Below are 56,231 nucleotides of genomic sequence, written 5' to 3'. Positions count from 1 at the left end.
TCCGGCGTTCGGTGTACTCGGTCACGGCAACTGGCTGCGGGCCGGTCTCGCGCCACTGCCCAGCTGGGACGACCAGCTGACCGCGGCCTTGCAGGCGCCCGCCTTCGCCGCTCTGGCCGCCGCGGCGCGCACGGCCGGCGGACGCCTGGCGACCTGAGGGAGGGCGACGACCGAGACGGAACGGCCCAGAACGCGACGCGGCGCCCGGCGGAACCTGACCCCGCCGGGCGCCGCGTCGCGCAGGGTCCTAGACCAGCAGCGGTCCGCCGCACCGGGCGGCCCCCTCCTTCATCGCGATGAGGTTGGCGACCACGTACGAGATGTCGTTCTGGGAGTGCCACTCGGTCGGGAAGTAGGTGACCAGCCGTGACATCTGGAACTGGGCATCGAGGTCGGGCACGAAGGCACGGTACTCGTTGTCCGTGTAGTACCAGAACGAGTTCTCGTTGTAGAAGGCGACGTGAGACGGGTCCTGGTACGCGCCGCGGCCGTCGGAGCTGGGCGTCATGGTGAGGAGCATGCCGCCGGGCGCCAGCAGCCGGTACAGCTCGTTGATCAGCGGCACCTTCCCGGGCACGCGCTCCAGGAACTCGGTCGCCCGCACCAAGCCGACCGATCCGTCGGGCAGGTCCAGCTTCCCGGGCAGGGCCGCGACGAGGTCTACACCCTTTCCCGGGTACTGGTCCACGCCCACGTAGCCGGGCGGCTTCCGGCGGGCCGCGCCGAGGTCCAGCGCGAGCAGTCCGCGCCGCTGGCTCCAGGCGAGGGCGTTGGCCTCGATGTACTTGTCGTACAGGACGACTGTCTCGCGCTGGATGTGTGCGTTGATCTCCGGGTCGAGCTGGGTGTTCGAGGAATGGATCCGCTGGAGGTACAGGCAGCGGTTGATGTGGTGGAAGTCGCCGGCGTGGAAGAGACGGCACATCAGATCCTGGTCGTCCAGGACCGTACGCGTGGCGTCGTACCCGCCGACCTCCTCGTAGGTCTCCTTGCGAAACGCCCGGACATGGTTGGGCGCGTACCAGATGTACGAAACGTTGTGCGGCGTCGCCGCCATGGAAATGGCCTGCAGCAGCTTGCGGCCGTCGACGTCCACCTCCTCGTACTCCCAGCCGCACGTCTCGTCGAAACGGAGTTCCTCCCGCTCGCCTTCCTCGGTGATGTGCGCGGTGTTGCTGTAGACGAAAACGGCTTCGGGGTGCGCGTCGAACGCCTCGCCGAGCTCCGCCAGGCACGCGTTCGCCAGGAGGTCGTCGTGGTCGAGTTCCACGAGGATCTCGCCGCGCGCCAGTTCACAGGCCCTGCGCTTCGCCGCTCCGACGCCGCGGACGTCGTCCGCGACCTCCAGACGGACCCTCTCGTCGGGTCGCTCCGGCCGCCACCGGGCGCCGTTGTTGAGCAGGACGATCCACTCCCAGTCCGAACAGGTCTGCGCCTGCAGGGACGCCAGGCACTCATCGAGGAAACGGGGACGGTGGCTGGGGGTGAAGACAGAAAACCTGGGCGTCGCGGTCGACGTCATCTGATGCTCCCTGCTTGGCTCGATGTCGGGGAGGGGCTGACGGAATCCCGGAAATCTTCCGGTACTTGGGAACGCAGAGAGGGATCGGCCGCGACGGCACGCCGGAACTCGTCCCCGGCCTCGCCGGCGCGGCCCTTCTCCGCCAGGAGAAGCCCGAGTTGCATGTGGATCACGGCTGCTTCCGGTTCGGCGGCAACGGCACGCTTCAGGAGTTCCATGGTCCGGTCGGGGTCGCTCGACTTCAGCATCATCGCCTCGCTGAAGAGAGCCGACGTGTATGACGGATCGATCTTCAGAGCCTTGTCGTAGGCGGCACGGGCATCGCGCGTCTTGCCTTTCTGCTGCGCGATGAAGCCCAGGTTGTACCAGGCGAGCTTGTTGTGAGGGTCCAGTTTCAGCAGCCGCCCGTAGGTATTGGCCGCCCCCTCAGAGTCGTTGAGCTGTCGCTGTTGCAGAAGAGCGGTCTGCATAAGCGCGTCGACCTGTTGGTTCTTCGTCCAGATTGCTGGCGTGGTCTTGGAATCCTGGGCCAGGGTCGGATGGGGCTGAATCGCCCAGACGGTCACGCCTGTGGCAACCGCCAGCATTCCGGCGAGCCCTGCCCACAATCGCCTACGTTTCACTTGGTCACATCTCGCGAATAGTGAGGGACGGGTAGATGCGGCTGATTTCCGAATCACCGTCATCTTCGCCGACGTTACGAGGCGGTCCTGATGAGTCGCCATGTGGCAGGCACTTGGGGCTTGCAGACCACCCGAATGTACGCATCAAAGATGAGGTTCGCCGAATCGGATGTCGCGAATCTCGTGCTGTCATCGGGTAATTGGGCCGGCTGTTCGGAATTGCGTCCGCCGACAAGGCCGCCGTCGCGGTTGCTCAGGCCGATGAACACGACTGCCCGGGCCAGCCTCTTTGCGTGGCCGCAAACACCTGGATACCGTCACGCATCGGTCATTCGTCATCGCGGAGTTGGATGGTATCTGTGAAGCCAACGGTCTGCCTGAACATGATCGTCAAGGATGAAGCCCCGGTGATCCGGCGTTGTCTCGAATCCGTACGGCCCTTGATCGACACCTGGGTCATTCTGGACACGGGTTCGACCGACGGTACTCAGGACGTCATCCGCGACGTCTACAGCGATCTGCCCGGCGAACTGCACGAACGGCCCTGGAAGGGGTTTGACGGGAGCCGCACCGAGGCGATCGAACTCGCCCGCGCGGGCGCGGACTACCTGCTCTTCATGGACGCCGACGACGTCATGGAGGTGGGTTCCGGCTTCCGCATGCCGGAGCTGACGCTCGACGCCTACAGGGTCGCCCTGCACGAAGGGCCCAGCATCCATACGCGCCGTGCTCTGGTCTCAACGCGGCTGCCGTGGCGGTACGTCGGCGTCCTGCACGAGTACCTCGACTGCGGCTCGGGGACCACCGTCGGGACTCTCGAAGGTATTAACATCCTCATCGTGGGCGGCGGGGCACGCGGCAGGGGGGTAGGCCTGCGGGAGAAGTACCTGCGGGATGCGGAGACCCTCCAGCAAGGCCTGGTCAAGGAGCCTGACAACGCCCGTTACGTCTTCTACCTCGCCCAGAGCTTGAGCAACGCCGGTGAGCTGGAGAAGGCCCTCGAAGCCTATGACCGCCGGGCGGCCATGGACGGTTGGGCCGAGGAGGGCTTCGTCGCCCACCTCTCGGCCGCACGGCTCGCGGAAGCGCTTGAGCGGCCGCAGGCCGAGGTGATGGACCGCTACCTTCGTGCGCACGAGAGCCGCCCCTCGCGCGCCGAAGCGCTCGGCGACCTCGCGCGCCTGTGCCGTGTCAACGGCGGGCGCTGGCCGCTCGCCTACATGTTCGCGCGGCAGGCGGCGCGGATCCCGTATCCGAGCGACCACATGTGCGTCGAGTCCAGCTGGTACGACTGGCGCGCACTCGACGAACTGGCGGTGTCCGCGTATTGGGTCGGAGAGCACGAGGAGTCGAAGAGTTGCTGCGAACGCCTCCTCAACGGCGGCAAGTTGCCCACCGAACATCGCGAGCGTCTGACTCAGAACCTTGAGATCGCACAACGCGAGCTCGGCTCGAAGGAGCTCGTAGGAGCTTGACACGGCGAGGGCGGGGGATCGGCTGCGACGGCACGACGGAACTGGTCCTCGGCCTCGTCGGCGCGGTCCCTTTCTGCCAGGATCTGTCCGAGTTGCAGGTACCAGGCGACCGTGACGTTGCCAGCGGTACCGGAATCCGAACCACCGTCATCTCCGCCGACGTCATGAGGTCGTCCTGACGAGCTGTCATGCGGCAGGTGCCTGGGAATTGCAGACCACCCGAATGCACCCTTCATCCTCTGACAGGCCACCATCATGGCGCTCACGCCTATGAGAGCGGCTGCCTTGACGTCATGCGACGTCGGCGGCGAGCTGCCCGGCGCGCTGCACGAGCGGCCCTGGAACGGGTATGCCGGAAGGGGCTCGACCTGTCGGAGTCCGACCTCGATTTCCAGCGCACCGTCGACAAGGACGTGTGGCGTGTGTTGGTGCGGTGTCTGGGCCGCGCCCCACGCGGGCAGAGCCGCGCGGCTGATGCCCACCACGTACCGAACCACGCCGAACGTAGTCCCGGCGTCCATTTCCGGCATCACCCGTACCCCGACCGGGAATTCGCGGGACACTCGGGACATCCTGCAACGAACCCCCGAAATGAGGTGAGCGGGGTGCGCACACCCGTCAGTGACCCCATGAAGATCGGCCCGTACCGCATTGTGGGGCGGCTCGGCTCCGGCGGGATGGGATGGGTGTATCTCGGCCGTTCGCCCGCCGGGCGCGAGGTCGCGGTGAAGGTGGTGCGACCCGAGCTCGCGGCGGAGGGCGAGTTCAGGGAGCGTTTCGCACGCGAGGTGGCGGCCGCGCGGGTGGTGAGCGGCGCGTACACCGCCGCCGTGATCGACGCCGACACCGAGGCCGAACTGCCCTGGCTCGCCACGATGTACGTACCCGGTCCCTCGCTCGCCGAGGCGGTCCGTACCGACGGGCCGCTGCCCGAGCCGCAGGTACGACGGCTCGGTGCGGGCCTGGTCGAAGCGTTACAGGCCATCCACGCCGCCCGCGTGGTGCACCGGGACCTGAAACCGGCGAACGTGCTCCTCGCCTCAGACGGACCCCGCGTCATCGACTTCGGGATCTCCCGGGTCGACGGCGCCCCCGCGCTGACCCGGGCCGGCGTCGTGGTCGGCACCCCGCCGTTCATGTCGCCCGAGCAGGTCAAGGGGGCGCAAGTGGGGCCACCTAGCGACGTCTTCTCCCTCGGCGGGGTCCTCGTGTACGCCCTCACGGGCCGCCCGCCGCACGGCGGCGGGGAGGCGGTGCGCTACCGGGTCGTCCTCGCCGAGCCCGAACTCGACGGCGTACCGCGGGGAATGCGGGAGCTGATCGGGCGCTGCCTTGCCAAGCGACCCGAGGACCGGCCTCAGCCGGCCGATCTGCTGACCGAGTTGCTGGAGCAGAACCCCAAGCCGGCGTCGTGGCCACCGCCCACCGTGGCCCGGAGCATCAAAGTGCGCACCCGTGAGCTGGCGGTCCGCCGCGGGGCCGGTACGAGCGTTTCCGTCCCGTCCTGTCTGCTGCTGCACGCCCAGGCGCTGCTGGACGCCGGACTGACCGACGCGATGGTCGCCGAGGCGGTGGGCCGTGGCGGTGCCTGAGCCCTTTGTCGGCCGGGAGTCCGTCCCCGGCCGGGAACGCGACATACTCGAAGTGGGCGCGCACTGGCGCCGGTTGGTGCAGAACTGGGTGGCCCGACGGAATTACCACACCATGACCGACACCGTTTCCGTGTCCCTGCAATTCGATCTCAAGGAAACGGGGCGGATGGTCACGGTGCGGTTCATGACCACCAAGAGACTCCTTGTTGCCTTTGCGACGGACGGTCATTATCTGCGCCAGGACCAACTGGCAGTCGCCGCCGCGGCATCGAACGCATGGAATACCGAACAACTGAATCCCATGCTCTCCGTGTGGGACGTACGAGGACCGCGCCCCTGTCTCGCCGGAGTCTGCGATCTGCCGCTGACCTGTCGGATGACACAAACGGATTTCGACGCTTTGGCCAGCGATTGGGTGGAACGGGCGCGGCAGATGTTCACCCGTTGCCATCAGGTCTTCAAGTTGTAGAAGTGAGAACCGGCCTGTGCCCCAAACCTCTTCCGGGCGCCCGCCGGTTACCCCCACTATGGGCGGGTGCCTTTCAGGCCACGGGGGTTGTGCATGCGACGTTCACTGTATTTCGTTGTGCTTCTGGGGTTGTGGGGCACGGTGATGTCCGCGGGAGTGGCGGGGGCGACCGTCCCCTCGTGCGAGAAGGACTTCGGAGCGCGCCTCGACTGCTGGTCCCGCTGGATCGGCGAAGGTACCTTCGTGGTCACCCTGGACGGCGCGCTGCCGTTCGACGGCGCCCAGAAGGACCGCAGGGATGTCGAGCAGCGCGTGCTGAACGCTCGCAGCCACCTCGTGGTCGAGGTGCCGGCGAACCAGCACACCGGCCCGGGCGGCACGGCCCTGCTCCTGCTCGCCGGGGTGCGCTGGGTGGAGGCGAGCGTCCACATCGACCAGCTGTCGCCCGAGGCCGTGCAGGACCTGAAGGCCGTGGGCGCGTGCGACGTCAAGAACCGCGACGACCTGTGCGCCCGGCTCGCCACCCACGCCCTGCGCGGCAGCGACCTGATCAAGGCGGACCCGAGGAGCGACCGCTCCCAGCACGTCTACTCCGTCGTCGCGCCCGCCGACCCGGTCACCGGCAGCCCTCCCACGGCCCACACCTCCTCCAAACAGGCCAAGGACACGAAGTCCTCCGGCCCGCTCTTCGACAAGAAGACCACGGCGCTCACCGCCCTCTGCGCCCTGCTCGTCCTGCTCCTCACCGCCTTCCTGGTCCTCGTCCGCCGCTCCTCCCGGGGCCCCGCGACCGCCGCCCCCCACCTCGCCGCGCCCGCCGCCCCCCACCTCGCCGCGCCCGCCGCCGCGCCCGCCGCCGAGCCCACCGCACCGGCCCCGCGACCCCGGGTGCCCGACGAGCAGACGACCCGGCTCAGGGCCGCACCCGCCTCCCGCCACGAACGCGAGGTCGGCGACCGGAAGGAACCCGCCCGTTCCGCGGTCGTCCGCACCGAACTGCACCCCCAGGGCTATGTCGAGCTGGACCACGTCCTGTACCGGGCGGTGTGGGCCGACCCGGGGCGTCCGCCGCCCGCCCCTGGCGGACTCGTCGACGTCACCGACGCGCGCGAACGGGACTCCGACGTCCTGTACGCCTTTCCGACGGCCGCAGGACGCCACGACCAGCACACGCGGCCCTGAGTTCGCACACCAGGAGAGACCAAGATGCACAGCGAATACCCGCCCACGCTGCCGGCGGAGTACGCCGACATCGAGTTCGAGAACAACGCGCAGCGCCTGCCGCTCGTGCTCTGCCTCGACACCTCCAGCTCCATGGCGGGGGCGCCCATCCAGACGCTCAACAACGCGCTCATGGAGTGGACCCGGGAACTGCACGACGACGTCAGTCTCAGCTACAGCGTCGAGGTCGCCGTCATCACCTTCGGCGGCCAGGGCGTCGGCGCCTGGCGCGGGCCCCAGCTCCTCGACCCGCGCGCCCCGGTGAGCCCCTTCGTGCCCGCCCACCTGTTCCGGCCGCCCCAGCTCGCCGCCGCCGGGGTGACGCTGATGACCGAGGCGCTGGAACTGTCGATGCACATCGTCGCCGCCCGCAAGGCCGAGCTGCGCGCCTCCGGACTGCAGTACTACCGGCCGCAGATCTGCCTGGTCACCGACGGACTGCCGACCGACGGCACCGGCCATCTCACCGACTCCTGGCATCGGTTGATCCCCGTCCTCGCCGAGGAACAGCGCGCCCGCCGCTTCCGGCTCTACGCGATAGGCGTCGGCGGCATCACCGACATGGGCGAACAGGTCCTCCAGGCCTTCGCGCCGAAGTTCAACGCCCGCCTCCAGGGCTTCCCCTTCCGTGAGCTGCTGCAGATGATGTCCGCCAGCGCGAACGCCGAGCAGAAAGGCGCGGGCGACGAGGTCTTCGAGAAGATCTTCAGCCAGTTCAAGACCCAGCGCCCGGCCTGGGAATCCTGACCGATGGCGGAGAGGGGCGGGAAGGAGAGGGGCGAGCGGGAGTCGCCCTGGCGCGTCCACGGCATGAGCGTCGAGGGCTACCGGCACCGGCGTCAGGGCCTGCCCTGCCAGGACGCCTGCGCGTACACGGTGTCACCGTCGGTGGTGGTGCTCGCGGTCGCGGACGGCGCGGGCAGCCGGCCGCGCTCCGACGAGGGCTCCCGGCTCGCGGTGGAGCTGGCCGCCGAGCACTTCGGACGGCGGGCGGCCGCGGCGGCGGACAGCGGGCCCGCGGCGGCCGTGCGCGAACTGCTCGTGGATGCCTTCCACGACGTCAGCAAGGTGTTCCTGGACACCACCGGCGCGAACGCCGCCGACTTCGCCACCACCCTCACCGTCGTGGTGCTCGCCCCGGACTGGCTGGGCCATCTCACCCTCGGCGACGGCTTCGTCGTCGTACGCGCCGGCACGGAGGACGGTGAGCGGCAGTTCCATCTGCTGCCGCAGGCCGCAGAGGCCAGCGAGTACAGCAACGAGACGGTCTTCCTCACCTCGCCGGACGCGGCCCGCTGGGTGCGGACCGACTGTGTGTCCGACCCCGGGATCGACGGGGTGCTGCTGTCCACCGACGGACTCGCGCAGGCCGCGCTCAACCGCTCCGCCGACGGCGCGTCGAGCCCGAACGCGTCCTTCGCCGACGCCGTCTTCCGCTCCCTGGACGCTCCGGGACCGGTGTCGGACAACGCGCACGAGGCACTGGCCGCGCTGCTCAGGTCGGACCGGCTGACCGCGCTGAACGCCGACGACAAGACCCTGCTGCGGGCCGTCCGCAAGGGGCGCCCATGAGCGGCCTCACCGTGTTCCTGGACGGCAAGCCCGTCACCCTCGCGGAACTGCCGCTCAAGGGCGGCGGCCAGGCGGCCGTCTTTCCGGTGGTCGGCGACGACGCGATCGTCGTCAAGCTCTACCGCGAACCCCCGGGCCCCGAGCAGGAGCGCCGGCTGACCCGGATGCTGACCATGTCCCCGCTCGCCGCCCGCCCCACCAACGCCTCCCAGCCGCCCGAACTGGCCTGGCCCACGGCCCTCGCTCGCGGCGCGCGCGGGGAGTTCCTCGGCTACGCCATGCGGCGCTTCGGCGAACCCGCGCACATCCAGCTGATCGGCCTGTTCACCCGTGCCCAGCGGCGCAAGCTCTTCCCCGAGCGGGCCGACTGGCGCTTCCTGCTCGGAGTCGCCTGGAACCTCGCGTTCATGACCGCCCGCATGCACCACGACAACCTCGTCATCGGCGACTTCTCCAGCAGCAACGTCGTCGTCGACGCGAACGGCTTCGTCACCTTCCTCGACTGCGACTCCATCGCCTTCACCGACCCGGCGACCGGGGAACTCTTCCCCTGTCTGATGCACACCACCGACTACTCGCCCCCCGAGCGCCAGGCGGGCGGCCCGGCCAGCCGCGCCACCGACGACTTCGCCCTCGCGGTCCTCGTCTACCAGCTCCTGACGGCCGGCAACCACCCCTTCGGAGGCGTCCCGCACGACAGCGCGTCCGAGTCGACCGTCAAGGACAACATCGCCGCCAGCTGCTCCTACGTGGTCCGCCCCGAACGGGTCGTCATCCCGCGCGGCACCGTCGACCCCTCCGTCCTGCCGCCGGAGCTGCTCACCCTGGCCCGCGCCGCGTTCGGCCCCGGCGTCCTCGCCCCCGCCGCCCGGCCTCCCGCGGAGGCCTGGCTGCGCGCCCTGAACAAGGAGCGCTCCCAGGTGCGGATCTGCCCGAGCCGCCCGCTGCACGCGTACGGCTCCCATCTGACGTCCTGCCCGTGGTGTACCCGGGTGGCGACCACGGGCCACGACGTGTTCAACGGACCCGCGCCGCTCCCGCTGCCGGACCCGCCGCCGCGGGAGGAGGAGCGGCCGGGCGGGCGTCTGCGCTCGGCGCTGAAGGTCGCCGTGCTGGTCGCGCTGGTGGTGGTCCTGGCGGTCGTCGCGAAGCAACTGGGCGGCGGTTGATCACTGCGAGCGGCCGCGGTCCTCCAGATAGCGCGTGTGCGACTCCTGGCGCCGGGCCTCGATCTCCCGCAGGGCCGCCGCGAGCCGGTCCGCCTCCTCGTGCAGCAGGGTGAGCTGGCGCTCCAGGTGGCGCTCCGGCGGTTCGGTGCCGGGCGTCAGCCGGGTCCACCACCGTGTCCGTACGAAGGTGTCGACGGCCTCGGGGATGTCTTGACGTACGGCACGGGACAGCGCGTGCACGCCCTCCGGGTCCTGCACGAGCACCTCGGCGACCCAGCCGGGATCCAGCAGGGCGGTCAGGAGCTCGGTCAGTTCGGTGAGCCGGCCCGCCGCCGCCGGGGGCAGTTCCACACCGTCCAGATACTCCCGCAGGCGGCCGAAGTCGCCACGTAGCTCCTCCAGTTGGGCCGAGGGATCCGGGAAGTCCGGCAGCGGCGGCCGCTCCGGCGGGGCGATCAGGGCGCCCGCCCCGTACAGCCCCGCGACGACGACCGGCCAGTACGGGCCCGCGACCCCCGCGAAGGTGAGGGCCAGACCGACGAGCCCGCAGGCGCTGCCGGTGAGGTTCTTGCGGGACTCCAGATACCTCAGTGGGTTCTTATTGGTAGCCACGGATCTCCTCGAAGGCGCCGTCGAGCGAACCCTTGCGGGCGTCGAAGAGGCGGCCGCCGGTCAGGTCGGCGATGTGCTGGAGCTCGCCCCGGTCGGAGTCGCCGAACAGGATCGGGAAGACCGGGATCTCCTTCTGCCCGCCCGGCAGCCGACCGTAGAAGCCGTCGAAGTCCTCGGGGTCGGCGCCGCTCGTGTTCTCGCCGTCCGTCATCAGCACGATCGACGTGAACGTGTCGCCGCCCGCGCCCAGATGCTCGTACGCCTTCTCCAGCGACGTGTAGATCGCGGTGTTGCCGGAGGCGCTGAGGGCCTCGGTGTCCTTGCGGATGCCGTCGAGACCAGCCCCCGGGTCCTCGGGCCGCACCACGTGCGTGTGGACGCTCTTGACCTTCGAGCCGAACGGCATCAGCGTCACCTCCTCGCGGTCGCGGAAGTCGCCCGTCAGCCCGGTGAGCGCCTTCTTCAGCCGGTCGAGCCGGCCGCCGCCCATCGAGCCGGAGGTGTCGAGGACGTACACGGTCCGGGAGGGCCGGCGGAGCTTGTTCTCGTAGGAGTCCAGGAGGCGGTCGGCGACGGACCGGCTGCCGGGGAAGGGGAGTTCACGCCGGCGGCCGGTGTCGAGGCCGGCCGCCGGGGAGACGGAGGCGACGACCGGGCGGCGCCGCGTCTGCTGAGTGATCTCCCGCTGGACGGCCGGAGCGCGCAGCGCCTCGGTGAGGCGGCGGACACTCTCGCGGGTGTCCTTGCTGGAGGAGGCGAGCGAGGAGAGCGGGTAGTCGGCGGTCACCACGCCGTCGCGCGGGCGGATGACCGTCAGCCCCTTCATGCCCTTGAGAATCGACTCGTAGTTGAGCAGGGCGTCCACGGTGCCGCGCCGCTCGTACGCCGTCGCCAGCCAGCCCGAGGACCCCGACGTCAGCTTCTGCCCCTTGAAGAACTCCTTCAGGCGCCCGGTCGCCTTCGCCACGTCCGCGTCCGTGAGCGCCGACTGCGCCCCGGACAGGCCCGAGGCCACCGAGATCAGCGTGGAGAAACCGGAGTTGGAGCGGGCCGGATCGGTCATGCCGTATGTCAGCTTCCCGTCCGCGACGGCCTTCTCGACCTGCGACCAGGTGACGTCCTCGGGCTTCCAGTCCAGCGCGCTCACGGTCGCCGGCTTCACCCCGATCGCCACCGGGCTCGACATGATCGGCGTCTGGGAGACGACCTTCTTCGCCGCTTCGGGGCGCAGCCGCAGATAGTCGTCGGACGACAGCCACAGTGCGTCGTACGCGCCGTCCACCTTGCCCTTCGCGAGCAGGTCGACGGCGGAGAGGGTGCCCATGTAGGTGGGGCGGACCTTGATACCGGTGTCCTTGCGGACCTGTTCGAGGATCGGCGCCATGTCGCTGAGCTCGCTGGAGGCGAGGACGCGCAGGGTGCCGGGTTCGGGGGCGTTGCTGTCGGACCCCTGCTTCTGGTCCTGCGTCGTGCAGCCGGTGACCGCGGCGGTGGCCGTGACGGCGAGCAGGGACACGACGGCGTAGGCCGTACGACGTCTCACGCGGAGCCCCCTTCCAGGGCGCCCTGCGAGCGGCTGCGTTCCAAGTAGGCGCTCGCGTGCTGGAGTTCGGACGTGAGGGACTCGACGGTCGCGGCCATCGACTCGGTCGCCCGGACCTTGTACGTGTCGATGGCGTCGAGGGTGCGGTAGATCTGCTGGAAGGCGGTGCGCAGGGTCTCCGCGCCGACGGCCGGGTCGGCGGCGATGCGCTGGATCTCCCCGCTCTGGGTGGCGAGCATCTCGGCGTTGCCGCGGATCAGGTCCTCGGTCGTGCCGCGCAGGGCGTTGACCTGGTCGACGACCTTGCGCTGGTTCTCGAGGGCGGAGGCCAGCATCACGGAGATGCGCAGTGCGGACACCGTGGTGGTGGCGGCGCGGTCGACGCCCTTGATGAGTTCGTCGTTGTTGCGTCGGACCACGTCCATGGCCAGATAGCCCTGCGCGCACACCGCGAGCTGGGTCAGCAGGTCCTGGTGCTTCTGCCGGACGGGGAAGAGGACGTCGGCGCGCAGGGTGTCAGCCTGTGCGGGGTCCACGGCCTCGGCGGCGGCGATGTGCTCCTCGACCGCCGTGTCCAGGGCCTGGGTGAGGACGACGTACTCCTGGAGCTTGCCCATCGTCTCCCAGAGCCGGAGGCGCTCGGTCTGCAACGCGGCGTTGTCGCGGCGCAGTTCGTCCTGGCCGCCGCGCAGCGAGCCCACGATCTTGTTCAGGGTGGCCTGCGAGGAGGCGTACTTGGCGATGTGGTCCCGCAGCTTGTTGCCGCCGGGCAGCTTGGACAGGAACTTCCGCCCCTTGCTCGCGGGCAGGTCGCGCGGGTCCAGGTCCTCGACCACACGTCGGAGTTCGACCAGCGAGCCCGCCACGTGCGACTGGGCGTCCCCGCCCTTGTCGGGCAGGCTGCGCAGGGTGCGCTCCAGCATGCGGTTGGACTGCGCGGCGGCGCCCCGCATCTCGCTCGCGCCGAGGCCCGCGATCTCCCCGACCTTGCCCGCGAACTCGGGCGAGCGGGCGTCGAGGGCGGCGAGAGAGCCGACGTACTCGGCGGCCCGGCGTGCCATCTCGTCCTGGACGGACGGGTCGACGGGCACCAGCCCGCCCGCCTTCTCACGGGGCACGGGCGCGACGGCCTCGGGCGGTGTGAGGGTGAAGGTGTCTTCGGTCGTCACGTGCTTTCCCCCTGGTTCCCGGCCCGGCGCGCCATCTCGTGCAGCACCTTGTAGGCGGGCACGGGCGCCTGCCGGACGCCGGTCAGCTTCTGGTTGAGATAGGTGGCGTGGGCGGCGGTGGCCGCCGTGAACTCCCCGGTCGCGCCCTGCGGCCGGAACCCGTGCCTGACGGCGAGCCTGCGCAGGGCCGGGTCACTGCTCAGGAGCTCACCGAGCGCGCGGCCCTCGGGAGTGAGGGGGACGACGGTGTGGTCGCTGTTCGCCGTGGTGTCCGGGTAGAGGACGGTGAGGTCACCGATGTCCTGGCCCTGGTTGAGCAGCGCGGCGACCTGCGACTCGTACACGAGCACGAGCGGGTTCCCGGCCCCGCTGATGAAGTCCCGGAACGCCGCGTCCGTGCTGGACTGCTGGGCGCCCTGGACGCTGACGAGCTTGTGCATGAGGGGCGCGGTGCGCCCGACGGCGGCGGCGCCGGCCGCGACCCGGCCGCCGTCGGCGACGTACGAGGCGGCGGCGAGGTAGAGCGCGCCGGAGTTGGAGGTGTTCGGATCGGTGCTGGCGATGAAGAGCGTGCCGGTCAGCTCGCCGTGCGCCGCGGCCCCCTTGAGCTGCTGCCAGGTCCGGTCCTGCCCGGCGGCCTTGAGGTACGCGGCCATCCTGAGCGTGCCGGTGCCCTTGCCGACGGTCGCGAGACCGTTCGCCGCCAGAACCTCGGCGGCGCTGCGGTGCGCGACGACCACGAGGGGCGAGTAGAACGGGCGCGGCAGCGGCTGCCGTACGTCGTACTTGGCGGCCAGCTCGTCGGCCGGGGCCTGGCTGGAGGGGAAGGCGAAGTCGTACCCCTTGAGGTCCAGGCCGTCCATGGCCCAGGACCCGGAGGTCTCCGTCTTCACGGTGAAGCCCTTGGCAGCCAGGGCCTTCACCACGTCGGGATCGGCGAAGAACTCCGCCTTCTCCGATCCGATCACTCCTCGCACGGTCTTCGTTGCCGTGCCCTTGTCCTGACCTTCGCGGCCCCCGATGACGGCTGCTGCCACGCCGCCGATCAACAGGACCGCCAGGACGATTCCCGCGATGCGTCTCACATCGAGGAGCGTGCTCCCGGAACCCAACATTCCCGGCCGCACCGGGTGAACGGAGGGTGTCCGACCGATCCCGGTATGCAACCGGAACGGCGGCCTCCTGCCGCGGGTGTCACCAGGTGGAGGGCGCGGGGCCTCACCAGGGGAGGGTGCCTCCGTTCTCCACGAAGGCGCCGCTCGGCGCGTCCGCGCCCGCGGCGGCGGTGGCGACGATGATCTCCGCGCCCTCCTCGACGCTCAAGGTCCCCGCGTGGCCGTTGAGGTCGGTCGCGGTGAAGCCCGGATTGACGGCACTGATCCGGATCTCCGGGTACGCCTTCGCGTACAGCACCGTCAGCATGTTCAGCGCCGCCTTGGAGGAGTTGTACGCGAGCGCGGGGACCCAGGAGGAGAGCAGGGAACGGCTGTCGGGGTGGGCGTTGATGGTGAGCGAGCCCAGAGAGCTGCTGACGTTGACGACGACGGGGTGCTCCGCCTTCCGCAGCAGGGGGAGGAAGGCGTGCAGGGTGCGGACGGGGCCGAAGACATTCGTGTCGTAGACCCGTTGCAGGTCCGGACCCGTCAACTCCTCAACAGGCTTGGCGGGTTGGTTGATGCCCGCGTTGTTGACGAGGACGTCGACGTGTCCGGCCTCCTCGCGGACGCGGTCCGCGGCGGCCTGCACGGACGCGTCGTCGGTGACGTCGAGGAGCAGGGCCCGGGCGCCCAGCGCGTCGGCGGCCTCCTTGCCCCGCTGGGCGTCACGGGCGCCGACGTAGACGGTGTGGCCCCGCTCGACGAGGCGGCGGGCGGTCTCGTATCCGATGCCCTTGTTGGCACCGGTGATCACGGTGATGGTCATGTGTCCCACGGTCCGCGCCGCCCGGGCGGGCAGACAGAGCCCTCCGTGTCGGGGGGACTGGCAGTACCAGGCTGTGGCGGCGCCGGGGGAGCACCATGGAGGGGTGAGCCAACGAGACCCTCGGGACCATCGCGAGCACGGAGAGCTCGGTACCGCGCTGCGGTACTGGCGCGACCGGACCACACCCCAGGAGGCCGGGCTGCCGAGGGGCGGCGCGCGGCGGGCGCCCGGACTGCGCAGGGAGGAGCTGGCGCAGCTCGCCGGGCTCTCGGTGGACTATGTCACCCGCCTCGAACAGGGCCGCGCCACCGCCCCCTCCGACCAGGTCGTCGGCGCGCTCGCCCGTGCCCTGCGCCTGTCGGAGCCCGAGCGCGACCACCTCTACCGGCTGGCCGGGCAGGCCCCGCCCGCGGCCGGACACATCTCGCAGCACATCCCGCCGAGCGTGCAGCGCCTCCTGGACCAGCTGAGCCAGTCCCCGATCGCGGTGCACGACGCGGCGTACAACCTCATCTCGTGGAACCCGCTGTGGGCCGCGCTGGTGGGCGACCTGTCCGGCCTGCGCGGGCGCGAACGCAACTACGTGTGGCGGGAGTTCACGGGTCTGCCCAGCCGGACCACGCACACCCCGGAGCAGGAGCGGAGGCTGCGCACGGCCCTGGTGTCGGATCTTCGGTCCGCCACCGCCCGCTATCCCGACGACCGGGGGCTGCGCTCGCTGATCGCGGATCTGCGGCGGGAGAGCGAGCCGTTCCGTGAGCTGTGGGCCTCGCACGCGGTCGGGTTCCACACGGCCGACACCAAGACGGTCCACCATCCGGAGGTGGGGGTGATCGTCCTGGACTGCGACACGCTCGCGGTGCCGGGCGGGGACCTGCGGATCACGATCTGCTCGGCGGCGCCGGGCACGGAGGCGGCACAGCAGCTGGCGCTGCTCGCGACGGTGGGGTTGCAGACGACGGGCACTGCCCTCGGCTGACCGGTGGGATGTGTGGCACCCGGTCCGCACGTCGCTGCGGGTGCGCGCGGACCGGGGCCGTACAAGGGGAGCCCGGGGGCTCGGACGCGGGCTCTCAGCGAGCCGCGAGTTCGCGGGGTTCGGCGGCCGGGGCGTGGGCGTCCATGCGCTCGGCGGCCAGGATCGCGCCCGCCGTGTCCGCGCGGGACGCGGCGACGACGAGGGCGCGGCCGGCGAGGGCGTGGGCCCGCTGGTGGAGAGCGACGACGTGCGGCTCGCGCACGGCGGCGGCCGACGCGTGGACCGGCGCCACTCCTCCCCGCAGCCGCGCCACCCGCTCGGCGAGCCGCTCGGCCGCCGCGTCCAGGTCGGCGGACGGCTCGATCGCGCGGATCTCGTCGGTCACCGCGAGGAGCGCCGCGAGGTGTCCGGCGAGCTGGATGTCCAGCTCCTCCTCGCGCGACCGGTGGGGAAAGTCGGAGGGGGTGCCGGCCGTCGTGTGGACCGACTTGGTGCGGATCGGTTCGTACATGGGGACGGCCTCCTGTGGTCTTTCAGGAAGCCATCCTAGCTTGGATTTCGTCTAAAGTTGAGCCATGTCGCACATCTTGTCGTGTCGCGTACACAGCGTGAGTGTCACGGCTGGCTGTAGCCGTCCAGGAAGTTCCCGATCCGGGTCACCGCGTCGGTCAGATCGCCCACGCTCGGCAGGGTGACCACCCGGAAGTGGTCCGACTCGGGCCAGTTGAAGCCGGTCCCCTGGACGACCATGATCTTCTCGCGGCGGAGCAGGTCGAGGACCATCTGCCGGTCGTCCTTGATCTTGAAGACCTTCGGGTCGAGCCGCGGGAAGAGATACAGCGCGCCCTTGGGCTTCACGCAGCTCACGCCCGGGATCTGGGTCAGCAGTTCGTAGGCGACGTCCCGCTGTTCCTTCAGCCGGCCGCCGGGCAGCACCAGGTCGTTGATGGTCTGCCGCCCGCTGAGCGCCGCGACCACGCCGTGCTGGCCGGGCATGTTCGCGCACAGGCGCATGTTCGCGAGGATCGTCAGGCCCTCGATGTAGGAGTCGGCGTGCGCGCGGGGGCCGGAGATCGACATCCAGCCGACCCGGTAGCCCGCCACCCGGTAGGCCTTCGACATGCCGTTGAAGGTGAGGGTGAGCAGGTCGGGCGCGACCGAGGCGGTCGGGGTGTGCGTGGCGTCGTCGTAGAGGATCTTGTCGTAGATCTCGTCCGAGCAGACCAGGAGGTTGTGACGGCGGGCGATGTCGGTGAGCCCGCACAGCATCGCCTCGTCGTACACCGCGCCCGTCGGGTTGTTCGGGTTGATGATGACGATCGCCTTGGTGCGGTCGGTGACCTTGCGCTCCACGTCCGCGAGGTCGGGCATCCAGTCCGACTGCTCGTCGCAGTGGTAGTGCACGGCGGTGCCGCCGGACAGGGACACGGCGGCGGTCCACAGCGGGTAGTCCGGCGCCGGTACGAGGACCTCGTCGCCGTCGTCCAGCAGCCCCTGCATCGCCATCACGATCAGCTCGGACACGCCGTTTCCGATGAAGACGTGCTCGACGTCGGTCTCGATGCCGAGGGTCTGGTTGTGCATCACGACGGCGCGGCGGGCGGCGAGCAGGCCCTTCGCGTCGCCGTAGCCGTGCGCGGTCGACACGTTCCGGAGGATGTCCTCCAGGATCTCGGGCGGGCACTCGAACCCGAACGCGGCCGGATTGCCGGTGTTCAGCTTGAGGATCCGATGACCCGCCGCTTCCAGCCGCATCGCCTCCTCGAGCACCGGGCCCCGGATCTCGTAACAGACGTTGGCGAGCTTGGTCGACTGGATCACCTGCATGACGGTGAGCTTACGGCCGCGTAACGCTCGGCGGGGGGTGTTTTCCACCACGTGAGACGTGGCGTTTTGGGTCGCTTTCTTCCCGTGTTGTGCCGCAAGCCCTTGCGGTCCTTAGAATCCGCGATCATGTCCTGGCAGAACGGTGAGACCGAGGCCGAGCCGAGGGTGTACCTCCCGAGCGGCGACGGCGAGGCGCCTCCGGCGTACGAGGCGTACGCGGATCCGGCGGCGGCGCACGGCTGGCAGGGCGCGTACGACGGGCCGGGTGCGGTGACGGCCGACGACGGGTCGGGGACGGGGGCGGGCGGCGACGGCTCGGGGGTGGGGGGTGCGGGCGGCGACGGCGCCGCGGCGCGTACCGGGACTGGCCGCCATGGCGGCTCGCGGCGCCGCCGCCCGGAACGGATCCCGCGGCGGCGGGTGGCGGTGGCCGGCGGCGTGGTGTGCGCGGTCGTCCTCGCCGTGGTGCTCGTGGGACTGTTCGACTCCGGTGCGTCCGGAGGCTCATCGCCCTCGGGGCGGGGCGACGGTGACGGCCGGGGCGCGTCCGCATCCCCGGAGCCGACGGCTTCCGTGAGCGGCTCGGCCGCCGACGAGGCGGGGACGGCGCCGGGCGACTCGCCCGCCGCCTCCGGTGCGAGCGCCGACCGGACCTCCCCGGGCGCGTCCGCGTCCACCTCGGCGACGCCGTCCACCACTGCGCCGCGGTCCCCGTCGGCGGGGACCTCCGCCTCCGCCTCTACCGTCACCACCCCCACCACCAGCCCCACCGCGACCACGGGCCACGGCGCCGCCAACGGCAATCCCGGCCACGGCCAGGGCGCCACCAAACGGCCGAAGTAGCCGTCGGCTCGCTCACGTATACGACACGCCCCGTCCCGTCACTCCGGCATGCCCATGGCCGGAAACCGCTCCTTGTTCCTCCCGTCCCCTCGATTGACAATGCGCATGACAAGACTGGAAGTGGCCGGAAGATCTCCGGTCGCCCAAGTCGCAAGAGGGGACCCCCACATGAGAAAGCCTCTCGTCGCCGCGCTCTTCGCCCTGGTGATCACCGGGGCGGGCGTGGCACCCGCGGTCGCGGCACCCGCACCCGCGGCGGCGGCGTCGTCGTCCACGTCCGCGTCCGCGTCCGCGGTCAAGGCGGACACGAAGGCGGCGGCGCCGACCCTCCAGGCCGTCAGCCTCGCCGGGACCGTCGCGCTCAGCAACTGCTCCGGCTCCGTCATCCGCTTCCCCAACTCCGCGGACAGCGACCCGGCGCTCGTGCTCTCCAACGGCCACTGCCTGGAGACGGGCTTCCCGGAGCCCGGTGAAGTGATCGTCGACCAGGCGTCCAGCCGTACCTTCGGCCTGCTCAACTCGGCCGGCACCCGGGTGGCGACCCTGCGGGCCGGCAAGGTCGCGTACTCGACGATGACCGACACGGACATCACGATCTACCAGCTCACCAGCACCTACACGACGATCAAGAACTCGTACGGCATCAGCGCGCTGACCGTGCAGGACACGCACCCGACCGTCGGCACCGCCATCACGGTCGCCTCCGGTTACTGGAAGCGGCTCTACAACTGCAGCATCGACGGGTTCGCGTACCGCCTCAAGGAGGGCGACTGGACCTGGAAGGACTCCATCCGCTACACCTCCGCCTGCAACACCATCGGCGGCACCTCGGGCTCGCCGGTCATCGACCAGTCCACCGGCAAGGTCGTCGCCGTCAACAACACCGGCAACGAGGACGGCGAGACCTGCACGGTGAACAACCCCTGCGAGGTCGACGCGAGCGGCAACGTCACCATTCACCCGGGCATCAACTACGCCGAGGAGACCTACCAGATCCCGGCCTGCTTCACGACCGGCAACAAGCTCAACCTGAGCGCGAGCGGATGCACCCTGCCCAAGCCGTGACCCCTGTGCGGCGGCGGGCGGTCACCGGGGAGTCCGGCGGACCGCCCGCCCCGCCAGTACGTCCGTGCGCCGCCCGTCCTCGATCACGAACCGGCCGTCGATCAGGACGTAAGGGATGCCCGTGGGGAGTCTGCGCGGGTCCGCGAACGTCGAGCCCGCCGCGACCGTGGCCGGGTCGAAGAGGACGAGGTCGGCGCGGTACCCCTCGCGGACCAGGCCGCGGTCGGGCAGCCGCAGCCGGGCGGCCGGGCGGCCGGTGAGATGGGCGACGCACTCCTCCAGGGAGAGGACGCCCAACTCCCGTACGTACTTACCCAGATACCGCGGGAACGTGCCGTAGGCGCGCGGGTGCGGCTTGTCGCCGCGCAGGATGCCGTCCGAACCGCCGGTGTGCACACGGTGCTGCATGATCGCGCGGACGTTCTCCTCGTGGCCGACGTGCTGGAGGATCGTCGGTCCCAGCCGGTCGTCGAGGAGAAGGCGGCGGGCGGTCGTCCAGGGGCTCTCGCCGAGCCGGTCGGCGGACTGCCGGACCGTGCTGCCGACGTACGACGCGAGCGCCGGGTCGGTGACTCCCGAGATCTCGATCGTGTCCCACTCGATGGGCACGCCGTGGCAGCCGTCGGCGCCGATCACCTCCATGTGGTGCCGGACGCGTTCGGCCGTCTCCTCGTCCTTCAGGCGCGCGAGGATCGCCTCCGGGCCGCCCTCGCTCGCCCAGCTCGGCAGCATCGCCACGAGCGTGGTGCAGCCGGGGGTGTAGGGGTACGTGTCGAGGCTGATGTCCGCGCCCGCGGCGAGGGCGTCGTCCAGGAGGGCCAGCAGTTCCGGGGCCCTGCCCTCGTTGACGCCGAAGTTCATGGTGGCGTGGGCGAGGTGGAGCGGGCAGCCCGCCTCGCGGGTGAGGGCCACCATCTCCTCGTACGCCGCCAGGGCGCCCGCCCCGTACGAGCGGTGGTGCGGGCAGTAGTAGCCGCCGTACTCCGCCACCACCCGGCACAGCTCGGTGAGTTCGGCGTCCTGGGCGTACATGCCGGGGGTGTAGGTGAGGCCGGAGGACATGCCGACGGCGCCCTCGCGCATCCCGTCGGCCACCAGCCGCCGCATCCGCTCCAGCTCCCGCGCCGTCGCCGGACGGTCGTCCCAGCCGACGGCGAGCATCCGGACGGTGCCCTGCGGGATCAGATACGCGGCGTTCACCGCGATGCCCTCGCCGTCGAAGCCGTGGTCGAGCCGGTCCAGGTACTCGCCCACCGAACGCCAGTCGAAGTCGATGTCGTCACCGGGTCCGTTCCAACCGGTGATCGTGGACCGGACCTCCGCGAGGGTGCGGTCGTCGACCGGCGCGTACGACAGCCCGTCCTGGCCGATGACCTCCAGGGTCACCCCCTGTGCCGCCTTCGCGCTGTGGTCCGGGTCGCGCAGGAGGGCGAGGTCGCTGTGGGCGTGCATGTCGATGAAACCGGGGGAGAGGGCCAGGCCCTCGGCGTCAAGGACCCGCCGGGCGACCGGCCGCAGACAGCCGGCCGCCGCGCCCTCCTTGAGCACGGTGGTGATCCTGCCGCCCTCGATGCCCACGTCGGCGCGGTACGAGGGGCCTGAGGTGCCGTCGACGACCTCCGCGTCGCGGATGACGAGATCCATCACAGGGGCCTCCAGGAAACACGGGAAACATTCGTCACAGCGGCCTCTCAGAAGAACGTACGGACGTAGTCCACGACCGTGCCGTCCGCCTCCACCAGCGGAATCAGCTGCCACTTGTCGAAGGACGTGCAGGGGTGGGACAGCCCGAGGCCCACCCAGTCCCCGACCTCCACATCCGCCTCCGGGTCCGTGCGCAGCCACGCGTGCTGGTCGGAGAGCGCGGTCACCGTCAGACCCGTCGCCGGCCGCTCGGCACCGTCCCGCCGCACCACCTGGACCTCGGGCAGATCGAGGTCGTACGCCGCGTCGCGCTTGCCCGCGTTGACGAAGGCCTGCTCGGGGGAGGGCCGGGAGACGACCTGGGCCCAGAGGCGGAACGCGGGGTGCAGCGCGCCCTCCTCGGGGACCCGGGTGAAGGGGGTCAGCCGACGGTAGTGGCCGTCGTCGTGCGAGACGTAGGCGCCCGAACGCAGCAGCTTCAGTACGGGCAGGGAGAGATCGGGGAGCTCGGAGAAGACGTCCGCGACGGCGTCGAACCAGGCGCTGCCGCCCGCGCTGACGACGATCTCCGCCACCCCTTCGAACCGGCCCGCCTTGTCGAAGTCCACCGCCAGCGCGGTCAGCCGCCGCAGCCAGGCATGCACGCGCTCGGGGTCCGCCCCCGGGACCTCGCCCTCGTAACCGGCCACGCCGACCAGCCGCAGGGTCCGTGTCGCGGCCACCGCGTCCGCGACCGCCGCGCACTCCGCCTCCGTACGCACCCCGGTGCGGGCCCCCGCGCCGGCGGCGAGCTCGACGACCACGTCCACCGGACGGGTGGAGCCGTGCAGCGCCGCGTCCATCAGCTCGACGCCGCGCACCGAGTCGACGTAACAGACGAAGCGGAAGTCCGGGTCGGCCGCCAGTTCGGACGCGATCCAGCGCAGCGCCGCCGCGTCGACGAGTTCGTTCGCGAGGAAGATCCGCTCGATCCCGAACTCCCTCGCCACGCGCACCTGGTGGGGCACGGCGAGCGTGATGCCCCAGGCGCCGTGCTCGATCTGCCGCCAGAACAGCTGGGGGGCCATCGAGGTCTTGCCGTGCGGGGCGAAGGCGAGGCCGTGGCGGACGGCGTACGTCTCCATCAGTTCGAGGTTGTGCGTCAGGCGCTCGGCGGACAGGGCGAGGACGGGGGTGGTGAAGCCGCCGGTGAAGAGGTCGCGGCGCTGGGCGGCCAGCTCGCCGACGGTCAGACCCTCGGCGTCCGGGGGGAGGCCCTTGAAGCGGTGGTCGACGCGGTCCGCGGCGAGACGGTCCGCCGCCAGACGGGCGGCGGCTTCGGAGGCGGTCATGGGGCCATCCCTTCAAGGGTGCTGCACTGTGTTGCAGCATGTGCAACGGTCATTGCGTATGTCGTTTACTGCTGTCTAACATCCCAGCCAACGCAGGGTCAACGGTGCCGCCCGGCCCCCGTCGGCCGTGAGAGCGAGGAGCCCCAGACATCGTGACCCCCAACGGACCTGTCGACGTCCCGGACGTCGTGGATGTCGTCGCGCTCGGCGAGTCCATGGTCACGTTCCTGCCCACCCGGCCGGGGCGCCTCGCCGATGTGCCGTCGTTCGAGCGGGGGATCGGCGGAGCCGAGTCCAACGTGGCGTGTGTGCTCGCCGCGGCCGGGCACACCGTGCGCTGGGTCGGCCGGGTCGGCACCGACGGGTTCGGCGACCACCTCGTCGAGGCGATCGCCGCGTACGGCGTCGACACCTCCGCCGTACGACGGGATCCCGCGCGTCCGACGGGCATCTACTTCCGCACGGCGGGCGACCGGGCGAGCGACGCCCACGAGGTCGCCTACTACCGGGCCGGATCCGCCGCCTCCGCGATGACCAGGGACACCGTGGACGTGGGCGCCCTGCGGTCGGGCCGCATACTGCACCTGTCCGGCATCACCGCGGCGCTGTCCGAGGACTGCCTCGGCCTGATGCGCGAACTCACCGCGCCTCGCGCGAGGCGCCCCCTCGTCTCCTTCGACGTCAACCACCGCGCCGGGTTGTGGCGCGACGCAGACGGACCGCGCGTCCTGCTCGACCTCGCGCGCGGCGCGGACATCGTGTTCGTCGGAGACGACGAGGCCCGCGCCGCCTGGGGGCTGCGCGGGGCACGGGCGATCCGCGACGCGCTGCCGGAACCGGCCGTCCTCGTCGTCAAGCAGGGCGGGGACGGGGCGACCGTGTTCGAGAGGGCCGCGGCGGGCCGCGCGTCTTCGGGAGCCGCCCAGGACGCCCCCGACACCGCCACGTTCGTACGCGCCCTGCACGTCGACGTGATCGCGGCCGTCGGCGCGGGCGACGCCTTCGCCGCCGGGTTCCTCTCCGCCACCCTGCGCGCACTGCCCGCCCGGGACCGGCTCCGGCACGGCCACCTCATGGCCGCCGCCGCCCTCACCGTCCACGGCGACCTCGCCGTACCCCCCTCCCGCGACCACGCCGACCGGCTGGCCGCTCTGGACGACGACGCGTGGGAGACACTTCGACTCGGCCCCGGCTGGACCGAAGCCGTCACGCGGGCCCAGGAGGAGGTACGTACCCCATGAGCCAGACCGTCGACCGAGCGCTGAGCATCCTGCCGCTGCTCGCCGAGGGCCCCGCCGACCTCGGCCAGGTCGCCGACCGCCTCGGTGTCCACAAGTCCACCGCGCTCCGCCTCCTGCGCACCCTGCACGAGCACGGCCTCGTCTACCGCCAGTCCGACCAGCGCTACCGCCTCGGCGCCCGCCTCTTCGCCCTCGCCCAGGAAGCCGTCGAGAACCTCGACGTCCGCGAGATCGCCCACCCCCACCTCGTACGGCTCAACGAGACCTGCGGGCACACCGTCCACCTCGCGGTGTACGAGGAGAACGAGGTCCTCTACATCGACAAGGTGGAGAGCCGCTACCCGGTGCGCATGTACTCGCGGATCGGGAAGCCGGTCGCCATCACGGTCGCCGCCGTCGCCAAACTCCTCCTCGCCGATCTCCCCGAGCCCGAGCGCCGCGCCGTCGCGGACAAGCTCGACTACCCCATGTACACGGCCCGTTCGACCCCCAACGCGCCTGCCTTCCTCAAGGAGTTGGCCACGGTGCGCGAACAGGGCTGGGCCACCGACCTCGGTGGCCACGAGGAGTCCATCAACTGCGTCGCGGCCCCCATCCGCGGCGCCGACGGACGCGCCGTCGCCGCGATGTCGGTCTCCGCGCCGAACGTCGTCGTCACCGCCGACGAACTCCTCACCCTGCTCCCGCTGGTGCGCCGGACCGCCGACGCCATCAGCCACGAGTACTCCGGCAAGCCCCCAGCCAAGGAAGAGAGTTCCCGACGTCCATGACCGAGAAGACCGCCCTCACCCCCAAGACCCACACCACGCCGCCGGCGAAGTTCTCGCACGGCGTGAAGAAGGGGAACATCCTCCAGGTCGCCGGACAGGTCGGCTTCCTCCCGGCCGAGGAGGGCAGGCCGCCCACGCCCGCCGGTCCCACCCTGCGTGAACAGACCCTCCAGACCCTCGCCAACGTCCAGGCGATTCTCGAAGAGGGCGGCGCGAGCTGGGACGACGCGATGATGATCCGCGTCTACCTCACGGACGTCGACCACTTCGCCGAGATGAACCAGATCTACAACACCTATTTCGAGGAGCAGGGCCTCACCGCGCCCCCCGCCGCCCGCACCACGGTCTACGTCGGCCTGCCGGCCGGCCTCCTCATCGAGATCGACGCGCTCGCCGTACTGGGCTGAGCGCCCCCTCCAACTCCCGCACCCCGTACGTCATCACGGCACGGCGTCCACCTTCATGGGACGCCGTGCCGCGATCCCCCCTGCCCGAAAGCCGCATGCCCCACTTACCCGACTGCAGAGGTCCTCCGCTCATGTCCTCGCTCATGTCCTCACCCCTGCCCCTGCTCGCCGCCACCACCGCACCACCGGCCCCACCCCACACCGGCGGCCTGATCGCCCTCATCCACGGCACCGCCGGTCTGCTGACCGTCGCCGCCCTCGGTATCGCCCTGCTTCTCGTGCTGATCATCAAGGCGAGACTCCAGCCCTTCGTGGCGCTGCTCGCGGTCTCCATAGCCGTCGGCCTCGCGGCCGGTCTCTCCGTCACCGAACTCTTCGGCACGGTCCAGCGCTCCGACGCCGTCTCCCTGATCGAGTCCGGCATGGGCGGCACCCTCGGTCACATCGCGATCATCATCGGGCTCGGCACGATGCTCGGCGCGATCCTCGAAGTCAGCGGCGGGGCGGAGGTGTTGGCGTCCCGGCTGCTGAACCTCTTCGGCGAGGAGCGGGCGCCCCTCGCCATGGGCCTCACCGGCCTCATCTTCGGCATCCCCGTCTTCTTCGACGTCGGCATCTTCGTCCTCGCGCCGATCGTCTACGCGGCCGCCAAGCGCGGCGGCAAGTCGATCCTGCTCTACTGCCTGCCGCTGCTCGCGGGTCTCTCCATGACCCACGCGTTCCTGCCGCCGCACCCGGGCCCGGTCGCCGCCGCGGGACTGCTCCACGTGCAGCTCGGCTGGGTCATCCTCATGGGCATCGTCTGCGGCACCCCCGCCGTGCTCGCCGCCTGGGCCTGGTCCGCGTGGATCGGCAGGCGGATCTTCGTCCCCGTGCCGCAGGACATGGCCGAGGCCGCCGACGAGGCGAGGGCCGCGCTGGTCGAGGAGCAGCGGGCCGCCGGGGTCGCGCCGCAGGAGAAGCCGGTGCCGCTCGGCACGGTTCTGGCCATCATCGGTACGCCGCTGGTGCTGATCCTGCTCGCGACCTTCTCCTCGATCGCCTTCGACCCCTCCACGGGCCGCTCGGTCATCGAGTTCTTCGGCCACCCCTTCGTCGCGCTGACGATCGCGCTGCTGCTGGCGTACTACCTGCTCGGCATCCGCCGCGGCTGGTCCCGCAAGTCGCTGGAGACGGTGTCCACGGCCTCGCTGAAGCCGGTCGGCAACATTCTGCTCGTGGTCGGCGCGGGCGGGGTCTTCGGCGCGGTCCTCAAGGGCAGCGGGGTCGCCCAGGCCCTCTCCGACACCTTCAACGACGTCGGTCTGCCGGTGATCGTCCTCGCCTACCTCATCTCCCTGGTCCTGCGTGTCGCCCAGGGCTCGGCGACGGTCGCCATCGTCACCACGGCCGGCATCGTGGCCCCGCTGCTGACCGGGGGCGACCACTCCCAGGCCTTCGTCGCCCTGGTCATCATGGCGATCTCGGCGGGCTCCATCTTCGCCTCGCACGTCAACGACGGCGGCTTCTGGATGGTGGCGAAGTACTTCGGCATCTCCGAACGGGACACCCTCAAGACCTGGACGGTCCTGGAGTCGGTGCTGTCGGTGGCGGGCTTCGCGGTGGCGGCGGTGGTGAGCCTGTTCGTGTAGGTACGGGGCGTCTTCGTACAACGGTCGCGTTGCCAACTTGGGGGCTGGCTGTGTCCGACACAGGATCTTCGACCATACTGCCCGCTGTGGAGCAGCGCATAGGTTCGAAGAGCCAGCCCCTGGACGCCGCCGCGGTGAACCCGGCGTCCATCCCCGGGCTTACGTCACCCGCGAAGGCGGAGCCGAAGGACGCGGCCGTCGAGGAGGCCGCGTCCGAGGAGGCGGTTGTCGAGGACGCCGCCCCCGAGGACGAGGTCTCCGAGGAGGCGCCCGCCGAGGCCGAAGAGGAGGCCACCTCCGAATCCGACTCGGACTCCGAGCCCGAACCGGACCCGGACGGGCCGGTGTTCGAGGCGTCCGACCGGCGCGCCTCGATCAAGGCCGACCACAGCGGCGTACGGCTGCGTCTGGACGACCAGGAGGCGGAGTTCCGCTGGGACGAGATCGGCGCCGTCGAGACGGAGTCGCCCCGCTTCGGGAAGCGGTTCACCATCACGGTGCACACCCCGGACCGCCGCTGGTACCCGATCGAGATCGAGGCGACGGCCCGGGCCCGCTTCAAGGAGTGGGAGGACCAGCTGGACACGGTCCTGGACACCTACTTCGAAGACGGTGAGGAGAGCGCCTCGTAGGGGCGCGGGGAACTGCGCGACCAGCCGCAACGGGCCCGCAGTTCCCCACACACCGCACCGCCCCGGTCAACTGCAGTACTGCGTCGCCTTCCCGATCGACCGGTACATGCAGTCCGCGTTCTCCAGCAACTGCAACACGGCGTCCCGGTTCCGTGAGGTCTCCCGCTCGATGACCTCGTCGGGCGGGTAGAACCCGCCTCCGGAACTGGACGTCGGATACATCTCGAAGGTGTAGTCGAAGATCTTCTGGGAGCCCCAGAGATAGTCGTCGATCGACCCGTCGGTGATGTAGAGGTCGCTGGACTGCTCGGGGGTGTACCCGTTGCTGGCCGCCATCTTCTGGCCGACGGCCTTGAACGCGGCGGCGTCGTCCGCTGTCATGCCGGTCGCGGTGTCGGCGGTGGTGTACCCGAAGGGCCACAGCACGAGTTCGCTGTACGTGTGGAAGTCGATGCCGGCCTTGATCTGCTGCTTCCCGCCGACGACCCGGCTCCGCACGAAGTCGGCGACGACCTTCACCTCGGGCGCGGACTCGGCGGAGGCGCCGCGGTAGGTCTCGGAGGACGTGGAGCCGGAGGAGCCGCCGCAGCAGCCCCACTTGTAGTTCCAGTTGCGGTTGAGGTCCGTACCGACGTACGAGGAACCGGAGTTGGGCTGGCGGTTCTTGCGCCACGAGCGGTAGGAGCCGGTCGCGATGTCGTACTCGCCGCCGTCCGGGTTGAGGTCGGGGACGATCCAGATCTCGCGGTTGTTCACCATGTTGGTGACCCGGGAGTCGCTGCCGTACCCGGCCCCGAGCTCGCGCAGCAGATACAGCGCCATCTCGACGGTCAGGTGCTCGCGGGCGTGCTGGTGGAAGGTGAGGAGGACCTCGGGCTCGTTCTCGTCGGTGGCCACGTTGTCGCTGACCTTGATGGCGACGATGTCCCGGCCCTGGTACGACTTCCCGATCACCCGCTTGCTCATGATGCTCGGGTAGGCCGCGAGCCGCTGGTCGATCTCCGTGTTCATCTCGGCGTAGTTGTGGTACTTCGCGTCGGCCGACGGGAAGTCGAGGAGGCGGACGTCACCGGCGCCGTTCGACCGGTTCGGCGCGGACCCCAACAGCGAGACCTCGTAGCCGAGTCGGCGCAGCTTCGTGACCTGGTCGGCGCGGCCCGAGACGACGACGGTCTCCTCGTCGGCCTCGTCCACGGTGACGCCGGTCTGCTGGATGGCGGCGCGGGTCACCGGGGTGGTGCTCTGGTGGATCTCGTACTGACGGATGTCGTCGGCCGAGGGCGCGGGGGCCTTCGCTCCCGTCGCCGTGGCGTGGGTGGCGGTGGCGGTGATCGGGGCGGCGAGGGCGAGCGCGAGCAGGGTCGCGAGGGTGACGGTGCGCCTGCCGCGTCTGTGAAGTCGCATGAAGTCTCCTTGGCGGAGTGGGGGGTGGAATCAGTGCGACGTACGGAGTGCGGGTGTGGCGCTCATGGTGAGCGTTTGGCATGGGCAGGTCAAGGGACGACAAAGAGCCGGTGGCGGAAACCGGTCATGCGTCGGACCCCGTCGGCAGGTCTGCCCGCCGGGGCCCGATGCGTGAGAGCGGCGAGGGAACTCAGCCCAGAGCGCGCCACTTCGCACTGAGGGCGATCGCCCGGAGCTGCTTCGTCGTGAGCGCGGGGGCGGTGCGCGTCGCGGCGGTCTCCTGGCTGCCGGAGTTGAAGGCACTGACCACCACACGGAACCCGTCGGTCCTGATGGTGTCGGCGGTCCACATGACGACGCCGGCGCCGCCCTTCTCGCCCGGCTCCTCGTGCGTGACGACCTTCGTGCCGTCGGCCAGCGTCTCGGCGTCCGCCCCGAAGAGCTGGTGCTCGACGTCCGACATGTTCGGCTGCACGTTGATCTGGACCAGGCTCCTGCCCTTGCCGTCGTCGAGGACGACATAGCCGTACCCGCTGTCCGGGCCGCTCTTGGCGACCACCTTGACGCCCTTGGGAAGCAGCGAGACGAGCGTCGAACCGATCGCACGGCCGCTGACGCCGGAGGGCTGTGTCGCGGCCGCCGTCGGGGCCTTGGGGTCCACCGGGATCGCGTCGACGACGCCCAGCCACGCGCCGGCCGTGGCGAGTGTCTTCAACCGCGCCGGAGACAGGGGTGGTTCGGACCTGCTGACCGGCGCGCCCTTCTCGGCCGCGGCGTTCCATTCGCTCACGCTGACGTGCTGCCCCGTGGGGGTGACGAGGTCCGCCGTCCACAGCTTCGTGTCCGCGCGGCGGTCCGGGTACTCGTACCCCTGGACGATCTTGAGCGCCGAGCCGTCGGGCAGCCTGGTCACGGCGCATCTGTCGTACGGCGCCAGGACCTTGTCCGGGCACGCGACGGTCTGGCGGGCCTGCTCGCTGCCCGGCAGGTCCCGGCCGAGGCCGACGGCGATGGCCGCCTCGCCCTTGCCGTCGTTGTAGACGACCTGCGCGTACGGCGGCAGCTGCTCGTCCGTGCCACGTGCCTCCGCCGAGCCGAACTTGCCCCGCGGGAGCAGCTTCTTGAGGATGCCGATCAGTTCGTCGCCGGTGTACGACGCCTTGGGGGCGGCCGAGGCGACGGGGGTCTTCGCGCCGGTGGCCACGGACTGCCGGCCGTCGTCGCCCCCCGGTACGAGGAGTGCCCCGCCGAGGCCCACGAGCGCGACCGAGGCCACGCCCCCCACGACGGCGGCCCTGCGCCGCAGCAGCAGCCTGTGGCCGCGCGCCTCGCCGGCGGCGACCAGGGCGCGCCGGTCGGTCTCGTAGGCCCCGCCGGCGTGGTGCAGGGCCGCGCCGAGCCGTTCCTCGAAACGGTCCTCGTGGTCGTGTCCCCGGTGGTGGTCGTGGTACCGGTCGTGGTCGTGGTCGCGGTCGTCAACGGGCATGGCGAATCACCCTCTCTGCTCTCCGTAAGGGCTGTCTGCCGGAGCGGTCTGTACGGTCGTCGGCGCCGGCGCCGGTGCCGGTGCCGGTGCCGGGCCGGGGTCAGGGTCTGGCGTGCTCGCCGAGGGCGTCCCCGAGCAGCAGCCGCAGCCGGGCGAGCGCGCGGGTGCAGCGGGTGCGTACGGCGGCCGAGCTGACGTTCATGGCCTCGGCGGTCTCCTCGATGCTGCGGTCCTCCCAGTAGCGCAGCACGACCACGGCCCGGTCCTTGGCGGACAGCCGGCCGAGTGCCTCGACCAGGGTCAGCCGCAGGGGTGTGTCGGTGTCGTCCGCACGCGGGTCGGGAAGGTCGGGGAACTCGTCCGTGGCGCGTTCCCGGCTGCTGCGGCGCCGCTGGTGGGCGAGGAAGGTACGGGTGAGGACGGTCTGGGCGTACCCGGCGGGGTTGCCGACGCGGGAGACCCGGTACCAGCGGACGTACAGGCGACCGAGGGTCTCCTGCACCAGGTCCTCGGCGAGATGGGTGTCCCCGCCGGTGAGCAGACAGGCGGAACGGTAGAGATGCCCCGCCCGCGCCGCCGCGAACTCGGCGTACTCGTCCCCCCGGACCTGTCTCATCCCGCCCCCGTGTCCTTGGTATCGCCGCCTTCACTCCATTGATGCGCCGGCCCCCCGGAAATGTTTCAGAGGACGGAAAGAAGGTTGAGAGGGGGCCCACAGGGAGCCCTCCACGCAGGGGATCCGCGTACGCCGGGTAGGTTGCCGGAGTGACAGACCAGCCGCCCGCTTCCACCCCACCGGGCTTCGGCCCGCCCCCGCCGCAGTATGCCCCAGGGCCACCCCAGCCCCCGGCGCCCGGCCCGGAGTTCCTGGCGGTCGACAAGCACAACTCGGTCGTTGTCGACGCGTCGGGTGTGGCCTTCGAGATGTACGACATCACGGTCGACTTCCCCTGGCCCGAGATCCGCAGCGTCCACTACAAGGCGAGCCCCAACGGCAAGGCCCTGATGGTCGCCGTGGTCCACCTGGACGGCAGGGTCTACGAGTGCGTGGTGAACGCGAAGCCGCGGGAGTTGTTGCGGGGGTGGTTCGCACAGTTGGCGTGGGTGCTGGGGTACTACCGGCCGCTGGGGTAGCCGTCCGGCGGCTCAGAGGAGGTGGTCGGCCCTGCCCGCCTCAAGGTCTGCCCTCATACGGACCGCCCCGGAAGTACATGCTCCCGTGCGGGCGGGGACGGTCACCGCGCTCATGTGCGGCGTCCGATCGGTCGGCAGGTGCTGAGCGCTTGGCCAGCGCTCGCAGCGTCTCCAGGCCGGCCAGGACCTCGGAGCGATTGTCCGACCTCTTCATCCACCGTGGCAGCCGCGCGAACATTGCCCTCGTCGGCCGCGCCCCGCCTCGCTCTCGCAACTGCGCACCGACATAGGCCGAAAGCTCGTCGACGTGCTCCTCGTTGTAGGCCCACAGGACGTGGCCGACGCAACGGGTCTGCAGCCAAAGGGGCTGCCAGAAGAACGGATCCTCGCTACCGCCGAGTACCGCGCCGACCAGACCGGCGCCCCGCACCTCGGGCTCCCGGTCGGCGACGGCACCGCACCCTCCGCAAGCCAGACGGCGTGGCTGGAACAAAAGCTCGCTGAAGTACCTGGGTGCGGGAAGACCAGGCCGAGGTGCCACGAGAGCGCAGCCGCCGCACTGCGGGCAGACCACAAGCATTCGGCCCGCGTACTGGGCCAACCAGCCCCCTGGGTCGTAGTGGCGCGTCGGAGCGTCACCCGGCTCGGAATCCATGGCGAACACCTTCGCAGGTTCGCGACGCCGCCCGCGACCAGGACAGGTCGCCGAAACAACCCCTCGGCCCGCCACCGCCGAGACCGTTCGCACCTGGCGACAAGCCGGGATGCGATGACAGCTCCGGGCGGGGCGGGCCGTGCTCAGGGGATGTGGAGGCAGGCGCGTCAGCCGAGCCCGTGCACGTGCGGCCCCACCGAGTTCGACCACGCGTTGCCCGCCGCCGCGTCCCAGTTCGTCGACCAGGTCATCGCGCCGCGCAGGTCCGGGTAGGTCTTGGAGGGCTTGAAGGAACCGCAGTTGGTGCCCTTGGCCAGGCAGTCCAGGGCGTTGTTCACCACGGAGGGCGAGACATAGCCGCTGCCCGCGCCGCTCGTGGAGGCCGGGAGGCCCAGGCCCACCTGGGAGGGGGCCAGGCCGCCCTGGAGCTGGATGCAGGCGAGGGCGGTGAGGAAGTCGACCGAGCCCTGGCTGTAGACCTTGCCGTCGCAGCCCAGCATCGAACCGCTGTTGTAGTACTGCATGTTGACGACCGTCAGGATGTCCTTGATGTTCAGGGCGGTCTGGAAGTACGCGTTCGACGTGGACTGCATGTCGATCGTCTGCGGGGCCATGGTGATGATGAGAGACGAGCCGGCCTTCGAGGAGAGCGACCGCAGGGCCTGCGTCATGTACGTCGCGTTGAGGCCGTTCTCCAGGTCGATGTCGACGCCGTCGAAGCCGTACGTCTGCATGAGGGAGTAGACGGAGTTCGCGAAGTTCGTCGCGGACGTGGAGTCGCTGATCGACACGGTGCCGTTCTGGCCGCCGATGGAGATGACGACCTTCTTGCCCGCGGCCTGCTTGGCCTTGATGTCCGCCTTGAACTGGTCGACGGTGTAGCCGCCGAGCCCGGCCGAGTCGAGGTTGAAGGTCACCGCGCCCGGCGTGCCCGTCGCGTCCGCGAACGCCACCGCGATGATGTCGTACTGGGACTGCACGCCGGAGATCTTCTGGACCGTCGCGCCGTTGTTGAAGTTCTGCCAGTAGCCCGTGACGGCGTGCTTGGGCAGGGTGCCGCCGCCACCGCCCGAGGACGCGGTCGTCGTGCCCGTCACCGCCGTCGACTTCGCCGACTCGCCCGCCGCGTTCGTCGCGGTGACCTGGAAGGAGTACGAGGTGGAGGCCGAGAGGGACGAGACGGTCGCCGATGTTCCCGTCGTCGACTGGACCTTCGTACCCGCCTGGTAGACGTTGTAGCCCGTCGCGCCCGACACCGTGTTCCAGGAGAGGGAGACGGAGGAGGACGTGGTGGAGGAGACCGTCAGACCGGTGGGTGCCGCCGGGATGGTGGGGGCCGGGTCGCCGCCTCCGCCGCCGTCGGGGCCGAAGACCGAGAGGTCGTCGGCGTAGTACGGGGCCTGGCCGTACCACCCGTGCGTGTACACCGTCACCGAGGTCGTTGACGCGCCCGTGGTGAAGGTGGTCGAGAGCTGTTTCCAGGAGGCCGAGTCGGGGGTCCAGGTCGAGACGTCGGTGGTGCCGGTGCCCGTCACGCCCAGGTAGGCGTACCCGCCCTGCAGCCACGCGCTCAGCGTGTACGTCGAGTTGGGCTTGACCGCGACGGCCTGGGTGCACTGGGCGTTGTCCTGCCCGGCGGGCGTGCCCTTGAGGGCGGCCGAGCCGCCGTGCACCGGCGAGGAGACGGTCGTACCGCTGCCCGCCGTGCAGGTCCAGTTGCTCAGGCCGGACTCGTAGCCGCCGTTCTTGGCGTTGTTGACGTCCGCCGCCTGGGCCTGGCCGGCCAGACCGGCGAGGGAGAGGACGGAGGCGGTGACGACGGCGGCGAGGGCGCCCGCCCATCTCCGTCGGGGCGGTCGGGGCATACGTATGACGCGGTCCACTGGGACCTCCGGTGAGGGGAGGGGAGGGGGGTGAGGAGGGGATGCGGAACGGTGGCCACCGTCGTACGTTGCTGGCGTACAAGTTGGTCCAGACCAATTGGGTTGTCAAGACCTCTGGTGGGTGACAGGGGTGACCAGTTGCCTCAACGGGCCCAAAGTGTGGGCGACTTGTGGCATATTCGTCTCACTCTCCGTTGATCAAGGCCGTACCTTCCGTGAGTTGATGTGGAAGATTCGGTGTTGAGGCGGCCATGCCGTGGATATGGTGCTGATGCAAGAGGACGTCACAGGGGCCATCTGAGGCGGTGGTCGACCACCCCGCCGCAGTGAACGGGGTGTGTGCAGCGTGCCGACCGCGATAGCCGTCACCAGTCCCGATCTGGTGCTCCCGCCGCACGACCGGCAGACCCCACCCGCCGTGGTCCAGCCCCTCGACAGTCTCGAAAGCTCCCTCACGGGCATGCACGCCCTCATCGAGCAGCACGGATACGTCATCGCGCTCTACCCGGCCTCGGCCGAGGACGCGGTCACCCGGCGGCTGCACACCGTCCGCTCCGTCCTGGAGAGCGACCGCATCGCCCTGCTCGGCATCGACCTGCCGCCACTCGGAGTGGCGCTGCTGGCCCAGCAGTTGCGGCAACTGTCGGTCTGCGACTTCAGCCCGGGCGTGCTCGCCTCCTCCGCCCGGCTGCTCGCCCACTACATCTACGCCGGCGCCCTGCTCGGCTCGGTCGCCAAGCTCGACCGGGTCCCGGTGACGCTGAAGTCGCACGCCAAGTCATGGGTGCCGGGCGCCCAGTTCGCCGTACTGTCCCATCCGCGCCCGCAGCTGGCCCGGATCGGGCAGGACGAGCTGACCGGGCCCGAGTTCGGCACCCGGCTGCTCGTCGCCGCGGGCCAGCCGCCCTCCGACTGGGTCACCGCGACCCTCGCGCCCGCCTGGCGTGTGCAGGGCGTCGCGACCGTGCCGCTGCCGCAGGAGTCTGCGCGCTGGTGGGGCACCACCAAGCTCGCCGAGTTCGCCGCCGGTCTGTACGACGTCTCCGTGCTCTACCAGCTCGTGTCGTCCGTCCGCCGGGAGGAGTGCCACTGGTGCGGCCTCGAACTCATCGGTGACCGCTGCGGGTTCTGTGCCGCGCCACTGCCCCCGCCTTCCGAGCTTCCGGCGGCCACTGTGCGGGCAGCATCCTCAGTACGCGCTCTGCCCCGAGGCGCCACGTAAGCCACGTCCGTACGCCCGAACAACACACTGATCGACACGTCGAACAACACGTCGAAGAACACACGCTGAACCACGCCAGGCACGACCGCTCGACCCCGCCCGTCCCCGCCCCACGATCGAGGTTGTCCGCGTCATGAACTCACGCCAGCGCCGCGGCGTCATCCTGCTGGTCCTCTCGGTCCTGTGCGCCCTGGGCGCCTTCGCCGGAGTGCTCTCGGTGATCCGCGACGTGAACTCCAAGGTCGGCCCGGAGGTGGCGGCGTACCGCCTGAAGGACGACATCGCGCCCTACAAGGAGCTGTCGGCCGACCAGTTCCAGAAGGTCTCGATGCCCAAGCGCTGGCTGTCGAGCACGGCGGTCACGAGCCTTGGCCAGATCCGCGGGAAGATCGCCGTCACCCAACTGGAGAAGGGCTCCCTGCTCCAGACCGACATGATCGTGGACCGCCCCGCGCTGGAGGCGGGCCAGCAGGAGATCGCGATCATGATCGACGCGGCGACCGGTGTGGCCGGAAAGATCGACCCGGGCTCCAGGGTGAACATCTACGCCACCTTCAAGGCCGAGAACGACAAACAGAAGGACCAGTCCAAGGTCATCGTCGCGAACGCCCGCGTCATCGACGTCGGCAAACTCACCGCCCTCGACCCCGGGCAGTCCAGCAACGACCGGCGCAACAGCGCCACCCAGGCCGTCCCCATCACCTTCGCGCTCGACACCGCCGACGCCCAACGCGTCGCGTACGCCGAGTCGTTCGCCGAACACGTCCGCCTCGCCCTGGTCGCGGGCGGCTCCGACGCGACCGTCGCCCCCGGCGACCGTACGTACACCCTCGACGAGGACAAGTAGGAGGCCGCGCATGAGGTCCATCCCCACGGGACTGCGCCGATGGCCCCGCACGAGGCCGACGACTACGGGGTCGATGACTACGGGGCCGACGACTACGGGGTCGATGACTACGAGGTCGATGACTACGGGGCAGCGCCGATGACCATCCGTATCCTCCCGGCCGTCAGTGACGTCGACTCGGCCCGCGCGCTCGCCACCTTGCTGAGCCAGCTCGCGGACGCCGAGCCGGCCCCACCCGTCCCCGACTCGACGGCGCTCCTCGACACCCTGGCGCGGCTCGCCGCCGAGTCCCTCGACGAACTGCCCGAAGTCGTCCTGGTCCACGAACGCATAGGTCCCGTACCGGCGTTGGACCTGATCCGCGACGTGGTCATGCGCTTCCCCGCGATCGGCGTCGTCTTCATCACCGCGGACCCCAGCGCCGGTGTGCTCACCGCCGCCATGGACTCCGGCGCCCGCGGCATCATCGGCCTCCCGCTGGGCTACGACGCCCTCGCCGAACGCGTCCAGGCCGCCGCCGGGTGGTCGCTCGGCATGCGCCGTCACCTCGGCAGCGGCACGCCCGAGCTGTACGCGGGCCCCGGCGGCACCATTGTCACGGTCACCGGGGCGAAGGGCGGCGTCGGAGCGACGGTCACCGCCGTCGAACTCGCCCTCGCCGCACAGGCGTCGGGGCGCAGCGTCGCGCTGGTGGACCTCGACCTCCAGTCCGGGGACGTGGCCTCGTACCTGGACGTCCAGTTCCGGCGGTCGATCGCCGACCTCGCCGGAATCAGCGACATCAACCCCCGCGTCCTCCAGGACGCCGTCTACACCCACGACAGTGGAGTGGGCCTGCTGCTGGCCCCGGCCGAGGGCGAACGCGGTGAAGAGGTCACCGACCGGGTCACCCGCCAGGTGCTGAGCGCCCTGCGCTCGCGCCACGACGTCGTGGTCGTCGACTGCGGCGCCCTGATGAACTCCGCGACCGCCGCGGCCGTCGAGATGGCAGACCGGGCCCTCCTCCTCGTCACCCCCGACGTCGTCGCCGTCCGCGCCGCCAAACGCATGGTCCGCATGTGGGACCGCCTCCAGATCCGCAAGGCGGAGGAGACGACCACGGTCGTCAACCGTTTCGCCCGCGGTACGGAGATCCAGCCCTCCCTCGTCGAACGCGTCACCGGAACCAAGGTCGCCCGCACCGCCGTCCCGGCCGCCTTCAAGGAACTCCAGTCCGTCGTCGACGCCGGGCGCCTCCAGGACCTCGACACCCGCTCGACGGTCAAGCAGGCGCTGTGGGCGCTGGCGGGGGAACTCGGGCTCGTGGTCGCCCAGGAGACCGGCGGGGGCGGCGGCAGGCGTCGCAAGGCCTCCTCGGACCGGGGCGCGCTGGCGCTGCGGCGGCGGGGCGGCGACCGGGGCGCGGTCACCCTCGAATTCGCCGGCATGTTCCCGATCCTGCTCGTCGTGATGACGATCCTGTGGCAGTGCGTGCTGTACGGCTACTCGTACTCGTTGGCCGGGAACGCGGCGGACGAGGCGGCGCGGGCGGCGACGGCGGCGTACGCGGTCCACGGTGACGTACCCGGGGCGTGCCAGACGGCCGGGAGCAAGCATCTGCCGGGCGCCTGGAACGGTGCCAAGATCAGCTGCGGCGCGGCGGGCTCGGTGATGAAGGCCACCGTGAAGGTCGACGTGCCGCTCTTCTTCCCGGGCTTCGACGCGGGCTGGCACGTGGACGGGAACGCGGGCGCCGCGCTGGAGGGGGACAACGGGTGAGGTTCCCTCAGAGGCGGAAACCCGGGCTGAGGCGTCGGCTCCGCGACGACCGGGGCGTCTCCATGCTGGAGTTCGCCGGGTTCCTGCCCATCCTGCTCGTCATCGGGATGGCCGCCATCCAGCTCGGCCTCATCGGGTACGGGATCAACCAGGCGGGGACGGGGGCGCGGGCGGCGGCACGGGTCGAGTCACAGGGCGGCGACGGCACCGCGGCCGGACAGGCCGCCGTGAGCGGCTGGCTCAAGCCGGACGTGACGCCCGACGAGGGCGCCGACCTCACCACGGCGACGGTCACCGTGAGTGTCCCCGGAGTGATCCCCCTCTTCGGCCCCTACACCGTCACCCGCCACGCCACCATGCCCACCGACAACTGAACCGGAAACGGACAACCGACGAATGACCGGGAGGAGCTGAACCCATGAGCCTGCGCAGCCGACTCTCCACCCCCGACGAGTCGGGCCCCGCCCGCGAGGACGGACACCTCGTCGCCGTCTACCGAGCCAAGCTCCTCGAGGAGATCGACCTCGCGGAGATGTCGAGCCTGGCGGCAGCCGAACGCCGGGTACGCCTGGAGCGCGTGCTCGGCCACATCATCAGCCGTGAGGGCCCGGTCCTGTCCTCCGCCGAGCGCTCCCAGCTGATCCGGCGGGTCGTCGACGAGGCCCTCGGCCTCGGCGTCCTCGAACCGCTACTCGCCGACGCGTCGATCACCGAGATCATGGTCAACGGGCCGGAGTCCATCTTCGTGGAGCGCGCGGGACGGGTCGAACAGCTCCCTCTCCGCTTCGCCTCCCACGATCAGCTGATGCAGACCATCGAGCGCATCGTCTCCACGGTCAACCGCCGCGTCGACGAGTCGAACCCCATGGTCGACGCCCGGCTGCCCACCGGTGAACGCGTCAACGTCATCATCCCGCCGCTCGCCCTCACCGGCCCCACCCTCACGATCCGCCGCTTCCCCCGCGCGTACACCCTGCCCGAACTCATCGACCTCGGCTCGCTCGACGAGCAGATGCTGATGCTGCTCGCGGCCTTCGTGCGATCCCGTTTCAATGTGATCGTCAGCGGCGGTACCGGCAGCGGGAAGACGACCCTGCTCAACGCCCTCTCCGGCCTGATCCCGTCCCGAGAGCGCATCATCACCATCGAGGACTCGGCCGAACTCCAGCTCCAGCAGGAACACGTCATCCGGCTGGAGTCCCGCCCCCCGAACGTCGAGGGCAAGGGCCACATCACCATCCGCGACCTGGTCCGCAACTCCCTCCGTATGCGCCCCGACCGCATCATCGTCGGCGAGGTCCGCGGCGGCGAGACCCTCGACATGCTCCAGGCGATGTCGACCGGTCACGACGGGTCCCTGGCCACCGTCCACGCGAACTCCGCCGAGGACGCCCTCATGAGGCTCCAGACCCTCGGCTCGATGTCCGAGGTCCAGATCCCCTTCGAGGCGCTGAAGGACCAGATCAACTCGGCCGTGGACGTCGTCGTCCAGCTCACCCGCCACGCCGACGGCTCCCGCAAGGTCACCGAGATAGCCCTGGTCGTCTCGCACGGCCGCGAACAGTTCCGCGTCGTCCCCGTCACCCGCTTCGTCCCCCGCCCCGCCGGCCCCGACCGTGTCGTACACGGCCGTTTCGAGCACCTTCCGCTGCCGCGCCAGGTCGCCGAGAAGCTGTACGTCGCAGGCGAACCGCTGCCGCCCGCGTTCGGCGTGGCCGAGGTCCTCGACGTACTCGACACGAGGCGGGCCATCGGATGACCAACCCCGCCCCCGAAGGGAGGCAGCCATGAACGACCCCGCACTCCTCGCCCTCGGCGCCACCGTGCTGTGCGGCACCCTCGCCGTCGCGGGCGTCCACACGTACGCCTCGGGCCGTGCCCAGCGCCAGGCCCTCGTCGACCGCCTCTCCGGCGGCGGTCCGCTGCGCACCGCGGCCGGCCGCGTACGCCGTTTCGCCGCGATCGACCGCCGGCTGCGCCGCACCCGCCTCGGCCGGACGATCCACCTGCGCCTGTCGGCGACGGGCCTGGACGTGACGGCGGGGGAGTTCGCCACGTACGTCACCGCCGTCGTCGTCGCGCTGTGGCTGATGGCGGCGTCGGTGCTGGCCCCCTTCTTCGGTCCGATCGCCGCCCTCGTGGGCGTGTGGAGCGCGGCCATCTTCCTCAACTGGCAGCGCCAGAAACGCATCGAGGCCTTCATCGGCCAACTCCCGGACGTGGCACGGCTGCTGGCCAACGCGACCGCCGCTGGACTGGCCCTGCGGACGGCACTGGCGATGGCGGCGGAGGAGCTCGAAGCCCCAGCCGGCGAGGAACTCGCTCACGTGGCCGACCAGTTGATGCTGGGCCGCACCATCGACGACGCCCTCGGCGAACTCTCCGAGCGCCTCCCCTCCCGCGAGCTGATCGTCCTCGTCACGACCCTGGTCCTCGCCAACAAGGCGGGCGGCTCGGTCGTCAGTTCCCTGCGCAACCTCACCCACACCCTGGAGGACCGCAAGGAGACCCGCCGCGAGGTCCGCACCATGCTCTCCGAGGTCAACGCCACCGCCTTCACGGTCCCGATGCTCGGTCTGGGCTCGCTGCTCCTGATCAACTCCTCGAACGAGGGGGCCCTCGCGCGCGTCACCGGCTCCGGCCTCGGCCAGACTCTCGTCCTGATCTCGCTGGGCCTCTACACCGTCGGCTTCTTCGTCATCCGCCGCCTCGGCAAGATCGAAGTCTGAGAGAGGAGGGGTCACGTTGCTCGCGCTGCTGCTCGCCCTCCTGACGGCCGGGGCCGTGGCGGGCGCCCTGCTGGGCATCCGCATGATCCGCGCCGACGCCAAACTCCCGAGCGACCTCGCGCTCGCCCTGGAGGTCGGCGGAACCCGCGTCTCCACCGCAGAGTCCGCCGTCGACCGCCTCGGCATGCGCTTCGCCCCCACGGTCCTGCGCCTCATGGGCCCCCGCCGTGTCGAGGCCAAACGCCGCCGCATCGACATGGCGGGCAACCCCGGCGGCCTGACCCTCAACCGCTACGCCGCCCGCCGCGCGGTGTACGGCGTCTTCGGCGTCGTACTCGGCCTCGTCTTCCTCTCCAACGGCCAGCTCCTCTTCGCCGTCCTCACCCTGGCCTTCGGGCTCGTCGCCGCCGACGCCCTCATCTGGCAGGCCGTCCGCGAACGCAAGGAGGTCATCGACCGCACACTCCCCGACTTCCTCGACGTCCTCGCGGTCGTGGTCTCGGCGGGCCTCGGTTTCCGCCAGGCGCTGGACCGGGTCGCGGAGAAGTACGAGGGCCCCTGGGCGGACGAACTACGCATCACACTGCGCCAGATGGACATGGGCGTCAGCCGCCGCCAGGCCTTCGACGAACTGCGCAAGCGCAACTCCTCCGAGCAGGTCGCCCAGTTCGTCTCGGCGCTCCAGCAGGGCGAGGAGCTGGGTTCCCCCATCGCCGAGACCCTCATCCAACTCGCCACGGACATGCGCCGCACGGACGCCCAGAACGCCCGCCGCCGCGCCGCCAAGACCATCCCCAAGGCGACGATGGTGACCCTCGTCTTCATGCTCCCGGCGACGATGATCCTGATCGCCACGGGCATGTTCCTGGGGTCGGGCACGAACTTCGGTTCGATCCTGGGCCGCTGATGACCAGCCGTCGTACTCCCCTGCCGCGCCCGTCACCGCTCTCGACGCTGTCCACTCTCTCGCGGCTGTCGCAGCCCCCGCCGTGGCTGTCCCGCCTGTGGGCGCGGCGGCACCTCGCGAGCACCGAGGACGGCTACCTGGCCGACGACGCCCCGGCCCCCGGAAGCGTCCGCCTCCAGCTCAACGCCCTCCAGGCGCTGTGCCGCCAGGCCTTCGGCGTCCGCCTCGCCGCGATCGCGATCGGCGCCCCCTTCGCGATGACCAACGCCGTGAACGGCCCACCCCGCTACACGGTCCTGGTGGCCGCCGTCCTCGGCGTCATGGGCTCGTACGCCATGCTCAGGGACTGGGACCGGTTCGGCCCCCGCCTCCTCGCGCACCCCGGCCTCATGGCCGTCGACCTGACCTTCGGCGCGGTCCTGCTCCTGACGGCGTCCCCCGCGTCCCCTCTCGCCTACGCGACGGTCTGCACCCCGCTCCTGGCGGGCCTGCTGTACGGCTGGCGCGGCTCGGGCATCTTCACCGGCCTCCAGCTGATCGTGCTGGTGACGGTGTACAGGGCCTGGCAGCACCACCCGGGGTCGGGCGCCAGCACCCTGCTCGTCGCGGGTTTCTGTGTCGGCGCGGGCATCATCGGTGTCACCCTGCGAAACCTGATGTTCCGCTTCGGTACGGCGAGCCAGGCGCTGTCGGAGGCGAACTCGCGCCTGGCCGTCGCCGAGGCGGTGGAGTCCGAACGAGCCCGCCTGGCCCGTGAGATGCACGACTCGGTCGCGAAGACCCTGCACGGCCTGGCCCTGGCGGCCGAGGCCCTCGCCGCCTCGGCCGCAGCCGAGGACGCGGACCCGCACACGCTGGGGCGGCAGGCGACGATCGTCGCGGGCGCGGCCCGCCGGGCGGCCGTGGAGTCCCGCGACCTCCTCTCCGACCTGCGCCGCCACACGGACCTCGCGCGTGCGAACACGGATGTCCTGTGCGAACTCGACGCCCGCGTACGAGCCTTCGAAGCCCGCACCCACCTCCCCACGGCACTCCACCACCGGGGCGAGCCGCCGATCCTCCCGTACGCCACCGCCCACCACGTCCTGGCGATCGTGTCCGAGGCGCTGGAGAACGCGCACCGCCACGCGGACGCGACGCGGGTGACGGTGGAACTCGACGTGTCGGAAGCCGAGTGCGCCGTACGCGTACGGGACGACGGAGTCGGTCCGCCCCCGCCCGTCGCCCTCGACGACCTGACCAGATCCGGCCACTTCGGTCTGCTCGGCATGGCGGAGCGAGCCGCGTCGCTGGGCGGCAGCGTCGACCTGAACCGTTCCCCTCAAGGAGGCGCGGAGATCCATCTGACCCTCCCGCGGTCCTCCGCCGTCCCCCACCCTCCCCCCATCCCCCAAGAGGAGGCCGCACATGCCTGACCAGGCACTTCCCGGCCCGAACCTCCGTGTACTCGTGGCCGACGACAACCCGGTCGTCCGGGCCGGCCTGGCCGCGCTGCTCGACGGCCACCCGGACCTCCAGGTCGTCGCGCAGGCGGCCGACGGCGAGGCGGCCATCGCGGCCGCCACCCGACTGCGCCCGGACGTCGTCCTCCTCGACGTCCGCATGCCCGGCACGGACGGTCTGACGGCCCTTCCCGCCCTCTCCCTGCTCGCCCCCGTGATGATGCTGACCTACAGCCGCGAACCCGAGGTCGTGGCCGAGGCGTTGCGCCGGGGCGCGGTTGGCTATCTCGTCCACGGCGAGTTCACGGCCGCCGAACTGATCTCCGCCGTACGGGAGGTACGGCACGCGATGGCAACTGTCCCGGATTCACTCGGTGTTTCGTACGAACCGAACGATTTCCCTTCGCACCTGCAACCACTTGTGGGACAGTCGTCGAAGGTTCGCCCCGGCTATGCGGCGAGGCTGCGCCGTCGCGTGCCCAACCGGCTCGACTTCGGCCTGAGTTCACGGGAGGTGGAGGTCATGGATCTCATCGCGTCCGGCATGAGCAATCGGCAGATCGCCGCCGCCTGCTTCATCAGCGAGAAGACCGTCAAGAACCACATCAACCGCATCTTCGCAAAGCTGCACAGTTCCTCGCGCAGCGAAGCGATCGCCCACTGGCTGGGCACGGCACGTGAGGGGTGGAGCCGATGACTCCACCCACCCGAAGTTGGGCCCCTGGGCCCACCCGGAGTAGGCGCGGTCTCACGTACGGTGCTCGGGTCGGTAGTGGTGGCGTCGGGCGGGAGGACAGGGGCCATGGTGACGAGGGACTGGACGCTGAGGGCGGGAGTCCGGGTGGAGACCTGGGCGAAGACCGTCGCCGGTCGGATGCGGGGCCGCGGACGGGACGCCGGCGCTGGTTTCGTGGAGTACGCCGGGTTGATGATCATCATCGCCGGGATCTTCACGCTGATCGATCAGATCGGCCTGGACGGGATGATCTCGGGAGCGATCCGGACGGCAGTCACCCAGGTCACCGGCGGTGGCGGCGGCTGATCCACCCGGCCCGCAGCGACCGAGGGCAGACCCTCCCCATCTACATCTGGTTGTCGGGGATTCTTCTCTTCGCCGCGCTCGCCTTCTTCGTGTTCGCCCAAGCAGCGTCCGCCCGGAATGGAGCTCAATCCGCGGCGGACGCTGCGGCGTTGGCGGCCGCACGGGACTCCCGCGACGAGCTGATGACGGGCCTGGCGGGGGCCGTGGGCACGAATGACCACTGGTTGGACTGGCTCAAGGGAGACCTGTTCAAAGGCACCGGAGCCGCGGCTGCGGCCGGTCGGCTGGCCGCTGAGAACAAGTCGACAGTGCAGGGTTTCACCCCGGCCGCAGTGAACGGATTTCCGGGCTATCGGGTGGATATCGAGACCCAGTACACCGTTGGCAAGTCGATCATTCCCGGCACGGACAAGCAGGCGACGGCTCATGCCACCGCTGTCATCCAGCCGCGCTGTGACTTCGATCCGGCTGCGGATCCCAAGAAGCCCGTGGAACTGAACTGCGACGGACGGACCGTCGACATCGACCCCGGAAAGTTCGATCCGGCCGACCTTCCGGACGCGTCCGTGCTGTTCTCTGTGCATCTGGCCGAGTGAGAGGAAGCCGTACCGATGGATCTCCGGCACACCATGAAGGGCCGACGGGCACTGGCCGCGGTGGCCATTACGACTGGGTTGCTCCTCACGGTGTCCGGTTGCGGCGGGGGAGACGGTGGTGACAAGCCGAGCGGGACTTCGACTTCGCAGTCGGGCAAAGGCGGCGGAAGCAAGCCGCAGGCGTCTCCGACACCGAGCCAGGAGGCGGCACTGGCGGAGGTGAAGGGCGGCGACATCACGCTTACCATCGCCTCGGCCGTCCGTGACCAGGGCGGCTATGTCACTGTGAGCGGCAAGGTGACCAACGGCGGGGGCCAGTTCTGGATCGCGTCGAACTGGCGTGGCGACGAGCGGGAGTTGAACAGGAACGGCGCATCCCTCGCCGGAGCCTCGCTGATCGACAGCAAGGGCAAGAAGAAGTACCTCGTCCTGCGGGACACCCAGGGGCGCTGCCTCTGCACGAAGTTCGACGGCGGTGGCGTGGAAGCGGGCCAGTCGGCCGACTGGTTCGCCCAATTCCCCGCACCCCCCGCCGACACCACCAACGTCGACTTCCAGGTCGGCTCCATGCCCCCCGCCTCCATCCAGATCTCCGACGGCGAGTGACCATGGCCCTCCCATCCCGCAGCGCCGCGACCACGCTCACGGCCCTCGCCGTACTGGCCGCGCTGAGCCTCACCGGCGGCCCGGCGCACGCCGACGGCACCGACCCCAGCGCCCCGCCGGGCAGCGTCACCACCTCCCCACCCCCCACCGTCGACCCCACCAGCCCCGGCCTGAAGCTCGCCGACGGCGCCACGCTCGCGCCGGCCAAGGTGTTGGACATCAAGTCGGTCGTCGAGGACCTCGGTGGTGAGGAGCGGCGGGAGGACACGAACTCGGACGTGACGTTCGCGTTGCAGGCCGAGGTGTTGTTCCCCAAGGACAGTTCGAAGCTGAACCCCGACGCTCGTTCCCGTATCCAGGCGATCGCGGACGAGATCAAGAACCAGAAGGCGACGACGGTCAGGGTGTTCGGGTTCACCGACAACCTCGGCTCGTACGCCCACGGCCTGGTCCTCTCCAAGAAGCGCGCGGAGATCGTCCACGACGAACTGGCGGCGGCGCTCGGCTCGACGGACGTCACCTTCGAGGTGCGCGGCTACAGCGAGGACTACCCGATCGCGGACAACACCTCGGAGGAGGGCCGCCGGAAGAACCGCCGGGTGGAGGTGACGTTCCCACGTGGCGCGGCGAACAGTGGGTCCTCGGGAGCCCAGAGCTGAGAACCTGGTGTCATGAGAAGAATCGTCCTGATGATGTCGGTGTCCCTGGACGGATTCATCGAGGGACCGAACCGCGAGATCGACTGGCACCGCGTCGACGCGGAGCTGCACCGCCACTTCAACGACGAGATCAGGAAGCTCGGCGGCCTGCTGGAAGGCCGGGTCACGCACGAGCTGATGGCCGGGTTCTGGCCGACGGCCGACCAGGATCCGGACAGCCCGGACAGTACGGCCGAGGTGGTCGAGTTCGCGGGGATCTGGCGGGACATCCCCAAGTACGTGTACTCGCGGACACTGGAGCGGGCCGACTGGAACACCACGATCGTCCGGGACGTCGTACCGGACGAGGTCAGGGCGCTCAAGGAACAGCCCGGCGGGGACCTCGGCCTCGGTGGCGCCGACCTCGCGGCCGCGTTCCTGCGGTACGACCTGGTCGACGAGTTCCGGGTGTACGTGCATCCGGTGCTGATCGGCCGCGGCAAACCCCTGTTCCCGGAGTCGCACACCCCGACCGATCTGCGGTTCGTCGAGTCACGGGCCTTCGGCAACGGGGTCGTACTCCTGCGCTACGAACGCGACAGCACCGCCATCGCCCCCGCCACTGCTACCGACCCCGGAACCGCCGACACGTAAAGGTGTTGTCCGCGAGCCGGGGCATCGGTAGGAAGGCTCCATGACTGTTCTCGGCGTTGTGTTCCGGCCCCAACTGCCCCCCGAGCGGCTGCGGGCCGTCGCGCGCGCGGCGGACGACGCGGGCCTGGAGGAGCTGTGGCTGTGGGAGGACTGCTTCCTCGAAGGGGGCATCTCGGCCGCGGCGGCCGCCCTCGCCTGGACCGAACGGGTCCGGGTCGGCGTGGGCCTGCTGCCCGTCCCGCTGCGCAACGTCGCCGTCACCGCCATGGAGGCCGCCACGCTGCACCGGATGTTCCCGGGGCGCGCGATCCTGGGCGTCGGCCACGGCGTACAGGACTGGATGGGGCAGGTCGGGGCGCGTGCGGAGTCGCCCGTGACACTGCTGCGCGAGCACCTCGACGCGCTGCGCGCGCTGCTGCGGGGCGAGCGGGTCAGCACGGACGGCCGGTACGTGAAGCTGGACGGCGTCGCCCTCGACTGGCCCCCGGCGGCGGCACCGGAGGTGCTCGCGGGCGCCACCGGGCCGCGTTCGCTCCGGCTCTCGGGGGCCGCCGCCGACGGCACCGTCCTCACCGCCGCCACCGCGCCGGAAGGGGTACGGCGGGCGCGCCGACTCATCGACGAGGGGCGGGAGTCGGCGGGCCGGACCGACCACCACCGGGTGATCGTCTACCTCCACACGGCCACCGGAACGGACGCGGCGGCGCGGCTGCGCGCCGAGATCGAGGCGAACGGTGAGGATCCGCTGCCGGAGCACGGCGTCGCCGGGGACGCGGACGCGGTGGCCAAGGCCGTACAGCGCCTCGTGGAGGCCGGCGCCGACACCGTGGTCCTGCAGCCCACCGCCGACGAACCGGACCCCGAGGCCTTCGTACGGTTCGCGGCCCGAGAGGTCCGGCCGCTCATCGGGTAGGCCGGTCGTTGTCAGTGCCCGCTGCCACACTCGTCGGTATGAGCGATGACGACGTACGGCTGAGGGACGCGGTCGAAACCGACCTCGACCTGTTCCTGGCCTACGAGCAGGATCCCGAGGCGGCCCGGCGCTCGAGGTTCGAGCCCCGGACGCGGGAGGCGTTCATGTCCCACTGGAGGACCAGGGTCCTCGGTGACGACACCGTCCTCGTGCGGACGGTCACCGTGGACGGTGTGCCGGCCGGGAACGTCGTCTCCTGGTGGGAGGGCGAGCGGCGCTTCATCGGCTACTGGCTCGGCCGCCCGTACTGGGGCCGGGGGATCGGCACCAAGGCTCTGGCCCGCTTCCTCGAGCTGGAGAGGAACCGCCCCCTGTACGCCGATCCCTTCACGGGCAACACCGCGTCCATACGCCTCCTGGAACGGCACGGCTTCCAGCACCACGGGACCGTCCGCCACGGCAACGACGACCACACCCTGCTCGTACTCCCCGGGGAGTGAAAGCACCGGCGACGAGCGCCCTGGACACCTGGCCCCGCAACCCCGTTGCCCGGTGGAAAACGCCTCGCTCCCCCGCCGCCCCGTTGAGAAGATCCCCCCCATGACCACCACCCGTACCTTCGAAGCTCTCGTCGACGAGGCCGTGGCCGTGTCCGTCGAGGGATGGGACTTCTCCTGGTTCGAGGGGCGCGCCACCGAGGAACGGCCCTCGTGGGGGTACGCGCGGGCGATGGGGGAGCGGCTCGCGCACGCGTCCGCCGCGCTGGACATCCAGACCGGTGGCGGTGAGGTGCTGGCCTCCGCGCCGACGCTGCCCCCGCTCACCGTCGCCACCGAGGGCTGGCTCCCGAACGTCGCGAAGGCCACCGCCCTGCTCCACCCCCGTGGCGCCGTGGTCGTCGCCTCTCCCGAGGACGCCCCGCTGCCCTTCGCGGACGGCGCCTTCGACCTGGTCACCAGCCGGCACCCGGTCACGACGCACTGGTCCGAGATCGCGCGCGTCCTGCGCCCCGGCGGCACGTACTTCTCCCAGCAGGTCGGCCCGGCGAGCGTCTTCGAACTCGTCGAGTACTTCCTCGGCCCGCTGCCGGAGGACGTCAGGAAGGGCCGGAACCCGGACCGCGCCCGCGCCGCCGCCGAGGCCGCCGGGCTCGACGTCGTCGATCTGCGCGCGCAGCGGCTGCGCGTCGAGTTCTACGACATCGGTGCCGTCGTCCACTTCCTGCGCAAGGTGATCTGGATGGTCCCCGGCTTCACCGTCGACCGGTACCGGACCGAGCTGCGTGCCCTGCATGAGCGGATCGGGGCGAAGGGCCCGTTCGTCGCCCACAGCGCCCGCTTCCTGATCGAGGCGCGCAAGCCGCGTCGTTCCTAGGGGTCCATGGGCTCCCCGGGAGGGCTCGCGTTCGGGCTCATGCGTGCGGGCCCGCCGTCACCCTCCCCACCACCAACTCCGCCCCCGCCTCCAGGATTTCACCCACCCGTTCCACCTGCCGCGCCAACTCCCGTTCCCGCGCCGCCGTCAGCCCTTCCAGCGGCTCCACGGTGACCGTCGTACGCCGTCCGCGGCGCCGCTGGTGCCAGACCCCGGCCACCACGCCGTCGACCAGCAGCACGGGGAAGTTCCCGGCCTGGCCGCCCGCGAGGGCACGTGCGTACGCCGGCCCGGGGAACAGCACCTCGCGGGGCCCCGCGGCGATGGCGTACGCGTCGAAGTACGGAAGCAGCCGCACCCCGCTCACCGGCGTCCCCGGGAACTGCGTGTCGCCCGCCGCGACCCACGCCGGCCCCTCGAAGTCGACCTCCTCGATGACCCCCGTGCCCGCCAGCGAGGCGAAGAGCTCGGTGGCCCAACCACGCGGAGCCGCAGCCCACTTGGCGAATCGCCCCGGCGTCGCCGGTCCGTACGCGCGCAGATAGCGCTCTACGAGCAGGGCGAGCCCCTCGTCGGCGGCGAGCGGCTCGAAGTGCGGGGGCCGGGTGTACGTCGCCTTGCGGCCCCGGTTCGGGGCGAAGCACAGCGCGCCGCGCTGACCCGCCCGGTGCATGACCTGCCGCCAGCGCGGCCACATGCCCTGGAACGCGGGCATCACCAGGTCCCCGGCCCAGGACCCGGTGCGCGCCACCACCTCGTCGCTCAACTCGTCGATGGTCAGCCGCGCGCCGTCCAGGGCGTCCCCGATCGCCGCCACGACCTCGTCCGCCTGCTCCTCGGTGAGCCGGACGGCGGGCGCGGAGGGGCTCCGGCCGGACGGGATCGCCGTCAACGCGGCCGTCCAGAGGGGGAGCTCCGCGGTGGGGAGCAGATGCACGGTGCCGCGCGGACCGTACGTCTTCACCAGCGATCCGTCCTCCCAGAGCGCGGCGCGTACGTCTGCCCGCGTGACTCCCTCGGCGCGTACGCCCACCGACACCTCGGCCGCCGACAGGACTTGTGCGTGCGCGCCGAGCATCGCGCCGACGGTGTCGGCGACCGGAGTCCCGCCGCGCGCCGGAACGGCCAGGAACTGGCGCTCCATTCGTCGCGCGCTCGCCTCGTTCCATGTGATCTTCAGGGTCATGCGGCGAAGGTAGGCGGGAATGAGGTCAGATCCTGTCCGCTGGAGCGTCCGGGAACCGATTGACCGAAAACACCCTGATGCGACCAGCCATGGGTGAGATGTCCGTCCGCATGACGGACTTCTGCACAGGGTTTCCACATCGTTATCGGGGGTGGGTCGTCCGGGGTGTTCGCCTCACGTAAGTTCAGACCAAGGTAATTCGCGTGAGCAAAGCTGCGCGTGTGGCACCGCGCAGTGGAGGGGGCTGCGCGGTGCTGCGCCCCTGCCTGAAGTCACGTCACCGGTCGTGCACCGTGACCTGTGCCCCGCGCCGTACGCCCCATCGCTCCATCGCCCCGGCCTCCGCCTCCAGAATGTGGCGGGAGCGTGGGCGGGGGCGCCCCATGCGCCCCGGCTTCATCGTCCGCACCGCCAAGACGCGGAACTTCCGGTCCAAATAGGCGACGTCGATCGCGAACCGCATCCCCAGGGTGTGCACCGCGCTCGCCGGCGAGAGCAGCAGGGCCCCGTCGATCCCGTCGCGCCCGAGCAGTCCACGGCGCCGGGCGCGGGCCGACACGGCGACCTCCAGCGGTACCGGTGCGGGGATCCCCGGCATGGTGAGCATGGCCATGGGTGCGAAGTTAGCGGCGCCGTCAAGCGGGCGACACGGACGCGCGTCACTCTCCCGGAGTACGTGGGGGCGAGTCGGCAGGGAAGGCCCAGTTGGTCGCAAACCCTCCGGATCTCTCCGTTTACCTCTCCATTCCCTTTGAATCCGCTGTGATTCGGCCATGATCAAGCCCTGAATAAGAGGTTCCGCGACCACCGCGGCGTCGTCGTCCGGTTTCGGAGAGTAGTTGTGGCACGCCGATGCACGCAGCATCACTTACGAAGGGTTATGGTGGAAACCCCCCCTCGGGCCGGTCCGTCTCCCCCCCACGGACCGGCCCGTTTTTTGTGCCCCCACACCCCACCCCACCGTCTCCTCCGCCTGCGCCCCCGTGCGCCCCCCTGCCCTCGGGAACCGGCCCTGGTGACACAGCGCCCCCACCCCGGCCCACTTGTCGGACCACAGACACCTCTTGCGGGTCCGTTGGTTTCGCGGGGGTAGGCTTCGCCCCCGGGGACCGCCATATGGACAGGGGTTGCGCTGAGCGAGGCCGCTCTGCCGCGCCCGTCCGATCCGCACGGAGGGGCTGACAACACGTGAACCTGCGGGACAACCTGCGCCGGCTGCTGCTCAGGTTCTACACACGCAGGGTGGAGGGCCACCTCGACCACGACCAGGTGCCCAAGCACATCGGCGTCATCATGGACGGCAACCGGCGCTGGGCGAAGGCGGCGGGCAGCACGGCCGCCCAGGGGCACCGCGCCGGCGCCGACAAGATCGAGGAGTTCCTCGGCTGGTGCTCGGAGACCGATGTCGAGGTCGTCACCCTCTGGCTGCTGTCGACGGACAACTTCGACCGCCCCGAGGACGAGCTCGTCCCCCTGCTCGGCATCATCGAGGGCGTCGTACGCACCCTCGCCGCCGACGGCCGCTGGCGCGTGCACCATGTGGGCACGCCGGACATCCTGCCCTCCCAGATGCAGACCGCGCTGAAGGAGGCCGAGGAGACCACCGCGCACGTCGACGGGATAGTGGTCAACGTCGCCATCGGCTACGGCGGCCGCCAGGAGATCGCCGACGCCGTGCGCTCCATGCTCCTGGACGCCGCCGACAAGGGCTCCTCGATCGAGGACGTTGCCGAGTCCGTGGACATCGACCTCATCGGCAAGCACCTCTATACGAGTGCCCAGCCCGACCCGGACCTGGTGATCCGCACCAGCGGCGAGCAGCGGCTGTCCGGATTCATGCTCTGGCAGACCGCCCACTCGGAGTACTACTTCTGCGAAGTCTTCTGGCCGGCGTTCCGCAAGGTCGACTTCCTGCGTGCCCTGCGTGACTACGCGGCGCGACACCGCCGCTACGGAGGCTGACCCAGGGGGGTGCGAGGGGTGCGCGTCATCCGGAGTTAACGAACGCGTGGTCACATGCTCTTGCATGGCCGCGCATGTTCGAGGGCATAAGCCATGCAGGTCGACGCCCGAACCACGGGTGTCGTATCTCAGCGGACGGCACGGGGCCGTCCGCCCGGGAGGCCCTTTGCACCAGCCCGACCGTGCGGTCCGTACGGACGAGACGGAGGGCCGGTCTCCGGCCCGCGCAATGCGGCCAGGACCGGTCCAGCTCCTCTCCGTCGCTCCCCGACCTCATCCGAGGGGGTACGTCCTTCCGTGGTGACCAGCACAAAGCGTCGTATGCCAGACCGGCGCACCTATGTTCTCGACACCAGCGTCCTGCTGGCCGACCCGAACGCCCTGAGCCGCTTCGACGAGCACGAGGTCGTGCTTCCGATCGTCGTGGTGACGGAACTGGAGGCCAAGAGGCACCATCCCGAGCTCGGCTACTTCGCCCGGCAGGCCCTGCGCCTGCTCGACGAGTTCCGGGTGCGGTTCGGCCGCCTCGACGCCCCCATCCCGATCGGGGAACTCGGTGGGACCGTACGCGTCGAGCTCAATCACTCGGACCCCAGCGTCCTGCCCAGCGGGTACCGCCTGGGGGACAACGACTCCCGCATCCTCGCGGTCGCCCGCAACCTGCAGGCCGAGGGGTACGACGTCACCGTCGTCTCGAAGGACCTGCCGCTCAGGATCAAGGCCTCGTCCGTCGGTCTCCTCGCCGAGGAGTACCGCGCGGAACTGGCCATCACGGGCTCCTCCGGCTGGACCGGAATGTCCGAACTGACCCTGTCCGGTGAGCAGGTGGACATCCTCTTCGAGGAGGGCCACGCGTACGTCCCCGAAGCGGCCGACCTGCCGGTCCACACCGGTCTGACGATCCAGTCGGAGCGCGGCAAGGCCCTCGGCCGTGTCACCTCCGAGGGCAACGTCCGGCTGGTGCGCGGCGATCGGGAGGCCTTCGGCATCAAGGGCCGCAGCGCCGAGCAGCGCATCGCGCTCGATCTGCTGCTCGACCCCGACATCGGGATCCTGTCGATGGGCGGCCGGGCCGGCACCGGCAAGTCGGCGCTCGCGCTCTGCGCGGGCCTGGAGGCCGTGCTGGAGCGGCGTCAGCACCAGAAGGTGATGGTCTTCCGGCCGCTGTACGCGGTGGGCGGGCAGGAGCTCGGCTATCTGCCCGGTTCCGAGGCCGAGAAGATGGGCCCCTGGGCGCAGGCCGTCTTCGACACGCTGTCGGCGGTCACCTCGCGCGATGTGATCGAGGAGGTCACCGCGCGCGGCATGCTGGAGGTCCTGCCGCTCACCCACATCCGCGGCCGCTCCCTGCACGACGCCTTCGTGATCGTGGACGAGGCCCAGTCACTGGAACGGAACGTGCTGCTGACCGTTCTGTCCCGCATCGGCGCCAACTCGCGGGTGGTTCTCACCCATGACGTGGCACAGCGGGACAATCTGCGCGTCGGCCGGTACGACGGCGTGGTCGCCGTCGTGGAGAAGCTGAAGGGTCATCCGCTCTTCGCGCACGTGACGCTGAACCGCTCCGAGAGGTCCCAGATCGCGGCGCTTGTGACCGAAATGCTGGAGGACGGACAGATCTGACCCACCTGGCTCCATCTGACTCCATCTGGATCCAACTGACTCCATCTGGACCCGTCTGACACGGCTTGACCCGGTTGGTCAAAACGTGGTGGATGCACGGTAGTTGACGCCGCCCGGCAAAAGGCGAAGAGCCTAGCCGGGCGGCGTCTTCGTGCGCGCTTGTTTCCGCAAAACTCCTGGGGCAAACGGGGTGTGAGCTTTCACACGCAACTGGGAATTGCCTCGCGGCGTCGGGTTACGGCAGAGTCTCATTCCTGTCAGGCCCCGCATACGACACACGTGTACCCCCAGCGGTACCGCACCTCAGGAACACCAGAACTCCATAGAGTCGTCGTATGCCGCCCGCGCACCACGCGGCACTTCCGTCAAGGGAGTTGCCCACCGGGCCCGTGCCTCCCGTGACCCCGCAGTTGGGAGGCCAGCGTTCAGGGGCACGATTGCGTCCGCGAGGGTCACCTAAGCGGGCGATGCTGGAAGGAAACCGTGTGAGCCGGATTTCGGTCCGGGGACTCGCAGTGGCCTCGGCCACCGCGGTCACCGCTGTCGGCGCCGTGAGTGGTGTTGCCTCGGGCAGCACTGGCCAGCCGTCGAACGACGCTGAGGCGACGGCGAGTGACTCGACTCTCCTCGCGGACATACCTGCGGGCCAGCAGGCCCAGGTGCAGACCGCGTCCCTGACGCAGCAGGCCGACGCACAGGCCATCGCCGCGGACGCGAGCGCCAAGAAGGACGCGGAGGAGGCTGCCCGCAAGCAGGCTGCCAAGGACGCGGTCGCGAAGCAGAAGGCCGCGGCGGACGCCAAGGCGCGCAAGGATGCCGCGGAAGCGGCCAGCCGCTCCGAGACGCGTGCCGCTGCCGCTGTCAGCCTGGCCCCGCAGTCCTCGTACACCGTCGCCGAGGTCCAGGCCCTCGCGCGCCAGATCATTCCCAGCGGTCAGTTCCAGTGCTTCAGCAACATCGTGGACCACGAGTCCACCTGGAACTACAGGGCGCAGAACCCCTCGTCCGGCGCCTACGGTCTCGTGCAGTCGCTGCCCGGCAGCAAGATGGCGTCCGTCGGTGCCGACTGGCAGACCAACCCGGCCACGCAGATCAAGTGGGGCCTCAACTACATGAACGAACGCTACGGCAGCCCCTGCGACGCCTGGTCGTACTGGCAGGCTCACGGCAACTACTGAGCCGTCGTCACCTCCGGCCGCTCAACCTTTCGAAGCCCCTCCCCGTCCTAGGGTGAGGGGCTTCGGCCATGTACGGTCGGAACCGACGACTCCAGGGGGGAGTGGTGGGGAGAAGCGGGGGAAAAGGACGGATCATGTCGAGAGTGCCAGGGTTGCTCGGCCGGCTCGGCGCCAAGCTGACGGAGCTGGGTGCGCGGTTGGACGAGCGCCGCGCCGAGGTGGAGAAGGAGTCGGGGGGCTCGCTCGACCTGAGCGACGAGACCGACGACCGGTCGCCACGCGGCTCGACGACGGCAGGGGCGGACGCGAAGCCTTCCGCGCCCCCTGCCGACGCCACTCCCGAACCCACCCCCGACCGGGAACCCGAACGTGAACCCGGATCCGAATCCGAGCCCGCCGTTACGTTCGTCCCCGCCCCCCACTACACCCATGGGCCGCAGACGCACACTCGGCCCGATCCCGTCCTGGCCGTGCCGTGGGGCGTACGGGTCGCGGCCGAGGCCGGCTGGCGGCTGCTCGTTCTCGCGGGCACCCTCTGGGTGTTGATGCGGGTGATCAGCGCCGTACAACTGGTCGTACTGGCCTTCGTCGCCGCGCTGCTCATCACCGCGCTCCTTCAGCCCACCGTGGCGCGCCTGAAGAGAGTGGGATTCCCCAGGGGCCTCGCCACCGCGCTCACCGCGATCCTCGGCTTCGTCATCATGGGGCTGGTCGGCTGGTTCGTGGTCTGGCAGGTCCAGGAGAACATCGACAACCTCTCGAACCAGATCCAGGACGGCATCGACGAGTTGCGCAAGTGGCTCCTCAACAGCCCGTTCCATGTGACGGACAAGCAGATCAACGAGATCGCCAAGAACCTGCGGGAGGCGATCGGCGCGAACACGGACCAGATCACGTCGGCGGGGCTGGAGGGCGTGACGGTCATAGTGGAAGCGCTGACCGGCATCCTCCTGACGATGTTCTCGACGCTCTTCCTCCTCTACGACGGCAAGCGCATCTGGGAGTGGACGCTGAAGCTGGTGCCGGCGGCGGCGCGGCCGGGGGTGGCCGGGGCGGGGCCCCGCGCGTGGCGGACCCTGACGGCCTATGTGCGCGGCACGGTGATAGTGGCTCTGATCGACGCGATCTTCATCGGCCTCGGCCTCTACTTCCTGAACGTCCCCATGGCCGTGCCCCTCGCCGTCTTCATCTTCCTCTTCGCGTTCATTCCGCTGGTGGGTGCGGTGATGTCGGGGGCGTTGGCGGTGGTGGTCGCGGTGGTGACGCAGGGTGTGTTCACCGCGCTGATGACGCTGCTCGTCGTGCTCGCGGTCCAGCAGATCGAGGGCCACATCCTCCAGCCGTTCATTCTGGGGCGGGCCGTGCGGGTGCATCCGCTGGCGGTGGTGCTGTCCGTCGCGGCGGGTGGGCTGGTCGCCGGGATCGGCGGGGCGGTGGTGGCGGTGCCGCTGGTGGCGGTCACCAACACGGTGGTGGGATACCTGCGTTCGTACTCCCGCGAGCCGGGACTCCGCCATGCGCCGGAGCCGCGGGGCGCCACAGCGATCGACGTGGCCCCGGTACGCCCTCCGTCCCCGTGACGATTCCCCCCGGGCGGGTGGGAGCTGGTCGCGCAGTTCCCCGCGCCCCTAAGGCGGGGCTTCGCCCCGAATCCCCCGCCCACCCGACCCGTTCGGCTGCGGGCCCGGTGGGGGCTTGGCGCGCAGTTCCCCGCGCCCCTGGGGCACGGGGC

55 protein-coding genes (1 of these 55 running past the window's edge) are annotated in these 56,231 nt (G+C 70.5%); 38 read left to right on the top strand and 17 right to left on the bottom strand.

The window, feature by feature from the left end:
• Positions 1 to 157, top strand: partial view of a dTDP-4-dehydrorhamnose reductase gene (gene rfbD, locus ACFVWD_RS39345; RefSeq protein ID WP_389602789.1) — the final stretch only. The gene continues 761 nt to the left of window position 1, outside the view; the window shows 157 of its 918 coding nt (coding positions 762–918); the start codon falls outside the window, past its left edge; its stop codon occupies positions 155 to 157.
• 90 nt (positions 158 to 247) lie between these two features.
• On the opposite strand, the gene ACFVWD_RS39340 is transcribed toward rfbD, so the two are convergent.
• Positions 248 to 1,522 (bottom strand): glycosyltransferase, encoded by a 1,275-nt coding sequence (locus ACFVWD_RS39340; RefSeq protein WP_389602788.1) that lies wholly within the window; start codon positions 1,520 to 1,522, stop codon positions 248 to 250.
• A complete protein-coding gene (locus ACFVWD_RS39335) occupies positions 1,519 to 2,109 on the bottom strand; it encodes a tetratricopeptide repeat protein (protein ID WP_389602787.1) in 591 nt (196 codons plus the stop codon). Before ACFVWD_RS39335 ends, ACFVWD_RS39340 begins: the two co-directional genes overlap by 4 nt.
• 236 nt (positions 2,110 to 2,345) lie before the next feature.
• On the opposite strand from ACFVWD_RS39335, the gene ACFVWD_RS39330 reads away from it, so the two are divergent.
• The 7 genes from ACFVWD_RS39330 (at position 2,346) to ACFVWD_RS39300 (ending at position 9,643) form a co-directional block, all read left to right on the top strand.
• Complete coding sequence (locus tag ACFVWD_RS39330) at positions 2,346 to 3,620, top strand: glycosyltransferase (RefSeq protein WP_389602786.1); 1,275 nt, start codon at positions 2,346 to 2,348, stop codon at positions 3,618 to 3,620.
• Between the two features lie 605 nt (positions 3,621 to 4,225).
• The gene (locus ACFVWD_RS39325) at positions 4,226 to 5,212 is read left to right on the top strand and encodes a protein kinase (protein ID WP_389602785.1); all 987 of its coding nucleotides are present in this window, start codon (positions 4,226 to 4,228) and stop codon (positions 5,210 to 5,212) included.
• On the top strand, positions 5,199 to 5,681 hold the full coding sequence (locus ACFVWD_RS39320; RefSeq protein WP_389602784.1) for a hypothetical protein: 483 nt from the start codon (positions 5,199 to 5,201) through the stop codon (positions 5,679 to 5,681). The genes ACFVWD_RS39325 and ACFVWD_RS39320 overlap by 14 nt, the downstream gene beginning before the upstream one ends.
• Positions 5,682 to 5,774: 93 nt before the next feature.
• On the top strand, positions 5,775 to 6,863 hold the full coding sequence (locus ACFVWD_RS39315) for a hypothetical protein (RefSeq protein WP_389602783.1): 1,089 nt from the start codon (positions 5,775 to 5,777) through the stop codon (positions 6,861 to 6,863).
• Positions 6,864 to 6,887: 24 nt separating this feature from the next.
• A complete protein-coding gene (locus ACFVWD_RS39310) occupies positions 6,888 to 7,649 on the top strand; it encodes a hypothetical protein (RefSeq protein WP_389602782.1) in 762 nt (253 codons plus the stop codon).
• Between the two features lie 3 nt (positions 7,650 to 7,652).
• Entirely contained in the window at positions 7,653 to 8,474 is an 822-nt protein-coding gene (locus ACFVWD_RS39305; protein WP_389602781.1) for a PP2C family serine/threonine-protein phosphatase, read from the top strand.
• Positions 8,471 to 9,643, top strand: coding sequence for a hypothetical protein (locus ACFVWD_RS39300; protein ID WP_389602780.1), 1,173 nt, complete (start codon positions 8,471 to 8,473; stop codon positions 9,641 to 9,643). Before ACFVWD_RS39305 ends, ACFVWD_RS39300 begins: the two co-directional genes overlap by 4 nt.
• Here the strand turns inward: ACFVWD_RS39300 and ACFVWD_RS39295 are convergent, their stop codons facing one another.
• From ACFVWD_RS39295 to ACFVWD_RS39275, 5 genes are all read right to left on the bottom strand, one after another.
• Positions 9,644 to 10,255 (bottom strand): hypothetical protein, encoded by a 612-nt coding sequence (locus ACFVWD_RS39295; RefSeq protein WP_389602779.1) that lies wholly within the window; start codon positions 10,253 to 10,255, stop codon positions 9,644 to 9,646.
• Positions 10,242 to 11,798 carry a substrate-binding domain-containing protein gene (locus tag ACFVWD_RS39290; RefSeq protein ID WP_389602778.1) on the bottom strand — a complete coding sequence of 519 codons (1,557 nt, stop codon included), beginning with the start codon at positions 11,796 to 11,798 and terminating at the stop codon, positions 10,242 to 10,244. Before ACFVWD_RS39290 ends, ACFVWD_RS39295 begins: the two co-directional genes overlap by 14 nt.
• Positions 11,795 to 12,967 (bottom strand): toxic anion resistance protein, encoded by a 1,173-nt coding sequence (locus ACFVWD_RS39285; protein ID WP_389602777.1) that lies wholly within the window; start codon positions 12,965 to 12,967, stop codon positions 11,795 to 11,797. Before ACFVWD_RS39285 ends, ACFVWD_RS39290 begins: the two co-directional genes overlap by 4 nt.
• Positions 12,964 to 14,052, bottom strand: coding sequence for a hypothetical protein (locus tag ACFVWD_RS39280; RefSeq protein WP_389602776.1), 1,089 nt, complete (start codon positions 14,050 to 14,052; stop codon positions 12,964 to 12,966). Before ACFVWD_RS39280 ends, ACFVWD_RS39285 begins: the two co-directional genes overlap by 4 nt.
• A 133-nt stretch (positions 14,053 to 14,185) precedes the next feature.
• Positions 14,186 to 14,890 (bottom strand): SDR family NAD(P)-dependent oxidoreductase, encoded by a 705-nt coding sequence (locus tag ACFVWD_RS39275; RefSeq protein ID WP_389602775.1) that lies wholly within the window; start codon positions 14,888 to 14,890, stop codon positions 14,186 to 14,188.
• Positions 14,891 to 14,993: 103 nt separating this feature from the next.
• On the opposite strand from ACFVWD_RS39275, the gene ACFVWD_RS39270 reads away from it, so the two are divergent.
• Entirely contained in the window at positions 14,994 to 15,869 is an 876-nt protein-coding gene (locus ACFVWD_RS39270; RefSeq protein WP_389602774.1) for a helix-turn-helix transcriptional regulator, read from the top strand.
• Positions 15,870 to 15,963: 94 nt separating this feature from the next.
• Here the strand turns inward: ACFVWD_RS39270 and ACFVWD_RS39265 are convergent, their stop codons facing one another.
• Together ACFVWD_RS39265 and ACFVWD_RS39260 are read right to left on the bottom strand one after the other, a co-directional pair.
• Positions 15,964 to 16,380, bottom strand: coding sequence for a hypothetical protein (locus ACFVWD_RS39265; RefSeq protein WP_389602773.1), 417 nt, complete (start codon positions 16,378 to 16,380; stop codon positions 15,964 to 15,966).
• Positions 16,381 to 16,484: 104 nt separating this feature from the next.
• On the bottom strand, positions 16,485 to 17,696 hold the full coding sequence (locus ACFVWD_RS39260; protein ID WP_389602772.1) for a pyridoxal phosphate-dependent aminotransferase: 1,212 nt from the start codon (positions 17,694 to 17,696) through the stop codon (positions 16,485 to 16,487).
• Between the two features lie 126 nt (positions 17,697 to 17,822).
• On the opposite strand from ACFVWD_RS39260, the gene ACFVWD_RS39255 reads away from it, so the two are divergent.
• Together ACFVWD_RS39255 and ACFVWD_RS39250 are read left to right on the top strand one after the other, a co-directional pair.
• Positions 17,823 to 18,539: a hypothetical protein gene (locus tag ACFVWD_RS39255; protein WP_389602771.1), complete on the top strand. Its 717-nt coding sequence runs from the start codon at positions 17,823 to 17,825 to the stop codon at positions 18,537 to 18,539.
• A 168-nt stretch (positions 18,540 to 18,707) separates the two neighbouring features.
• Positions 18,708 to 19,604, top strand: coding sequence for a serine protease (locus ACFVWD_RS39250; protein WP_389602770.1), 897 nt, complete (start codon positions 18,708 to 18,710; stop codon positions 19,602 to 19,604).
• 21 nt (positions 19,605 to 19,625) lie between these two features.
• Here ACFVWD_RS39250 and ACFVWD_RS39245 read toward each other — a convergent pair whose 3' ends face one another.
• Both ACFVWD_RS39245 and ACFVWD_RS39240 read right to left on the bottom strand, forming a co-directional pair.
• On the bottom strand, positions 19,626 to 21,248 hold the full coding sequence (locus ACFVWD_RS39245) for an amidohydrolase family protein (RefSeq protein ID WP_389602769.1): 1,623 nt from the start codon (positions 21,246 to 21,248) through the stop codon (positions 19,626 to 19,628).
• Between the two features lie 47 nt (positions 21,249 to 21,295).
• Positions 21,296 to 22,579 (bottom strand): amino acid deaminase, encoded by a 1,284-nt coding sequence (locus ACFVWD_RS39240; RefSeq protein ID WP_389602768.1) that lies wholly within the window; start codon positions 22,577 to 22,579, stop codon positions 21,296 to 21,298.
• Between the two features lie 152 nt (positions 22,580 to 22,731).
• Between ACFVWD_RS39240 and ACFVWD_RS39235 the strand changes: the two genes are divergently transcribed.
• The 5 genes from ACFVWD_RS39235 to ACFVWD_RS39215 all read left to right on the top strand — a co-directional run bounded on the left by ACFVWD_RS39235 (position 22,732) and on the right by ACFVWD_RS39215 (position 27,260).
• Entirely contained in the window at positions 22,732 to 23,820 is a 1,089-nt protein-coding gene (locus tag ACFVWD_RS39235; RefSeq protein WP_389602767.1) for a sugar kinase, read from the top strand.
• Positions 23,817 to 24,590 (top strand): IclR family transcriptional regulator, encoded by a 774-nt coding sequence (locus ACFVWD_RS39230; protein WP_389602766.1) that lies wholly within the window; start codon positions 23,817 to 23,819, stop codon positions 24,588 to 24,590. Before ACFVWD_RS39235 ends, ACFVWD_RS39230 begins: the two co-directional genes overlap by 4 nt.
• The gene (locus tag ACFVWD_RS39225; RefSeq protein ID WP_384912402.1) at positions 24,587 to 24,997 is read left to right on the top strand and encodes a RidA family protein; all 411 of its coding nucleotides are present in this window, start codon (positions 24,587 to 24,589) and stop codon (positions 24,995 to 24,997) included. Before ACFVWD_RS39230 ends, ACFVWD_RS39225 begins: the two co-directional genes overlap by 4 nt.
• Positions 24,998 to 25,140: 143 nt before the next feature.
• Complete coding sequence (locus tag ACFVWD_RS39220) at positions 25,141 to 26,628, top strand: GntP family permease (RefSeq protein WP_389602793.1); 1,488 nt, start codon at positions 25,141 to 25,143, stop codon at positions 26,626 to 26,628.
• A gap of 86 nt (positions 26,629 to 26,714) precedes the next feature.
• Positions 26,715 to 27,260, top strand: coding sequence for a hypothetical protein (locus ACFVWD_RS39215; protein ID WP_389602765.1), 546 nt, complete (start codon positions 26,715 to 26,717; stop codon positions 27,258 to 27,260).
• Positions 27,261 to 27,326: 66 nt separating this feature from the next.
• Here ACFVWD_RS39215 and ACFVWD_RS39210 read toward each other — a convergent pair whose 3' ends face one another.
• The 3 genes from ACFVWD_RS39210 to ACFVWD_RS39200 all read right to left on the bottom strand — a co-directional run bounded on the left by ACFVWD_RS39210 (position 27,327) and on the right by ACFVWD_RS39200 (position 30,766).
• Positions 27,327 to 28,664: a M14 family metallopeptidase gene (locus ACFVWD_RS39210; protein ID WP_389602764.1), complete on the bottom strand. Its 1,338-nt coding sequence runs from the start codon at positions 28,662 to 28,664 to the stop codon at positions 27,327 to 27,329.
• 190 nt (positions 28,665 to 28,854) lie between these two features.
• On the bottom strand, positions 28,855 to 30,150 hold the full coding sequence (locus ACFVWD_RS39205) for a hypothetical protein (protein ID WP_389602763.1): 1,296 nt from the start codon (positions 30,148 to 30,150) through the stop codon (positions 28,855 to 28,857).
• A 100-nt stretch (positions 30,151 to 30,250) separates the two neighbouring features.
• Positions 30,251 to 30,766: a SigE family RNA polymerase sigma factor gene (locus ACFVWD_RS39200; protein ID WP_389602762.1), complete on the bottom strand. Its 516-nt coding sequence runs from the start codon at positions 30,764 to 30,766 to the stop codon at positions 30,251 to 30,253.
• Positions 30,767 to 30,915: 149 nt separating this feature from the next.
• Here ACFVWD_RS39200 and ACFVWD_RS39195 point away from each other — a divergent pair, with 149 nt between their 5' ends.
• Positions 30,916 to 31,284, top strand: coding sequence for a hypothetical protein (locus tag ACFVWD_RS39195; protein WP_389602761.1), 369 nt, complete (start codon positions 30,916 to 30,918; stop codon positions 31,282 to 31,284).
• 822 nt (positions 31,285 to 32,106) lie between these two features.
• On the opposite strand, the gene ACFVWD_RS39190 is transcribed toward ACFVWD_RS39195, so the two are convergent.
• Positions 32,107 to 33,804 carry a chitinase gene (locus ACFVWD_RS39190; RefSeq protein WP_389602760.1) on the bottom strand — a complete coding sequence of 566 codons (1,698 nt, stop codon included), beginning with the start codon at positions 33,802 to 33,804 and terminating at the stop codon, positions 32,107 to 32,109.
• Positions 33,805 to 34,168: 364 nt separating this feature from the next.
• Here ACFVWD_RS39190 and ACFVWD_RS39185 point away from each other — a divergent pair, with 364 nt between their 5' ends.
• The 17 genes from ACFVWD_RS39185 to ACFVWD_RS39105 all read left to right on the top strand — a co-directional run bounded on the left by ACFVWD_RS39185 (position 34,169) and on the right by ACFVWD_RS39105 (position 48,550).
• A complete protein-coding gene (locus tag ACFVWD_RS39185; protein WP_389602759.1) occupies positions 34,169 to 35,044 on the top strand; it encodes a hypothetical protein in 876 nt (291 codons plus the stop codon).
• Positions 35,045 to 35,177: 133 nt separating this feature from the next.
• A complete protein-coding gene (gene cpaB / locus ACFVWD_RS39180) occupies positions 35,178 to 35,891 on the top strand; it encodes a Flp pilus assembly protein CpaB (RefSeq protein ID WP_168510805.1) in 714 nt (237 codons plus the stop codon).
• Positions 35,892 to 36,029: 138 nt separating this feature from the next.
• Complete coding sequence (locus ACFVWD_RS39175; RefSeq protein WP_389602792.1) at positions 36,030 to 37,649, top strand: CpaE family protein; 1,620 nt, start codon at positions 36,030 to 36,032, stop codon at positions 37,647 to 37,649.
• 62 nt (positions 37,650 to 37,711) lie between these two features.
• The gene (locus ACFVWD_RS39170) at positions 37,712 to 38,023 is read left to right on the top strand and encodes a TadE/TadG family type IV pilus assembly protein (RefSeq protein ID WP_389602758.1); all 312 of its coding nucleotides are present in this window, start codon (positions 37,712 to 37,714) and stop codon (positions 38,021 to 38,023) included.
• Between the two features lie 44 nt (positions 38,024 to 38,067).
• Positions 38,068 to 39,408 (top strand): CpaF family protein, encoded by a 1,341-nt coding sequence (locus tag ACFVWD_RS39165; RefSeq protein WP_389602757.1) that lies wholly within the window; start codon positions 38,068 to 38,070, stop codon positions 39,406 to 39,408.
• A gap of 28 nt (positions 39,409 to 39,436) precedes the next feature.
• Complete coding sequence (locus tag ACFVWD_RS39160) at positions 39,437 to 40,378, top strand: type II secretion system F family protein (protein WP_384912429.1); 942 nt, start codon at positions 39,437 to 39,439, stop codon at positions 40,376 to 40,378.
• A gap of 16 nt (positions 40,379 to 40,394) precedes the next feature.
• Positions 40,395 to 41,285, top strand: coding sequence for a DUF5936 domain-containing protein (locus tag ACFVWD_RS39155; protein WP_060901398.1), 891 nt, complete (start codon positions 40,395 to 40,397; stop codon positions 41,283 to 41,285).
• The gene (locus tag ACFVWD_RS39150; RefSeq protein WP_389602756.1) at positions 41,285 to 42,700 is read left to right on the top strand and encodes a sensor histidine kinase; all 1,416 of its coding nucleotides are present in this window, start codon (positions 41,285 to 41,287) and stop codon (positions 42,698 to 42,700) included. The genes ACFVWD_RS39155 and ACFVWD_RS39150 overlap by 1 nt, the downstream gene beginning before the upstream one ends.
• The gene (locus tag ACFVWD_RS39145) at positions 42,693 to 43,424 is read left to right on the top strand and encodes a response regulator (RefSeq protein WP_389602755.1); all 732 of its coding nucleotides are present in this window, start codon (positions 42,693 to 42,695) and stop codon (positions 43,422 to 43,424) included. The genes ACFVWD_RS39150 and ACFVWD_RS39145 overlap by 8 nt, the downstream gene beginning before the upstream one ends.
• Positions 43,425 to 43,529: 105 nt before the next feature.
• Positions 43,530 to 43,769, top strand: a complete 240-nt coding sequence (locus tag ACFVWD_RS39140) for a hypothetical protein (protein ID WP_168495131.1) — start codon at positions 43,530 to 43,532, stop codon at positions 43,767 to 43,769.
• 50 nt (positions 43,770 to 43,819) lie between these two features.
• Positions 43,820 to 44,365 (top strand): pilus assembly protein TadG-related protein, encoded by a 546-nt coding sequence (locus tag ACFVWD_RS39135; protein WP_389602754.1) that lies wholly within the window; start codon positions 43,820 to 43,822, stop codon positions 44,363 to 44,365.
• A 15-nt stretch (positions 44,366 to 44,380) separates the two neighbouring features.
• Positions 44,381 to 44,971 (top strand): hypothetical protein, encoded by a 591-nt coding sequence (locus ACFVWD_RS39130; RefSeq protein ID WP_385382664.1) that lies wholly within the window; start codon positions 44,381 to 44,383, stop codon positions 44,969 to 44,971.
• 2 nt (positions 44,972 to 44,973) lie between these two features.
• Positions 44,974 to 45,630: an OmpA family protein gene (locus ACFVWD_RS39125; protein ID WP_389602753.1), complete on the top strand. Its 657-nt coding sequence runs from the start codon at positions 44,974 to 44,976 to the stop codon at positions 45,628 to 45,630.
• Between the two features lie 12 nt (positions 45,631 to 45,642).
• Positions 45,643 to 46,263, top strand: a complete 621-nt coding sequence (locus tag ACFVWD_RS39120; RefSeq protein WP_389602752.1) for a dihydrofolate reductase family protein — start codon at positions 45,643 to 45,645, stop codon at positions 46,261 to 46,263.
• Between the two features lie 40 nt (positions 46,264 to 46,303).
• Entirely contained in the window at positions 46,304 to 47,176 is an 873-nt protein-coding gene (locus ACFVWD_RS39115) for an LLM class flavin-dependent oxidoreductase (protein ID WP_389602751.1), read from the top strand.
• Between the two features lie 38 nt (positions 47,177 to 47,214).
• Positions 47,215 to 47,676: a GNAT family N-acetyltransferase gene (locus ACFVWD_RS39110; protein WP_389602750.1), complete on the top strand. Its 462-nt coding sequence runs from the start codon at positions 47,215 to 47,217 to the stop codon at positions 47,674 to 47,676.
• Positions 47,677 to 47,776: 100 nt separating this feature from the next.
• On the top strand, positions 47,777 to 48,550 hold the full coding sequence (locus tag ACFVWD_RS39105) for a class I SAM-dependent methyltransferase (protein ID WP_389602749.1): 774 nt from the start codon (positions 47,777 to 47,779) through the stop codon (positions 48,548 to 48,550).
• 37 nt (positions 48,551 to 48,587) lie between these two features.
• Here ACFVWD_RS39105 and ACFVWD_RS39100 read toward each other — a convergent pair whose 3' ends face one another.
• Both ACFVWD_RS39100 and ACFVWD_RS39095 read right to left on the bottom strand, forming a co-directional pair.
• The gene (locus ACFVWD_RS39100) at positions 48,588 to 49,736 is read right to left on the bottom strand and encodes a winged helix DNA-binding domain-containing protein (protein WP_389602748.1); all 1,149 of its coding nucleotides are present in this window, start codon (positions 49,734 to 49,736) and stop codon (positions 48,588 to 48,590) included.
• 277 nt (positions 49,737 to 50,013) lie between these two features.
• A complete protein-coding gene (locus ACFVWD_RS39095) occupies positions 50,014 to 50,349 on the bottom strand; it encodes a DUF192 domain-containing protein (protein ID WP_389602747.1) in 336 nt (111 codons plus the stop codon).
• A gap of 575 nt (positions 50,350 to 50,924) precedes the next feature.
• On the opposite strand from ACFVWD_RS39095, the gene ACFVWD_RS39090 reads away from it, so the two are divergent.
• The 4 genes from ACFVWD_RS39090 to ACFVWD_RS39075 all read left to right on the top strand — a co-directional run bounded on the left by ACFVWD_RS39090 (position 50,925) and on the right by ACFVWD_RS39075 (position 56,079).
• Positions 50,925 to 51,698: an isoprenyl transferase gene (locus ACFVWD_RS39090; protein ID WP_389602746.1), complete on the top strand. Its 774-nt coding sequence runs from the start codon at positions 50,925 to 50,927 to the stop codon at positions 51,696 to 51,698.
• Positions 51,699 to 51,995: 297 nt separating this feature from the next.
• A complete protein-coding gene (locus tag ACFVWD_RS39085) occupies positions 51,996 to 53,321 on the top strand; it encodes a PhoH family protein (protein ID WP_385382642.1) in 1,326 nt (441 codons plus the stop codon).
• 485 nt (positions 53,322 to 53,806) lie between these two features.
• Complete coding sequence (locus ACFVWD_RS39080; protein WP_389602745.1) at positions 53,807 to 54,499, top strand: transglycosylase SLT domain-containing protein; 693 nt, start codon at positions 53,807 to 53,809, stop codon at positions 54,497 to 54,499.
• Positions 54,500 to 54,633: 134 nt separating this feature from the next.
• The gene (locus tag ACFVWD_RS39075) at positions 54,634 to 56,079 is read left to right on the top strand and encodes an AI-2E family transporter (protein ID WP_389602744.1); all 1,446 of its coding nucleotides are present in this window, start codon (positions 54,634 to 54,636) and stop codon (positions 56,077 to 56,079) included.
• Positions 56,080 to 56,231 lie beyond the last annotated feature (152 nt).

The organism is Streptomyces sp. NPDC058086 (assembly GCF_042885015.1).
GTDB lineage: Bacteria > Actinomycetota > Actinomycetes > Streptomycetales > Streptomycetaceae > Streptomyces.
Note: the sequence above shows the minus strand (reverse complement) of the source record. Positions and strands in the feature narration are given on the sequence as shown.

Coding starts and splice junctions, on each gene's coding strand:
- ACFVWD_RS39340 (WP_389602788.1), bottom strand. CDS start 1,522: ATGACGTCGACCGCGACGCCCAGGTTTTCTGTCTTCACCCCCAGCCAC.
- ACFVWD_RS39335 (WP_389602787.1), bottom strand. CDS start 2,109: ATGCTGGCGGTTGCCACAGGCGTGACCGTCTGGGCGATTCAGCCCCAT.
- ACFVWD_RS39315 (WP_389602783.1), top strand. CDS start 5,775: ATGCGACGTTCACTGTATTTCGTTGTGCTTCTGGGGTTGTGGGGCACG.
- ACFVWD_RS39310 (WP_389602782.1), top strand. CDS start 6,888: ATGCACAGCGAATACCCGCCCACGCTGCCGGCGGAGTACGCCGACATC.
- ACFVWD_RS39305 (WP_389602781.1), top strand. CDS start 7,653: ATGGCGGAGAGGGGCGGGAAGGAGAGGGGCGAGCGGGAGTCGCCCTGG.
- ACFVWD_RS39300 (WP_389602780.1), top strand. CDS start 8,471: ATGAGCGGCCTCACCGTGTTCCTGGACGGCAAGCCCGTCACCCTCGCG.
- ACFVWD_RS39275 (WP_389602775.1), bottom strand. CDS start 14,890: ATGACCATCACCGTGATCACCGGTGCCAACAAGGGCATCGGATACGAG.
- ACFVWD_RS39265 (WP_389602773.1), bottom strand. CDS start 16,380: ATGTACGAACCGATCCGCACCAAGTCGGTCCACACGACGGCCGGCACC.
- ACFVWD_RS39260 (WP_389602772.1), bottom strand. CDS start 17,696: ATGCAGGTGATCCAGTCGACCAAGCTCGCCAACGTCTGTTACGAGATC.
- ACFVWD_RS39255 (WP_389602771.1), top strand. CDS start 17,823: ATGTCCTGGCAGAACGGTGAGACCGAGGCCGAGCCGAGGGTGTACCTC.
- ACFVWD_RS39250 (WP_389602770.1), top strand. CDS start 18,708: ATGAGAAAGCCTCTCGTCGCCGCGCTCTTCGCCCTGGTGATCACCGGG.
- ACFVWD_RS39245 (WP_389602769.1), bottom strand. CDS start 21,248: ATGGATCTCGTCATCCGCGACGCGGAGGTCGTCGACGGCACCTCAGGC.
- ACFVWD_RS39240 (WP_389602768.1), bottom strand. CDS start 22,579: ATGACCGCCTCCGAAGCCGCCGCCCGTCTGGCGGCGGACCGTCTCGCC.
- ACFVWD_RS39230 (WP_389602766.1), top strand. CDS start 23,817: ATGAGCCAGACCGTCGACCGAGCGCTGAGCATCCTGCCGCTGCTCGCC.
- ACFVWD_RS39225 (WP_384912402.1), top strand. CDS start 24,587: ATGACCGAGAAGACCGCCCTCACCCCCAAGACCCACACCACGCCGCCG.
- ACFVWD_RS39220 (WP_389602793.1), top strand. CDS start 25,141: ATGTCCTCACCCCTGCCCCTGCTCGCCGCCACCACCGCACCACCGGCC.
- ACFVWD_RS39210 (WP_389602764.1), bottom strand. CDS start 28,664: ATGCGACTTCACAGACGCGGCAGGCGCACCGTCACCCTCGCGACCCTG.
- ACFVWD_RS39205 (WP_389602763.1), bottom strand. CDS start 30,150: ATGCCCGTTGACGACCGCGACCACGACCACGACCGGTACCACGACCAC.
- ACFVWD_RS39200 (WP_389602762.1), bottom strand. CDS start 30,766: ATGAGACAGGTCCGGGGGGACGAGTACGCCGAGTTCGCGGCGGCGCGG.
- ACFVWD_RS39190 (WP_389602760.1), bottom strand. CDS start 33,804: ATGCCCCGACCGCCCCGACGGAGATGGGCGGGCGCCCTCGCCGCCGTC.
- cpaB (WP_168510805.1), top strand. CDS start 35,178: ATGAACTCACGCCAGCGCCGCGGCGTCATCCTGCTGGTCCTCTCGGTC.
- ACFVWD_RS39175 (WP_389602792.1), top strand. CDS start 36,030: ATGACCATCCGTATCCTCCCGGCCGTCAGTGACGTCGACTCGGCCCGC.
- ACFVWD_RS39170 (WP_389602758.1), top strand. CDS start 37,712: ATGCTGGAGTTCGCCGGGTTCCTGCCCATCCTGCTCGTCATCGGGATG.
- ACFVWD_RS39165 (WP_389602757.1), top strand. CDS start 38,068: ATGAGCCTGCGCAGCCGACTCTCCACCCCCGACGAGTCGGGCCCCGCC.
- ACFVWD_RS39160 (WP_384912429.1), top strand. CDS start 39,437: ATGAACGACCCCGCACTCCTCGCCCTCGGCGCCACCGTGCTGTGCGGC.
- ACFVWD_RS39150 (WP_389602756.1), top strand. CDS start 41,285: ATGACCAGCCGTCGTACTCCCCTGCCGCGCCCGTCACCGCTCTCGACG.
- ACFVWD_RS39145 (WP_389602755.1), top strand. CDS start 42,693: ATGCCTGACCAGGCACTTCCCGGCCCGAACCTCCGTGTACTCGTGGCC.
- ACFVWD_RS39140 (WP_168495131.1), top strand. CDS start 43,530: ATGGTGACGAGGGACTGGACGCTGAGGGCGGGAGTCCGGGTGGAGACC.
- ACFVWD_RS39130 (WP_385382664.1), top strand. CDS start 44,381: ATGGATCTCCGGCACACCATGAAGGGCCGACGGGCACTGGCCGCGGTG.
- ACFVWD_RS39125 (WP_389602753.1), top strand. CDS start 44,974: ATGGCCCTCCCATCCCGCAGCGCCGCGACCACGCTCACGGCCCTCGCC.
- ACFVWD_RS39120 (WP_389602752.1), top strand. CDS start 45,643: ATGAGAAGAATCGTCCTGATGATGTCGGTGTCCCTGGACGGATTCATC.
- ACFVWD_RS39115 (WP_389602751.1), top strand. CDS start 46,304: ATGACTGTTCTCGGCGTTGTGTTCCGGCCCCAACTGCCCCCCGAGCGG.
- ACFVWD_RS39110 (WP_389602750.1), top strand. CDS start 47,215: ATGAGCGATGACGACGTACGGCTGAGGGACGCGGTCGAAACCGACCTC.
- ACFVWD_RS39105 (WP_389602749.1), top strand. CDS start 47,777: ATGACCACCACCCGTACCTTCGAAGCTCTCGTCGACGAGGCCGTGGCC.
- ACFVWD_RS39100 (WP_389602748.1), bottom strand. CDS start 49,736: ATGACCCTGAAGATCACATGGAACGAGGCGAGCGCGCGACGAATGGAG.
- ACFVWD_RS39095 (WP_389602747.1), bottom strand. CDS start 50,349: ATGGCCATGCTCACCATGCCGGGGATCCCCGCACCGGTACCGCTGGAG.
- ACFVWD_RS39075 (WP_389602744.1), top strand. CDS start 54,634: ATGTCGAGAGTGCCAGGGTTGCTCGGCCGGCTCGGCGCCAAGCTGACG.